41 protein-coding genes, 2 pseudogenes and 1 other annotated feature are annotated in these 48,223 nt (G+C 40.9%); of the genes and pseudogenes, 8 read left to right on the top strand and 35 right to left on the bottom strand.

Features of this window, described 5'->3' with window-relative positions; genetic code table 11:
- Window positions 1-84: 84 nt before the first annotated feature.
- From OCV43_RS11375 to OCV43_RS11390, 4 genes are read right to left on the bottom strand one after another with little or no spacing between them, the layout of a single operon-like run.
- Window positions 85-1,263, bottom strand: coding sequence for a hypothetical protein (locus OCV43_RS11375; protein ID WP_262624139.1), 1,179 nt, complete (start codon window positions 1,261-1,263; stop codon window positions 85-87).
- Between the two features lie 2 nt (window positions 1,264-1,265).
- Window positions 1,266-2,030 (bottom strand): hypothetical protein, encoded by a 765-nt coding sequence (locus OCV43_RS11380; RefSeq protein WP_022243339.1) that lies wholly within the window; start codon window positions 2,028-2,030, stop codon window positions 1,266-1,268.
- A gap of 11 nt (window positions 2,031-2,041) precedes the next feature.
- Window positions 2,042-3,271 carry a DUF5716 family protein gene (locus OCV43_RS11385; RefSeq protein ID WP_262624140.1) on the bottom strand — a complete coding sequence of 410 codons (1,230 nt, stop codon included), beginning with the start codon at window positions 3,269-3,271 and terminating at the stop codon, window positions 2,042-2,044.
- Window positions 3,272-3,301: 30 nt separating this feature from the next.
- Window positions 3,302-6,841, bottom strand: coding sequence for a DUF5717 family protein (locus OCV43_RS11390; RefSeq protein ID WP_262624141.1), 3,540 nt, complete (start codon window positions 6,839-6,841; stop codon window positions 3,302-3,304).
- A gap of 134 nt (window positions 6,842-6,975) precedes the next feature.
- Here OCV43_RS11390 and OCV43_RS11395 point away from each other — a divergent pair, with 134 nt between their 5' ends.
- Entirely contained in the window at window positions 6,976-8,067 is a 1,092-nt protein-coding gene (locus OCV43_RS11395) for a pyridoxal phosphate-dependent aminotransferase (protein ID WP_022243342.1), read from the top strand.
- Between the two features lie 193 nt (window positions 8,068-8,260).
- Here the strand turns inward: OCV43_RS11395 and OCV43_RS11400 are convergent, their stop codons facing one another.
- From OCV43_RS11400 to OCV43_RS11410, 3 genes are read right to left on the bottom strand one after another with little or no spacing between them, the layout of a single operon-like run.
- Entirely contained in the window at window positions 8,261-9,085 is an 825-nt protein-coding gene (locus tag OCV43_RS11400; RefSeq protein WP_262624142.1) for a hypothetical protein, read from the bottom strand.
- Window positions 9,079-9,777: an ABC transporter ATP-binding protein gene (locus tag OCV43_RS11405; RefSeq protein ID WP_022243344.1), complete on the bottom strand. Its 699-nt coding sequence runs from the start codon at window positions 9,775-9,777 to the stop codon at window positions 9,079-9,081. The genes OCV43_RS11400 and OCV43_RS11405 overlap by 7 nt, the downstream gene beginning before the upstream one ends.
- Entirely contained in the window at window positions 9,774-10,145 is a 372-nt protein-coding gene (locus OCV43_RS11410; protein WP_022243345.1) for a GntR family transcriptional regulator, read from the bottom strand. Before OCV43_RS11410 ends, OCV43_RS11405 begins: the two co-directional genes overlap by 4 nt.
- A 177-nt stretch (window positions 10,146-10,322) precedes the next feature.
- Between OCV43_RS11410 and OCV43_RS14075 the strand changes: the two are divergent.
- Window positions 10,323-10,591: pseudogene (locus OCV43_RS14075) on the top strand (transposase); the annotation flags it as partial.
- Window positions 10,592-10,896: 305 nt separating this feature from the next.
- Here the strand turns inward: OCV43_RS14075 and OCV43_RS11420 are convergent.
- Both OCV43_RS11420 and OCV43_RS11425 read right to left on the bottom strand, forming a co-directional pair.
- Window positions 10,897-11,631 (bottom strand): leucine-rich repeat domain-containing protein, encoded by a 735-nt coding sequence (locus tag OCV43_RS11420; RefSeq protein ID WP_262624144.1) that lies wholly within the window; start codon window positions 11,629-11,631, stop codon window positions 10,897-10,899.
- A 356-nt stretch (window positions 11,632-11,987) separates the two neighbouring features.
- Window positions 11,988-12,734, bottom strand: a complete 747-nt coding sequence (locus tag OCV43_RS11425) for a leucine-rich repeat protein (protein ID WP_262624145.1) — start codon at window positions 12,732-12,734, stop codon at window positions 11,988-11,990.
- A gap of 168 nt (window positions 12,735-12,902) precedes the next feature.
- On the opposite strand from OCV43_RS11425, the pseudogene OCV43_RS14175 reads away from it, so the two are divergent.
- Window positions 12,903-13,554 (top strand): annotated as a pseudogene (locus OCV43_RS14175) (transposase zinc-binding domain-containing protein); the annotation flags it as partial.
- A 148-nt stretch (window positions 13,555-13,702) separates the two neighbouring features.
- On the opposite strand, the gene gltA reads toward OCV43_RS14175, so the two are convergent.
- The 8 genes from gltA to OCV43_RS11475 all read right to left on the bottom strand — a co-directional run bounded on the left by gltA (window position 13,703) and on the right by OCV43_RS11475 (window position 23,355).
- Window positions 13,703-15,088, bottom strand: a complete 1,386-nt coding sequence (gene gltA, locus OCV43_RS11440; protein WP_227709804.1) for an NADPH-dependent glutamate synthase — start codon at window positions 15,086-15,088, stop codon at window positions 13,703-13,705.
- Entirely contained in the window at window positions 15,088-15,975 is an 888-nt protein-coding gene (locus OCV43_RS11445) for a sulfide/dihydroorotate dehydrogenase-like FAD/NAD-binding protein (protein ID WP_262624147.1), read from the bottom strand. Before OCV43_RS11445 ends, gltA begins: the two co-directional genes overlap by 1 nt.
- Before the next feature lie 133 nt (window positions 15,976-16,108).
- Window positions 16,109-16,915 (bottom strand): ABC transporter ATP-binding protein, encoded by an 807-nt coding sequence (locus tag OCV43_RS11450; RefSeq protein WP_022243348.1) that lies wholly within the window; start codon window positions 16,913-16,915, stop codon window positions 16,109-16,111.
- The gene (locus tag OCV43_RS11455; RefSeq protein WP_022243349.1) at window positions 16,915-17,880 is read right to left on the bottom strand and encodes an ABC transporter permease; all 966 of its coding nucleotides are present in this window, start codon (window positions 17,878-17,880) and stop codon (window positions 16,915-16,917) included. Before OCV43_RS11455 ends, OCV43_RS11450 begins: the two co-directional genes overlap by 1 nt.
- Before the next feature lie 45 nt (window positions 17,881-17,925).
- The gene (locus OCV43_RS11460) at window positions 17,926-18,981 is read right to left on the bottom strand and encodes an ABC transporter substrate-binding protein (protein WP_118087541.1); all 1,056 of its coding nucleotides are present in this window, start codon (window positions 18,979-18,981) and stop codon (window positions 17,926-17,928) included.
- 95 nt (window positions 18,982-19,076) lie between these two features.
- Window positions 19,077-19,316: a binding site (T-box leader), on the bottom strand.
- A gap of 47 nt (window positions 19,317-19,363) precedes the next feature.
- Window positions 19,364-20,311, bottom strand: a complete 948-nt coding sequence (locus OCV43_RS11465) for a TIGR03943 family putative permease subunit (protein WP_022243351.1) — start codon at window positions 20,309-20,311, stop codon at window positions 19,364-19,366.
- A 27-nt stretch (window positions 20,312-20,338) separates the two neighbouring features.
- Window positions 20,339-21,484 (bottom strand): CobW family GTP-binding protein, encoded by a 1,146-nt coding sequence (locus tag OCV43_RS11470; RefSeq protein ID WP_262624148.1) that lies wholly within the window; start codon window positions 21,482-21,484, stop codon window positions 20,339-20,341.
- A 143-nt stretch (window positions 21,485-21,627) separates the two neighbouring features.
- The gene (locus tag OCV43_RS11475) at window positions 21,628-23,355 is read right to left on the bottom strand and encodes an ABC transporter ATP-binding protein (RefSeq protein WP_262624149.1); all 1,728 of its coding nucleotides are present in this window, start codon (window positions 23,353-23,355) and stop codon (window positions 21,628-21,630) included.
- A gap of 646 nt (window positions 23,356-24,001) precedes the next feature.
- On the opposite strand from OCV43_RS11475, the gene OCV43_RS11480 reads away from it, so the two are divergent.
- The 4 genes from OCV43_RS11480 (at window position 24,002) to OCV43_RS11495 (ending at window position 29,139) form a co-directional block, all read left to right on the top strand.
- On the top strand, window positions 24,002-24,679 hold the full coding sequence (locus OCV43_RS11480) for a response regulator transcription factor (protein ID WP_262624150.1): 678 nt from the start codon (window positions 24,002-24,004) through the stop codon (window positions 24,677-24,679).
- A 78-nt stretch (window positions 24,680-24,757) separates the two neighbouring features.
- Complete coding sequence (locus tag OCV43_RS11485; protein ID WP_262624151.1) at window positions 24,758-25,762, top strand: sensor histidine kinase; 1,005 nt, start codon at window positions 24,758-24,760, stop codon at window positions 25,760-25,762.
- A gap of 87 nt (window positions 25,763-25,849) precedes the next feature.
- On the top strand, window positions 25,850-26,533 hold the full coding sequence (locus OCV43_RS11490; RefSeq protein WP_022243356.1) for an ABC transporter ATP-binding protein: 684 nt from the start codon (window positions 25,850-25,852) through the stop codon (window positions 26,531-26,533).
- Window positions 26,530-29,139 (top strand): ABC transporter permease, encoded by a 2,610-nt coding sequence (locus OCV43_RS11495; protein ID WP_262624152.1) that lies wholly within the window; start codon window positions 26,530-26,532, stop codon window positions 29,137-29,139. Before OCV43_RS11490 ends, OCV43_RS11495 begins: the two co-directional genes overlap by 4 nt.
- Here OCV43_RS11495 and OCV43_RS11500 read toward each other — a convergent pair.
- Window positions 29,134-29,553: a PaaI family thioesterase gene (locus OCV43_RS11500; protein ID WP_262624153.1), complete on the bottom strand. Its 420-nt coding sequence runs from the start codon at window positions 29,551-29,553 to the stop codon at window positions 29,134-29,136. The genes OCV43_RS11495 and OCV43_RS11500 overlap by 6 nt on opposite strands.
- A 196-nt stretch (window positions 29,554-29,749) precedes the next feature.
- On the opposite strand from OCV43_RS11500, the gene OCV43_RS11505 reads away from it, so the two are divergent.
- Entirely contained in the window at window positions 29,750-30,388 is a 639-nt protein-coding gene (locus OCV43_RS11505) for a lactate utilization protein (protein ID WP_262624154.1), read from the top strand.
- A gap of 61 nt (window positions 30,389-30,449) precedes the next feature.
- On the opposite strand, the gene OCV43_RS11510 is transcribed toward OCV43_RS11505, so the two are convergent.
- From OCV43_RS11510 to OCV43_RS11590, 17 genes are all read right to left on the bottom strand, one after another.
- On the bottom strand, window positions 30,450-31,034 hold the full coding sequence (locus OCV43_RS11510; RefSeq protein WP_227700886.1) for a hypothetical protein: 585 nt from the start codon (window positions 31,032-31,034) through the stop codon (window positions 30,450-30,452).
- Window positions 31,035-31,279: 245 nt separating this feature from the next.
- Window positions 31,280-32,884: an MBL fold metallo-hydrolase RNA specificity domain-containing protein gene (locus OCV43_RS11515; RefSeq protein ID WP_262624155.1), complete on the bottom strand. Its 1,605-nt coding sequence runs from the start codon at window positions 32,882-32,884 to the stop codon at window positions 31,280-31,282.
- 92 nt (window positions 32,885-32,976) lie between these two features.
- Window positions 32,977-33,717, bottom strand: a complete 741-nt coding sequence (gene sigE, locus OCV43_RS11520) for an RNA polymerase sporulation sigma factor SigE (RefSeq protein WP_022243362.1) — start codon at window positions 33,715-33,717, stop codon at window positions 32,977-32,979.
- Between the two features lie 36 nt (window positions 33,718-33,753).
- Window positions 33,754-34,554, bottom strand: a complete 801-nt coding sequence (locus OCV43_RS11525; protein ID WP_117947022.1) for a sigma-E processing peptidase SpoIIGA — start codon at window positions 34,552-34,554, stop codon at window positions 33,754-33,756.
- Window positions 34,555-34,885: 331 nt separating this feature from the next.
- Window positions 34,886-36,121: a cell division protein FtsZ gene (gene ftsZ, locus OCV43_RS11530; protein ID WP_022243364.1), complete on the bottom strand. Its 1,236-nt coding sequence runs from the start codon at window positions 36,119-36,121 to the stop codon at window positions 34,886-34,888.
- 156 nt (window positions 36,122-36,277) lie between these two features.
- A complete protein-coding gene (locus OCV43_RS11535) occupies window positions 36,278-37,027 on the bottom strand; it encodes a cell division protein FtsQ/DivIB (RefSeq protein WP_022243365.1) in 750 nt (249 codons plus the stop codon).
- Window positions 37,028-37,030: 3 nt separating this feature from the next.
- Window positions 37,031-38,152, bottom strand: a complete 1,122-nt coding sequence (gene ftsW / locus OCV43_RS11540) for a putative lipid II flippase FtsW (RefSeq protein WP_022243366.1) — start codon at window positions 38,150-38,152, stop codon at window positions 37,031-37,033.
- 6 nt (window positions 38,153-38,158) lie between these two features.
- The gene (gene murD, locus OCV43_RS11545) at window positions 38,159-39,520 is read right to left on the bottom strand and encodes a UDP-N-acetylmuramoyl-L-alanine--D-glutamate ligase (protein ID WP_227700884.1); all 1,362 of its coding nucleotides are present in this window, start codon (window positions 39,518-39,520) and stop codon (window positions 38,159-38,161) included.
- 19 nt (window positions 39,521-39,539) lie between these two features.
- Window positions 39,540-40,493, bottom strand: a complete 954-nt coding sequence (mraY, locus tag OCV43_RS11550) for a phospho-N-acetylmuramoyl-pentapeptide-transferase (RefSeq protein ID WP_117698314.1) — start codon at window positions 40,491-40,493, stop codon at window positions 39,540-39,542.
- Between the two features lie 94 nt (window positions 40,494-40,587).
- Window positions 40,588-42,393, bottom strand: a complete 1,806-nt coding sequence (locus tag OCV43_RS11555) for a peptidoglycan D,D-transpeptidase FtsI family protein (RefSeq protein ID WP_331494994.1) — start codon at window positions 42,391-42,393, stop codon at window positions 40,588-40,590.
- A 68-nt stretch (window positions 42,394-42,461) separates the two neighbouring features.
- Window positions 42,462-44,498, bottom strand: coding sequence for a peptidoglycan D,D-transpeptidase FtsI family protein (locus OCV43_RS11560; RefSeq protein WP_262624156.1), 2,037 nt, complete (start codon window positions 44,496-44,498; stop codon window positions 42,462-42,464).
- A 20-nt stretch (window positions 44,499-44,518) separates the two neighbouring features.
- Window positions 44,519-45,007 carry a hypothetical protein gene (locus OCV43_RS11565; protein WP_262624157.1) on the bottom strand — a complete coding sequence of 163 codons (489 nt, stop codon included), beginning with the start codon at window positions 45,005-45,007 and terminating at the stop codon, window positions 44,519-44,521.
- A gap of 14 nt (window positions 45,008-45,021) precedes the next feature.
- Window positions 45,022-45,969, bottom strand: coding sequence for a 16S rRNA (cytosine(1402)-N(4))-methyltransferase RsmH (gene rsmH / locus OCV43_RS11570; protein ID WP_262624158.1), 948 nt, complete (start codon window positions 45,967-45,969; stop codon window positions 45,022-45,024).
- A 10-nt stretch (window positions 45,970-45,979) separates the two neighbouring features.
- A complete protein-coding gene (mraZ, locus tag OCV43_RS11575) occupies window positions 45,980-46,411 on the bottom strand; it encodes a division/cell wall cluster transcriptional repressor MraZ (protein WP_022243373.1) in 432 nt (143 codons plus the stop codon).
- Window positions 46,412-46,611: 200 nt separating this feature from the next.
- Window positions 46,612-46,788: a hypothetical protein gene (locus OCV43_RS11580; RefSeq protein ID WP_022243374.1), complete on the bottom strand. Its 177-nt coding sequence runs from the start codon at window positions 46,786-46,788 to the stop codon at window positions 46,612-46,614.
- Between the two features lie 103 nt (window positions 46,789-46,891).
- Window positions 46,892-47,491 carry a zinc dependent phospholipase C family protein gene (locus tag OCV43_RS11585; RefSeq protein ID WP_262624159.1) on the bottom strand — a complete coding sequence of 200 codons (600 nt, stop codon included), beginning with the start codon at window positions 47,489-47,491 and terminating at the stop codon, window positions 46,892-46,894.
- Between the two features lie 188 nt (window positions 47,492-47,679).
- On the bottom strand, window positions 47,680-47,994 hold the full coding sequence (locus tag OCV43_RS11590; protein ID WP_022243376.1) for a DUF1540 domain-containing protein: 315 nt from the start codon (window positions 47,992-47,994) through the stop codon (window positions 47,680-47,682).
- Window positions 47,995-48,223 lie beyond the last annotated feature (229 nt).

Raw genomic sequence — 48,223 nt, forward strand, 5'->3', positions numbered from 1 at the left:
AAAATTCATACAAAGAAACGCCAAAACCGACATTTGCCGGAGTTGGCGTTTCTTAATTAGGGACTTATTTTACAGCCCCTATTTTCATTCTCCGGTTCCGCAGAGCCGGTCCACAGAATTAATAATCTCACGGACTTCCGGGATTTCCTCATGATACTCTTTCATGAGTTTTTCAATTTCTTCCTTCTGTTCTAATACTACATCCATGTTATATTCAATGGATGCCCGGATTTTCTGCCGCCGGCTCAATAATTCATGCTTGATTTCCACCATTTCACGCTTATCTACCAGTGCATTGGGCTGACTAATCCAGACCTTTGCATCATAAAGTTCATATTTTTGCAGCATGCGTACTAACTTTCCATTAAAATATTCCAAGTCATCACTGTTCCGCTCAAATTTCTCTCTTTCCCGCTTGGCTTCTAAGTACTGCTCCCAGAGATAGGTCAGTTCATAGGAATTATGCACATGGTATTTCTCACAGGCATAATCCACCGCATTCGTAGAATTTACATACTTTATTTTAGTACGGTTCAAAAGAGTAATGGCATGATTCATGTTCACTTCTGCCCGCTTGATTTCTCTTGTATTATTCTGATTCCGGTACAGCATAAAGAATCCACTGGCTGCCGCAGCTACCATCAGAATCGTAAATAGAATCCGTACATCCATTTCCAATGCCACATGAAGAACCAATATGACTGCAAGGAATGCCAGTACCATGCCAAATACTACATAGGATGCCTTCCGCAGAATCTTCTGTTCTTCCATTAACTCTTCCCGGTAATAGGCCCATTCATTCTTCTCCCCTTCCAGGTAATTCATATCACGCTTTACGGCCGCCTGATACATCTCATTTGCCTGCAGGGTCCGGATGGATTCCGTCAGAGTCTCCTCTTCCTGTTCCATCTGTGCATACTGCGTATCTGTCAGCTTCTTGGTTGCTTTCAGATAATCAGAACGGGACTGGTCCAGTGTAAGAATACTGTTTGCAGTATCTCTTAATGCAGTTGCCTCATCTTCCGGCAGTTCTTCAATAATCTGGATATCCTTTAAATAAGAAGTCACCACACGATATTCAGACTTTTCATTTTCCAGGGTCTTTGTGGTGTCAATCATCTGTTCACAGTGACCCAGAACATAATGTTGTACTTTATGTTCATCCTTCCGGTCTTCTTCCGATAACGTATCCTCTGTGATACATTCTAAGACCTCTTCGATTGTTTTCTTTGGTTTCCTTTTTCTTCTAAAAAATTTAATCAATGTTATGCCCACCGTCCATTGCTTTCGTAAATATATTTTTTCTTATCCAGCACATCCCGAAATGCTTCCAGTACTTCTTCCTCATCATTCCATTGCTTATGAATATCCTCTAATGTCTTTTGCAGTTCTTCTGATACTTCATAAACCTGTTCCTTTTCATCCGGTGCTGCCATCCGCCATGCTTCTTCCATCTCCCGCATACATGCCGGATTGTTATTATAGTCATAAGCTTTCTTAAAGCATCGTGCCGCATCCCGGTACAGGAATAATCCGGTATGTGCAACTCCAATATTATTCCATATATTTCCTATGACAGAAGCAGCCAGCTTCCCCGCCTCTTCCTTCTGCAGCAGACGCATATATTCCCTGATAGCCATGACATACCGATGATTCATAAGGCTTCTGTCTGCCCTGATTTTCATACATTCAATTTCTGATTTATTTTCTACTTCTGCCAGTGCATATTCGATTTCATCTTTTTCTTTCTTTGTGCAAAAGCCGCATGCATCCATCAGAAGCCGGACTTTCTTTGCCAGCGTTATTTTCTTTCGGACAGCCTCTTTTAACTGCCCGGCTAACTCCAGGTCTTTTAACTCCTCTGCAATCCAGCTGATTAAATCATCCGACACAAAAGAATCGTCAAGATATTCCGCGTGGTTTAAAATATACCAGTTCAATTCCTCCAGGGAATAGATATTTATCATATTCTGTTCTAAATAATATGGCACATCGGTTTCTTTCCGATTGCATAAAATCAATTCTCCCATGAGTTCTCCTCCTACAGTTCCATTTTATATTCCCACACTTTTTCAGAGCTTTTATAAATCTCTCCAAATCCAAGGTCCCGTATGGTAACCTTTACAGCGGAATCCGACAGTGCTTCTGTCATAACAGAAAGTCTGGTCATACGTTCCGGCCGTTTTGGAATATCCGTAAGCTCTAAGGATTCTATCTTTGCTTCCCTGCTGTCCGGAAGCTGCAGCCAGAAATCAACGGTATTCGTACCTGCCAGTAAAATCTCGCACTGATTCTTTGCTTCATACCAGTTTTCTCCTGCACTTACCAGTGTATGGAAAATAAGTTCTTCCCGGTCTTTTACTTTAAGGCTGATATTTACCTTCATCTCATTCTCGCCAATATAGACAAACTGCCATGGCTGCATTCCGGTATGGATGCAGGATGCATAACAGGCTCCCTTAGCATAAAGATTTTTGCCTAAGAAAACATGCCTTCCGTTGCAGAGAAATTTTAAGGATTCTCTCATCCATTCTCCATCAAAACCATCCCCGGTCAGATATACCGAAGAATAAATTTTACGGGAAACGGCATCTGTTACTACATCTAAAAACGCAGTGTCTTTATTGCCAATCAAAGGACCATAATCTTTCAGATAAATATGAACCAGCTGTGGTGTGGAATTCAGATTACGCTCCATGTAATAAAAGCGCATACTGTTCTTGGAATAATCAAAGAGAACTGCATCATGCAGCCACAGTTCTTCCTTCTGGCTTAAAGCATAGTAATAAAAGCTTTCTGCATAATCGATGACATGATACTGCTCTTTTGTCCACTTCATCCGTCCGGCTATTTTTTCAATCAGTTCCATCTTCTCCCGGTTTAAAGTATCCATGGTAATGGTAATTCTTGCCAGCTTCATGGATGTGCCGAATTTCTGCGGTACCGTAAGAATTTTACGGACAAAGAGACTTAACAGTTCTACCGTATCATAAGTTTCCCCTTCCACGGTAACCTGTTCGCCTGCCAGTGCCCGGCCAAAGAGCCGGTCACAGCCGCTTCCTTCGCCATTTTTCATGACAGTCTCTGCTTCTTTTCCGTAATACCACTGTCCGATTCCTCTCCGCTTACAAAGGCTTAATGGAATCTGGTACAATTCACTGCCTGCCACGGTACTGATGGTATCCGGCTCTGACATATCGGATGTACAATATGATACTAATGCGTATTTTTTTCCAAAATCAAGTCCTATTGAAAGGCTTTTTTCCTTCATACCATCACCCTATTATTGTTTTCCCTGTTATTACATCAGTTGAAAACGTTCTTCATTCCTTTTCTTCATGCTGTCATATTTCCGTAAAAGCCGCTCTAACTTCTCATAATCCTTTAAGGTATATTCTAATTCCATTTCATTCAACATATCGTAGGTGCTTCCGTTTTCCCTGCCACAGATATCCTTACAGGAAAGCCGTCCACTCTCAGTCACAACGGACTCCCGTGGTGCTTCCTCTGAAATATAATACGGAATTTCTTCTCCAAAGAATACGATAAATTCTTTTACGAAAATGCCCTCATACATCTCATTCATATCTTCATCCACATAGGATTCACCCTTCTGATAGTGAACCACCACACGCTTACTTGGATTTGTCCGGTATTCCAAAAACTTTCGGTCGTAAAAATGAAATCGATAGCGGATCTCTTCCGGCATCTGCTGATAAAATGCAAAATAAAGATTCTGTGCCAGCTGCTCCTGTAGAAGCTGCTCTGTCATCTCCATTACACCTTTTTCTTCTATGGACAAATCCCTCTTCGCCACTGCATAAAGCAGTGCCAGCTTCATCACCTGGCTTAATTCTTCCTGTTCCTCATAATTTTTCTTTAAGCCTCTAATGACATTTTCCGGTACAATGCCCTGATGCACAAAATAGAAATGTGCGAAATAATTTACATATGCTTTCTGCAGAAGATGCGGTGCTCCGTGTGACACAAAGCTTTCATAAATGCTCTGCACCTGTTCTACAAATTCTGCTGTATATAACATCTGCATCAATAACCGTTCTTCCAAGTCTCTGGTATCTATATCAAAAGTCTGCGCTGCTGACCAGACCGCCGCCATTACACGGGTCGGACCGCAGTAGAACTGTGCTAAATACTGCAGCATCTCTTTACTGTATTTCTTCGCCTGAAAAGTCACTGCACAAAGTGCCAGCAGGAAGTCATCACTTTCATAATCCACTTCTTCTATTTCATAAGTCAGAAGTGCTGTCAGTTTCTCCAGCCGGATGCCTTCCCAGCCAAATTCCCGGATATCCGGATATGCAATCTCATATAACCGGTATTCCAACATCAGATTCAAAAGATAGGCTCTGTCATCCCGCTTCATAGAAGAAAGCGGTGCATGACGCAGACACTCTTCCACCAGTTCCTGATTATCTTCCTGCTCATAGAAATGTACTGCCTTTGCATAAAGCTCTGCCCGGTAACTTTCCCGCAATGCTTCCTCTTTTAAGAAGATGCGTAAATACTCACTATCCTCCGGCATAAATGCAAGGTGGGTATCCCTGGATGTAAAATGATACAAAAGATACGAAATCTCATATGGTGCATATTCCATGCAGGTACGGTAAAAGGCACCAGGCCTCATCAGCTTTTCCAGCTGGTATGAAATCTCACTGCCATACCGGTATCCCTTCGTATCCTCAAATACAATGACATAGTCCTTGCTGTATAACTCAAAATAAGCACTGCCATTTACAATCGGCACACACTGCACTTTTCGCAGCTGGTCATGCAAAACATACATCCGCACAATATTCGGTGCAAAGCAGTTCATTTTATGGGTAAAGAGAATCTTCGCCAGTGGTCCTGCCATCTCTTTTTGTATCATGCCTTTATTTAATAAATCAGAATAGATAATCGCCAGATTATCATCAATATGACCTTCTTCTATCTGGGCAATTGCGAATTCTTCCATCCGCTTCCGGTAACTGGAATATACCTCCGGCTCTTTCTCCTTTAACGCTGCTACATTTGCAAGCAGAGCCGCCTTCTGTTTGTATGGAATGCTGCTGTTATACTGAAAATACATCTGTATCATCCGTGGAATTTTCTTAATGGCAAGTAAATCCATGGACATTAAATATGCTTCATTTAATCCTGCCAGCCGCAAATCTTCTTCCACGCCACGTTCAAACCAGATATGATAATGCAATCCAAAACGCTGTCCTCTTATCAGGTAAGCACAGATTGCTGACAACATCTGATTATTCTGAAATTTATCATATGCCACGCACATAGTCTTATAAAGCAGCGGATGAAATACCCGTTTTTCCGATACCAGCGTCGTAATCTGCATGGCAAGGTCACTGGTCAACACACCTTTTTTTGCCGCCCAGTAAAGAATGCGGATTTCAAAATCAGTAAGTCTCGTTAAAAGATACGGATTCTGCCAGTATAAATAGAATCCTTCGATATAGAAAAACGGACTGTTACAGCCGTCTAACATCTGGCTCTCAATTGCCCGGATTTTCCTGGTATCATTCTCACAATATTCTTTCTTTAAGAAAAGCAGCATCCAGAACACCCGGATATCATCGGTTTTCTGATAAATTTCTTCAATCTCTGCAGTCAGCCGGTTCACATAGGATTCTTCCCGCTCCCACAACGTACGGAGATAGAGAAAATATGCATAAAGCGGTGTATCTTTTGCTTCCTCTTTCCGCCGGAACTCATCAAATAACCACTCTGCCTCCTGCTTCTGTCCGCTTACCAGTAATGCCTGTATTTTCATCAGAAGATACCAGTCATTTTCCGGCCGCATTGCAATCAGATGATTCAGTGCATCTAACATTCCTGATGCAAAAAGTCCTGCGCCAATCTTTTTCATACGATAATTGAGATAGATTCCGGTGATATGTGCAAGTGTTCTCTGCTCTTCCAGATAATCGATATGCTCCTGTTCTCTGCGCTCCGGCGTCCTGATTATGGTAATCTCATAAGTAAGATGCTGATAAATATTTTCTAAAGTAATTCTTCCATAATTTTTTCCGGTATGAAGTTCTGCCGGGTCAATATAATAAATAAGGTCGCAGATACTTCCGGTAAAATCATCTGAAGTATAAACATTCTTTTCCAGTTTTAAGAAGCTGCTGTCTGTCTGTGCTTCAAAGCTTATATACCCCCAGCCATTCTTCTGCACAAAAAGCGTTTCCTTCTGCTCCTCTTTGATATCCTGATAGGTAATTTCCTGTTCTTTTAACGCAAGTTCAATGCGTGGCTTGGCATTGATCGTAACCAAGAACTCCTCCATACCGGAAATCAATGCTCCCGGTCCGCCAAAGCCGGCATACCATAATAATTCTTTTCCTTTTTCTTCTTTTAATACATGTTGAAAGCCCTGGGAAGCAAACAGGCGGTAAGCTTCCATATAATCCGTCTGTGCCAGTTTGATAAAATCACTGAGATTTCGGATTCTTCCGGTAGACGCATTTCCATAAGGCCGGATTATAGACACAACAAAAGAAAGGCTGTATTCCAACTGATTACAAATAATACAGAATTCACCCTTTTGTATATCGCCAACCCGGAAACCCTCACTATGGAACTGAAATCCGATTCGGACTTCTTCCCCTTCAAATTCCGGTGTCAGACATTCCATATATGGATTAGAGGAATAAATCAGCCCCTTTACCGGAACATGGTTGGATACTTCAATCACAAATTCTCCCGTATAATCCTGTCCCTCTAATACCTCAATTTCAATCTTCTCTTCCGAAAGAGATAAAACCGGCTGTTCCTGTTCAAATTTTCCTGCTGCAAGTCTCTGAATCCGTCTACGCAAAATGTCACCTGCTTTTCCTTCTCCGATATGAGATTTTGTTGCTTTTTCTCTCATTACAGTTATAATAGATTATAAACTATTTAAAACACACATGCAACTTTCTTTCCGTTGTATTTTAACAGGAGGTCTTTTTCATGATAACACCAAAAGAACATTTTCACGGAAGTGATTTAGAGAAAATAGAAGCCGTTTACGGTATCAAAAAAGAGGATATTACAAGCTTTTCCGCCAATGTCAATCCCTTAGGCGTATCTCCGCTGCTGCGAAGTACTTTGGCTTCCCATATTGATGCCATTACATCCTACCCGGACCGGGAATATACTTCTTTACGAGAATGCATCGCCGCTTATACCGGCACCGATGCCAGCCAGGTCATTGTAGGAAATGGTTCCACGGAATTAATCTCTCTTTTTATTCAGATTGAGCATCCGAAAAAAGCCATGATTCTCGGTCCGACTTATTCGGAATATGAGCGCGAAATTTCCTTAGGCGGTGGTACTACACTCTACTATCCACTCCGTGAAAAGGACGATTTCGTCCTTGATGTGGATGATTTTACCGCTCACTTAAATGAAAGTATCGACCTTTTAGTACTCTGCAATCCCAATAACCCTACCTCATCCTGCATCAACCGGACGGATATGCGCCGGATTTTAGATATCTGCAAGCAATATGATATCTTTGTCATGGTGGATGAGACTTATGTGGAATTTGCCGATAACATGGATGAAATTACCGCAGTTCCACTGACCCACTACTATAACAATATTATTATCCTGCGTGGAACATCCAAATTCTTTGCTGCTCCGGGGCTCCGCCTTGGCTACGCTATCAGCGGCAATCAGGATTTAATCAAATCCATCAATACCAGAAAAAATCCATGGACCATTAACTCTCTTGCCGTAATTGCCGGAGAATTGATGTTTACCGATGAGGAATACATCCAGCAGACAAAATCTCTTATTTCTTCAGAGCGTGCCCGGATTTATGAAATCTTTAAAAATCACCCGGATTTCAAACCATACAAGCCATCCGGCAACTTCATGCTTCTTAAAATCTTAAGGGAGGACATTACTTCTGCGGATTTATTTGATAAAGCAATCCGGAAGAATATGATGATTCGCGACTGCTCTACTTTTCCTTTCTTAGATAACAAATACATCCGCTTCTGCTTTATGATGCCGGAGATGAATGATAAGCTGATTGACTGTCTTCTTTCGAAGTAATTTCTTATTTTTTCTCCGCTAATCTGTGCCAGCCGAAACTGCCACTGGCAGTTTCTATGGAATTCATGGCGACGTAAAAAGGCGAAACCAGTCTTTTTTTGATTGGTTCCGCCTTTTCTTACTTTACAGGAAATTGCTTTCCTGTAATTTGAAAAACGTTCCTCGAGGATGCACAACAAGTAGTTTTCTCATTTTATTCCAGATTTAATTTCTTATGGGTAATCAATGCTGTTATGATATAGCATACAATTGATACACCGATGTAAAGTATCATGCTCTTTGAAAATATATTTCCATACATATTTGCAATCGTTATGCTAAAGAAGCTGTCATCTCCCATTGCAGCCTGTTTCTCAACAAATCCATTTGCTGAATTAATGGATATCACAAAAGATATAATCTGAAGAATCGCATAAAGCACACCATACATCACAATCGACATTGCAACTTTGTGGCGGAACAACTGACCGATTGCCATGCTGGCATATACCATAAGCATAGCGGAAAACGCAGAAATCACACTATATAATATTGCCCAGCCAAAGAGTGCCGGAATCGAAATTCCTATCATATCTCCCAGCTGCTGCAGTAATTCTTCCAGCTTGATTCTTTCCCCTTCATTACCCAGATTCAATCCAGCTGTCACTATCAATGAAAATGCCGAAACATAAACAAGTATTGATGTAATTGCATGCCAGAATACCGCCACCAAAAGCTTTCCATTAATCAAGGAAAAGGTGGTTACCGGAAGGGTATGTGACAAATAACCTTCTGCACCATACATGCTGTGGTAAAACCGAACCAGCAGAAAAATAAATGCCGTAACGCTCAATGCAATCAGCCCAATGATATACAAAAGAAGCATTGCCAGCCCGACCAAGGCTCCTATATCTGTTTCGAAAACCTGCATTTTCATCATCAGCATGCCAATTAACGTAACGCCGACCAAAACCATTGCCAGTGGAAATAATACTTTCCAGGTTGCTTTCATTTCATGTTTCATTACTTTTCCTAACATCTAAACACCTCCCGGAACAAAGCATCCACCGATTTACCCTGATTAATTCTAATATCATCTACTGATGAAGTCAGGCTGATTGTTCCATTCTGAATAAAGACTACCTCATCTAATACATTCTCAACATCTGCAATCAGATGGGTTGAAATCAGAATCGTTGCATTCTCATCATAGTTGGTAAGAATCGTCCGCAATATATAATCTCTTGCCGCCGGGTCTACTCCTGCAATCGGCTCATCCAGAACATATAAGTCCGCACGACGGCTCATTACTAAAATAAGCTGCACCTTTTCTTTGGTTCCCTTGGACATGGATTTTAATTTATCATTGGGATTAATGGATAATTTTGCCAGCATATCATAAGCTCTTACCACATCAAAATCCTGATAAAAATCTTCAAAATAATCTAAAATATCACGTACCCGCATCCCCATGTTAAGATATGTATGATCTGGCAGATAAGAAACCACCTTCTTTGTCTCTACGCCAATCTTCATTCCTTCCACCAAAATCTCGCCCTCATCCGGAGTAAGGATTCCGTTAATCAGCTTAATCAGTGTTGTCTTTCCACTTCCGTTCGGTCCTAAGAGGCCAACAATATGTCCGCTCTCTAAGGTCAGGTTCAGATGGTCAAGCGCAGTTTTCTTTCCATATCGCTTGCATACATCTTTTACTTCCAATAATGTACTCATGCCTGCTCTCCCTCCAAAATCTCCTGAATCAAAGATAAGGTTTCTGATTTCTTATAGCCAAGCTTGCTCATATTTTCCAAAAATTCCTTAATCTGTTCCTGTGCCAGATTATTCTTCAACTCCTCAATCATTTTTGCATCCTCCGTTATAAATCTCCCGCTTGTACGCTGGGAATACACAAGTCCTGTCCGCTCTAACTCTGTCAGTGCTTTCTGCATCGTATTCGGATTTACTGCAGCTACCGCCGCCAGATCCCTGACAGAAGGTAACTTATCTCCCGGACTGTATTTACCGGATATTATTTCCATCTGAATCCGCTCCACAATCTGAATAAAAATAGGACGATCCGAATCCAATTCCCATGCCATGCAATCACCCCTTTCCGTATTTTTGTACTATATAAGTAATACAATATATTCTTACGACGGATTTGTCAAGAGGATTTTCATTACCAATCCTTAATTTATTCCTCATGTCAGAAATAGTGGCCACCAGGTGGACACCAGTAACCAATAAGGTGGTCACTTAGCAACCAACTTATAAAAACTTCCCGCATTGGTCCATCTTTTCGTAAAGTTAAAAATGAAATGTACACCAGACACGAAGACAACAAAACTGTTACTGAAACTATTCCTGCTTTGGACTTCATCCAGAAACTGATTGTCCACATCCCTGAAAAACATTTCAAAATGCTTCGCTACTATGGGATATATGCAAAACATCACAAACAGGAAAAGAAACTTCTGGTTTTAGAAATTTACCACAAAAAACTGCACTATTTGAACAATATCGAAAGGTTATGAAATATGGATAAATCCATGCTCATAATAATTTTTTCTCCATAGTCAGATAGTGCAGCTACCCTAAACCAAAACAAAAAACGTCATAAACAACGTCATGGCGAATCTAACATTCGCTCTTTTGTCATGTCATTTTTTATTTCCAGTTTATTATACACTATTTCTGACGATTTGAGAAATTTCCTATAAAGCAAGAAAAAGAGCTTCCCATGATGGAAAGCCCTTAAAATTTACACACTGATGCCCCTTGTTGCAAACTATGTCAAACAGTCCGGGGCCTCCTTAACTTAATCGTTAACTAGAAGTAAATCATACAGAATTATTCTACTGTGTATGTAAGATTATTTTCTTTTGCATATTGTTCAGCATATGAACCAGCCTTAACGATCAAATTGAAGCCTATAACATGCATCTCTGTAACACTTTCTGGAACTTTCAAATCCATTCCTTCATTGTTCATCGGAGGACAAATCATATTTGAGAAATCATCTTCACCGATTTTTTCTAATCCTTCATTTAGTATTAAATTCTGAAGATTAGTGTTTACAAAAGCAGCTCCACCTATAGTTTTTACAGAATTTCCAAGAACTACATATTTAAGTTTTTCACAATTACCAAATGCCGTTTTTGCCACTTCGGTAACATTATTCCCAATCCGAACAGCTACAACATCTTTGTCATTCGCAAATGTTTTATTAAATCCAACAACTTTCTTTCCATCAATTTCATCTGGAATAACCACGATTGGATCCTTACCAACATACTTCTCTATTACTATTTCATCTGAGTTGTCAATTAACTCAAAATCCTCTGCCGGAGTCTCATCATGACTCATCAAATCATCCATTGTAATTTCATCTGCTGATTTATAACTAGTATCATTCTTATTATCAGACTTATCACTTGAAGATGTGTCTTTCTGGCTGTCCTGCACATCTGCTGTTTGTTTTGTTTGGTCTGTCTTACCTGCATTGTCTGATGACGAACTTCCACAGCCTGCTGATGACACAGCCATTGTAAAAATCATTCCTAGAATTAATAGTCTCTTTTTCATTTTTTTCTCCTTTAATAACCTCTGATTGTTTTTATATTATATGTGCACCAGTCGGTACTGCTGCTATCATACAAGTCGGTATAATCACTATATACTGGCAGTGTAATTAGTAACGGATCTACTTTCAGTTTTGAATCAAGTTCAAAATAAGTTTTTGAGTTTTTGAGTTTTCCAGTTTGTAGCTACCATCCTTAGTTATCTTTGACGTTTCAAAAACTTATATTCCAAAAAAGAGAGTCAATTCCCCGCAACTGACTCTCATAAACTTTGGCAAACACTCAAAAATTTGATTACCAGGTATAGTATGGCGGTTTCCTATGATAGTATTCATATTTAATTAATTGACATATTGTAAATTATTCTGCTGTGAATGTAACCCCTGCATCGGCATGTTCATTTGCATATTGTTCAGCATATGAACCCGGTTTACCAATGAGATTAAAATCCGAAACATGGAGTTCTGTAACGCTCTCAGGTATTTTCAAATCCATTCCCCAGTTATTTAATGGTGGATCTACATAATCCGTAAAATCATCTTCACCTATTTTTTCCAATCCATCATTAAGAATCAATTCCTTTAAGCTTGTTCCACTGAAATTTCCTCCATCAATACTCTTCACAGATTTTCCTAACACAAGATATTTTAAATTTACTGAATTTCCAAATGCATCTCGATCTATTTCTGTAATATTATTGCCTATTCGAACTGCTATAATATTTTTATCATGCGAAAAAGTTTTATTAAATCCAACAACTTTCTTTCCATCTATTTCATCAGGAATAACAACAATTGGATCTTTACCAACATACTTATCTATTACTATTTCATCTGCACTGTCATTGAACTCAAAATCCTCTGCCGGTGTCTCATCATGGCTCATCAAATCATCCATTGTGATTTCATCTGCTGATTTATACTTCGTATCTTTCTTATCATCATCTGACTTACTATCGCTTGATTCATCTTTCTGGCTGTCCTGCACATCTGCTGTTTGTTTTGTTTGGTCTGTCTTACCTGCATTGTCTGATGACGAACTTCCACAGCCTGCTGATGACACAGCCATTGTAAAAATCATTCCTAGAATTAATAGTCTCTTTTTCATTTTCTTCTCCTTTGAAGTTAATTATTTTATATAATTTTATATTACTTTAGTAAATGGCGCAATAGGTCAGAATTACCATTAATCATATAATTTCTGTAATAAATATGGATTTTGCTTACAGTAAAAAAGTGACTTCGACACGCTCAACACCCCTATTCTAGCACCATTATGAATATATTACAATCTATCTTTACCGATTATTATGAACATATCATTTACGAACTCCATTCACGTCCTGCTGTCATTGAAAATGTCAACAAGATGATTCATTGTGGTGACTCTTCTCATGGTGGTGCCATGTATGACTGTCCTCACTGTGGAAATCTTAAATTTGTTCCCTTTCGCTGCAAAAGCCGTTTTTGTCCTTCCTGTGGCAACAAATATAACCAGCTTCGTTCTTTTCATATGTCCTGCAAACTTGTTTCTTGTGTTCATCGCCATTGTGAAATGGAATCCTCATATCCACGCTCTCATCTCCGAGGGTGGGGCTGGTAACATCACTCCCTGGTGTCCTGTCAAACACTTTGATTACAATTTCCTTCATAATGCCTTCCGTAAAGTTCTCCTTGAACAGCTTACTTCCCGCATTGGTCCATCTTTTCGTAAAGTTAAAAATGAAATGTATACCAGACACGAAGACAACAAAACTGTTACTGAAACTATTCCTGCTTTGGACTTCATCCAGAAACTGATTGTCCACATCCCTGAAAAACATTTCAAAATGCTTCGCTACTATGGGATATATGCAAAACATCACAAACAGGAAAAGAAACTTCTGGTTTTAGAAGTTTACCACAAAAAACGTCATAAACAACGTCATGGCGAATCCAACATTCGCTCTTTTGGCATGTCATTTTTTATTTCCAGTTTATTATACACTATTTCTGACGATTTGAGAAATTTCCTGTAAAGTAAAAAAGGGACGCAGAAACTGCGTCCCTTAAGCATATATTATTATGCTTTATTCTTTATTTATTGCGTAAGAATTCATCAATTCCCTTTGCTGCAGTTTTTCCTGCACCCATGGCAAGGATAACGGTTGCTGCTCCGGTTACTGCATCTCCACCGGCGTATACGCCATCTTTGGAGGTTGCTCCGGTCTCTTCTTCTGCAATGATACATTTTCTGCGGTTGATGTCCAGACCCTTGGTAGTGGATGAAATCAATGGGTTTGGAGAGGTACCAAGAGACATGATTACGGTATCTGCCTCGATTTCGTATTCAGAACCCGGAATCTCTACCGGGCTTCTTCTTCCGGATGCGTCCGGCTCACCTAATTCCATCTTAATGACACGACAGCCTTTTACCCAGCCGTCTTCGTCTACTAAGATTTCAGTAGGATTCTGCAGAAGGTCAAAGATAATGCCTTCTTCTTTTGCATGATGTATTTCTTCTTTTCTTGCCGGAAGCTCTTCCTCGCCACGACGGTATACGATATGTACCTCTGCGCCGAGACGTTTTGCGGTACGGGCTGCATCCATTGCAACGTTACCACCACCAACTACAACAACTTTTTTGCCGGCTTTGATTGGCGTATCATAGTCATCACGGAATGCTTTCATCAGGTTATTTCTGGTTAAGAATTCGTTTGCAGAGAATACTCCCATTGCCTGCTCGCCAGGGATTCCCATAAATCTTGGAAGTCCTGCACCGGAACCGATAAATACAGCTTCGAATCCTTCTTTTTCCATTAATTCATCAATGGTAACTGCTTTACCAATGACAACGTTGGTCTCAATCTTAACGCCTAAAGCTTTTACATTTTCTACTTCTGCTGCAACTACTTTTGACTTTGGAAGACGGAATTCCGGAATACCGTAAATTAATACTCCACCGGCTTCATGTAAAGCTTCAAAAATAGTAACATCATAGCCAAGCTTTGCCAAATCACCGGCACAGGTAAGACCTGCAGGGCCGGAACCGATAACTGCTACTTTATGTCCATTTAATTTTTCTGCTTTCTTAGGCTTGATTCCATGCTCTCTTGCCCAGTCAGCTACGAAACGCTCTAATTTACCGATTGCAACTGGCTCACCCTTGATACCACGGATACATTTTCCTTCACACTGACTCTCCTGTGGACATACACGGCCACATACAGCAGGAAGTGCAGATGATTCACTGATAATATGATAAGCTTCTTCGAAGTTGCCTTCTTTCACCTGTGCAATAAATGCCGGAATATTAATGGAAACCGGACATCCTTTCATACACTGTGCATTTTTACAGTTTAAGCAGCGTTTTGCTTCTGCTACTGCTTCTTCTTCATTATAGCCAAGACAAACTTCTTCAAAGTTTGCTGCACGTACCTCTGGCTCCTGTTCACGTACAGGTACTCTTGTTAATCCTTCCATTATTTGTCACCTCCGCACTGACCGCATCCACCATGATGGGTATTGCCTTCCTGCAATTTTAACATTGCACGGCCTTCTTCTGTCTTATACTGAAGCTGTCTCTTCATTGCCTGGTCGAAATCTACCTGATGTCCGTCAAATTCCGGTCCATCCACGCATGCGAATTTTACTTCGCCGCCAACCACAAGACGACATGCTCCACACATTCCGGTTCCGTCTACCATAATCGGATTCATGGATACAACAGTTGGAATGCCAAGCTCCTTGGTCAGTTTACAAACGAATTTCATCATAATCATTGGTCCGATGGCAACACAATGATCGTAACGAACACCTTTATTCCATAATTCCTGTAACTGGTTGGTTCCCATTCCATGGAAGCCATAAGTACCATCATCGGTTGTTACATAAAGATTAGTTGCAACTTTACGCATTTCTTCTACCAGAATTAATAAATCCTTGGTCTTAGAACCCATGATAACATCACAGTCTACCCCATGTTCATGTAACCATTTTACCTGTGGGTAAACCGGTGCTGTTCCAACACCTCCGGCGATAAATACAATTTTCTTTTTCTTTAACTCTTCTATATCTTCCTCAATAAGGTCGGATGGACAGCCCAGTGGTCCAACAAAATCCTGGAATGCATCTCCTTCCTCTAAATATGCCATACGCTCTGTAGATGCTCCAACTGTCTGGAATACAATTGTTACAGTTCCGGCTTTCTCATCATAATCACAGATGGTAAGTGGTATACGCTCACCTTCTTCATCGATTTTCACGATTACAAATTGTCCTGGCTTTGCAGACTTTGCTACCCGCTCTGCTTTGACATCCATAAGATAAATCTTATCTGCCAGCTTTTCCTTTTTTATAATAGGATACATACTATACCTCCATACTTTGTTTACATCAACTCGTGGAATTCCAGACCACTAGATTTAATCATATAGGAAAAGTGTCAGAAAATCAACATTTTCCGACACTTGTTTCTTAAAAAAAATTTACCAATTTCTATTTTTACTGTGCTGACATTAAAATTCTGTCATTGTCAAGACGCTTTCCTGCCTGGATGCGGAACTGCTCTAAAAGGCTGTCTACCGTCATTTTCTTCTTCTCTTCATCCTTTAAATCAAGGACAATATTTCCGGAATCCATCATCAGAATCCGGTTGCCAAGCTCTAGTGCCTGATGCATATTATGGGTTACCATAAGACAGGTAATATGATGCTCTGCAATAATTTTTTTCGTCAGTTCCAATACTTTCTCTGCGGTTGCAGGGTCAAGTGCTGCCGTATGCTCATCCAAAAGAAGAATCTTCGGGGTCACCATCGTTGCCATCAGAAGGGTAAGTGCCTGCCTCTGACCGCCGGATAACAATCCCACCGGCTGCTTCATTCTGTCTTCCAGACCCATATCAAGCTGGGATAACAGTTCTCTGAATTTTTCTTTATCGGATTTACGGATTCTGCTGAAAAATGCATTTTCTTTTCCGGATGCACGAAGATATGCCAGTGCCATATTTTCTTCAATGGTCATATGTGGTGCTGTTCCCTTTAACGGGTCCTGAAACAGATGACCAATGACTTTACTGCGCAAAAATTCTTTCTTATATGTAATATCCTCTCCATCTAGAATAATCTGTCCTTCATCTACATAGAACGCACCTGTAATCGCATTAAATGTAGTTGATTTTCCTGCCCCATTACTTCCTACAATTGTAGCAAAATCTCCATCTTCAAGAACCAGATTCAAATCACACAATGCTTTCTTTTCATTTACGGTTCCCGGATTAAATGTCTTAGATACATGCTTCATTTCTAACATTATCGGTCACCTCCCATTTCCTTTGTATTTGCTTCCGCCAGACGCATATTGTCTTTTAATTTCTTCTGTGCTGCGCTCTTCTGTCTGACAAACGCTACCTTCTTCTTTAAGAACGGGAATGCAATTGCAATTGCTACGATAATTGCAGAAACCAGTTTCAATGCCTCTGCCGGAACATTCAGTCTTAATGCAACGGCTACTAAGAAACGATAGAGACAGCTTCCTAATACAACGCCTAATACTCTGCGGAACATGGAGCCTTTTCCGATAATGGATTCTCCGATAATCAGGCTGGCAAGTGCGATGGTTACCATACCGGTTCCAAGGTTGATATCGCAGGATTTCTGGTACTGTGCTAATACACCGCCGGATAATGCAGTCATTGCATTGGCTACACAAAGACCTACGGTAATCGTAAAGGACGGATTAATGCTGGAGGCTTTTACCATGTCAGCATTATCACCGGTTGCCCGGATGGAAAGACCTAATCTGGTATTTAAAAATGCGGATAAAATCACGCCGATTACCAGTACGATTAATGCTGCCACAATCAGTTTATACCAGCCACCACCAATGGCATTTTTTGCCATGGTAAATATGGTATTGCAGTTAAACAGGTTCACCTGGGAAGCAAATCCCATGACTGCAATATTAATGGTATAGAGCCCCGTATTTACAATGATTCCTGCCAGAATTGATTCAATTCCAAGCTTAGTCTGCAGAAATGCTGTGATAAATCCGGAACATACACCGGCTAACATTGCTGCTGCCAGTGCCAGAATCGGATGACCCTGTATCGTTACCATGGCACATACGGCACAGCCTAAGGTAAAGCAGCCATCGGTTGACAAATCTGCAATATTTAATATGGAAAATGAAACAAACAATGCCAGTGCAACCAGGGCGTATATACACCCTAGCTCTAATGCACTTTGTAAAATGGATATTGTAAATATGGAGCCCATTCTTTAATCCCCCTGACTATCTTATCATACTATCGTTTTATCTTTTTATTCAAACTCTTCTGCGGTCTGAATCTCTACTACTTTTTCACACATACCGTCAAATACGCTGTAGTCAATTCCAAGCTGGCTTGCCACATCTGTATTTACAGTTGCGATTCCGTTGCTCATGGTCTGTACTGCTGTTGTTGCAGGATCTTTCCCATTTACTAAAATATCTACTACAATATCTGCTGTTGCAGTACCAAGGTCAACATAGTTTACACCGAATCCACAGAAAGCTCCGTTTAATGCGAAGGAGTCAGCTCCTGCATAATGCGGAATGCCTGCTTCTACAAATTTCTCATAAATTGCAAGTTCTGCTGTCATTACGGTGTTATCGGTTGGTGTAAATACGGCATCTACACCGGCTGCAACTAATGCATCTGCTGCAAGAGAAATTTCATCATTGGTTGTTCCTGTTTTTTCTACATATTCAACGCCTTTTTTATCAAGATAATCTTTTGCGTCCTGAATTGGAACAGTGGAAGAATCCTGACTCTTATTATATAAAAGACCTACTTTTTTAATGTCTTTATTTGCTGCAAACATTAAGTCCATTACTGCTTCTGTATTTAATGCATCCGATGTTCCGGTGATATTGGAACCAGGTTTATCCATACTTTCAACAAGTCCTGCGGTAACCGGATCACTGACTGCAGAGAATACAACCGGAATCTGATTTTCTTCTGTTGCTGCCTGCATAATCATTGCGGTTGGTGTTGCGATTGGAATAATCACATCTACATCTTCTGCAACCAGGTCTGTTGCAATCTGGTTTAAGGTAGAAGAATCTGCCTGACCATTGTAAGTATAATCTTTATAATCAAAAGTAACACCGAGCTCTTTTGCTTTTGCATCCAGCTCTGCTTCTACTGCTTTCTCAATCTGATTTAAAGAAGCATCATCTACATACTGTACGATACCTACTTTATAAACTTTACCATCTGCTGCAGCCTTCTCTGTTGTTGCTGCATCATTGGATGCACTGTTGCTTCCGCATCCTGCCATTGCTGCTACTGCCATAGCCATTGTTAATACTGCTGCCATCATTTTCTTCTTCATAATTACTACCTCTTCTTTCTTATATGATTTATTGTTGTTCATAAGAGAAAGCGCTTTTACTGTTTTCCAACAGTAAAAAACCGCCTCAAGCTTATGCTTGAGACGGTAATAAAATCTTATTATCGCGGTACCACTCATATTGACGAATTGTCCACTCATTCATGTACGAATCATACATGCCGGATTGGTAACGGGTTCGGTTCCCGGTGACGCCTACTGTTAATTCAGGCCACCCTCGAAAGTCCATTCAGCAAAATCTTCCATACTGCAATTCCACCACCTGCAGCTCTCTTTGATTTCCAATCAAGCTTACTACTCTTTCTCAACGGTTTCTCTTATTGAAGTTAGAATAATACTTTTCTTTCACATTGTCAACACTTTTTTATGAGAAATATACCAGTTCATCTTCCGGCTTCTCTGCCGGCTCGATGGATACCGGATAAAGGACAGGTCCTTTTCCTCTGTATTCCTTGGCAAATTCCACATGAACTTCTGCGGTAATATTTATCCATGATTTGTGACCGATTTCTTCCGACTTCGGATATTTGCATTTAAATCCTAAGAACTGGACATCCTCTACACAACAGGTCATGGCAAAACGTCCCGGCACGAACATGCCCTTCCTGCTCATCTTTTCCGGATTATATACCAACGCAAGGAATTTGATTTTCTTGCCATCGTATTTCTTCGGATTATCCTGTGCATCCATATACCAGATTGCATAATCTGCATCCGTAATATCAATGACATCTGCATTGATGTCAAATGGCAGTTCTTCATCGGCACTCTCATCAATTGTTCCATCGGCACGCTCGTATACAATCTGTGCCGGACGGTTCTGTGCTTTTACGGCACGGCGGAACTTGCCCTTTGGTGTATTGTCATCACAACGGTTAAAGATTACTACATCTGCCTTAAACAACTGCTCCATAATCATGGCACGCATATTAGCAAGATACATTTCAAATGTAGTGGCATCTACGGTTGCCAAGGACTGTACGATTACCCAGCCATCCGGCATCTTTGTTTCAAGCAAAGTAGCGATATCCCAGGTACCGTTATACTCAATAAAAATCTGCTCCGGTTTGTATGTTTCCTGAATCTTCTGCAAGGTTTCTGTTGTAAAATCTTCCTGCTCCTCAATCATTGCAACCTTCGCATTAATGGTATTTAATTTTGCTTCATCATATTCTTCATCACCGTCTTCACAGACAATAATTACCGTACGGTTGTCCCCGCCGAAATCATTTTCAAAGAGTGTTTCTTTGATTAATGTGGTCTTACCGCTGTCCATAAATCCGGTAAATAAATATACTGGAATCTCCTGCATGGTTTCCCCTTTCCTGTCTATCGGGCATTATGCAATGCCGAATAATTCTTCAATCTTGTGTTCGTCAATCTTAGAACCAATGACACAGAGTCTTCCGGTGTAATCCGGCTCTCCATCTCTTAATTCATACTCGCCCGGAACCATATCAAAGTAAATCCAGGAACCATTGACATCCTCTACCATTCCTTTTGCGCGGAGAATCATGCCATACTCTTCGCTCTCGGATAAGGTCTTTAATACCTCTTCAATCTTCTCACAGGTAAATTTATGCGGAGTCTCTTTGCCCCAGCTTGTAAATACCTCATCTGCATGATGGTGATGATGATGTTCGTGGTCATGGTCATGGCATCCGCAGGTGCAGTTCTCGCCATGCTCATGATGATGTTCATGCTCCTCATGGTCGTGATCGTGATGGTGTTCATGCTCCTCGTGGTCATGGTCATGATGGTGGTGATGCTCATGCTCTTCGTGGTCGTGATCGTGTTCATGTTCTTCGTGGTCATGGTCATGATGGTGCTCATGTTCTTCCTCTTCTGCTTTATGATGTGCCTCTGCAAGAAGTTTCATCTCAAGAGAGTCCTGTCCTTCCATAACTTTGAGAATCTGCTCACCTTTGATGGCATCCCAAGGAGTTGTAATGATTGCAGCCTTGCCATTTAATTCCTGCATCTGTTTTACGCAAAGCTCTAACTGCTCCGGTGTTGTGCTCTGGGTTCTGCTTAATACGATTGTTGTTGCAAATTCAATCTGGTTATTGAAGAATTCGCCAAAGGCTTTCATCTGTTTGGATGCTTTCTTTGCATTTACAACTGTAACCAGTGCATTTAATTTCACATCCTGCTCTTTTTCTACATCAATAACAGATTTCATTACGTCAGAAAGTTTACCAACTCCTGACGGCTCGATTAAGATACGGTCCGGATGGAATTTAGTAATTACTTCATTTAAGTTCTTTCCAAAGTCTCCTACTAGGGAACAGCAGATACATCCTGAGTTCATCTCGGTAATCTCAATGCCGGAATCCTTTAAGAATCCGCCGTCGATACCGACTTCACCAAATTCATTTTCAATCAGTACCAGCTTCTCACCAACAAAAGCCTCTTCTATCATTTTCTTGATAAATGTGGTCTTTCCAGCTCCTAAGAAGCCTGAAATAATATCAATTTTTGTCATTTTAACATCCTTCTTTCTAATAATTAAAGTGTATTTCACACTGAATTGATTTGTCTACCTATTGCAATATAGCAGAAAAAGTAAAATTTCTCAAGCAAACCGCGTGAACTTCATACAAATTTTATAAATAGCTTTTCTCAATATCAATGGGTATGATAAAGCCCTGCATAAATTCCATTCCGTGCAAGCAGCTCCTCATGGGTGCCCTCTTCTTCGATTCCATGCTCAGTCAGCACCAGAATACGCCCTGCATTTTCTATCGTAGAAAGCCTGTGGGCAATTACAAATGTTGTCCGGTTCTTCGCCAGCTTCTCTAGTGATTCCTGTACCACCTTTTCGCTTTCGTTATCCAGTGCTGAGGTTGCTTCATCAAAAATAAGAATCGGCGGATTCTTTAAAAATACCCGGGCAATGGAGAGCCGCTGTTTCTGACCGCCGGAAAGTTTTACACCCCGCTGTCCGATATCTGTATCATAACCATCCGGCAGTGATAAAATAAATTCATGGGCATTGGCATTCTTTGCTGCCTCAATGACTTCTTGCCTTGTCGCATCCGGTTTGCCATAAGCAATATTTTCAAAAATGGTTCCGGCAAACAAATAAACATCCTGCTGGACAATGCCAATGTGGTCTCTTAAACTTTTTAATTTATAGTGGCGGATATCACAGCCATCAATTAAAATTCTGCCCTCTGACACATCATAAAATCTTGGTATCAGGCTGCAAAGGGTTGTCTTTCCGGCACCTGAAGTTCCCACCAGTGCCACATAGCTTCCAGCCGGAACTTTCAGATTTATATGTCTTAAAACGCGGCTTAAATGTTCTTCATACCGGAAGGAAACATCCTGAAATTCTACTTCTCCCCGCACATTTTCCATGACAATGGCATTTTCCTCATCCGAAATATCCGGTTCAATGGAAAGAATCTCCATAAACCGTTCAAAGCCGGAATATCCATTCTGGAACTGCTCGGTAAAATCAATCAGCGTCTTAACCGGCTCGGTAAATACATTGATATATAAAAGGAACGTAATCAAATCCGTAATACTCACACTGCCACCCGGAATCCACAGTGCTCCGGCAATCACCACTACTACGGTAATCAACGTGGTAAATGCAGTCAGTCCCGCCTGATAACCACCCATAAAGAGATAGCTGTTCTTCTTGGCATCTAAGAAGCCTTTGTTTCCGCGGCTGAATTTTTCCTGTTCGACTTCTTCATTAGCAAAGGATTTTACTACGCGGATACCGGAAAGGTTGTCCTCTATCTGGCTATTGATATCCGCTATCTTAATACGGTTCTGCCGGAATGCCTTTTTCATACGCTTATTAAAGAAATATGCATACGCTATCATAAACGGTACCAGTGCAAATGCCGCCACTGTAAGCTTCGGACTGATTCCCATCATAATAACAAATGCACCAATTATCTTAATCAGGGAAATCACAATATTTTCCGGTCCATGGTGCAGCAGTTCGCTGATATCAAAAAGGTCCGTGGTAATTCTCGCCATCAGTTGTCCGACCTTCTGATTATCATAAAATGCAAAGGACAGTTTCTGATAATGAGCAAATATTTCTGCCCGCATATCATATTCTATTTTGGCACCCATTACATGACCATTATTAGAAATATAATAATTGCTGTAACACTGAATGGCTACCAACGCCACCATAAACAAAGCAAGCTTTCCGATTGTCTTTACTGCATCCTGCTCCGGCAGATATACCACTGTTGATGTAATATACCGTACAATCAGCGGAATCACCAGTGCCGCCACTGCTGCTAACAGTGCAAAAAACATATCGATAAAAAATACGCCAAGATATGGTTTATAATAAGAAATCATTTTCTTTAAATTCTGCTTCATCTGTCTATCCCTCTTGCCTTTACCAGCTTATTTTTCATCACAACTGTCCATCTTATACTGTTTCTTTTGCAAATGCAAGTTTCTTTATGCTACAATGACTTTTATAAACGTGGCGGATTGAAAAAGCTGCCTGCATAAAATAATTTCGGTTATCCGAAAGATATTTGTTTATGGGATGGAAAATGCCAGTTGTTCTTAGCTGCATGTTTTGCTTGATGATAAACTGTCTTTCCGCTTGCTTTGACCGGATATCTGCACTGTCCGCCGGGTGCGGATGCGGTATAAGACCTGCAAGGGGCACTAGGAATTTCGGCAGGCAAAATATTTTGTCCGGCAACCGGTGCAAATTCACATCCATGTTCATATGCACCTCGCTGGCACGTCCATGTGCCAGCGTTGCCTGTTGCCGGACGAAATTCCAAGTGCCCCTAACAGCCCTTCTTAGGCATCCGCACTTCGACGGACGGTACAGATAGACTGTCAAACATTGGAAAGACGGTTTTTACAGGCAAAAGCAAAATATGCAGCTTAGAACTACGGTATTTTATATCCAAAACAAATATCCTTTGGATAACAGAATTATTTTAGCAAGTGCTCCCGTTGTCAATCCGCGCCTTCTATAAATTAATTGTAAGGAGAAGAAAACATGACACATGTACTTCTTGTAGATGATGATACAAGTATCGTTTCCAATTTACGCACTTTCCTGAATCAGGAGGGTTTTCAGGTTACTTCTGCGAATAACCAAAAGGAAACCATCGATTTATTAGATTCCGGGCAGTATCACTTTGACTTAGCGCTGCTTGATGTCTCCCTGCCGGATGGAAGCGGCTTTTCTTTGTGCAGTGCCATCAAGGCAAACTCTGATATTCCTGTCATTTTTCTGACGGCATCGGATGATGAATATAGTGTGGTTGCCGGGCTTGACCTTGGTGCCGATGATTATATTCCCAAGCCCTTCCGGCCGAGAGAACTGATTTCCAGAATGAACAGTGTTCTCCGCCGCTGTCACCGTGGCAGCCAGCCGTTGGAATATCATGAACTGAAAGCTGATACCGTACGTGGACTGGTCTATAAGAATAATGTGGAACTGACTCTTTCCGCCCTGGAATACCGGCTGCTTTTACTCTTTCTTTCCAACCAGGGCATTGTCCTTACACGAAGCCGTCTCTTAGATGAACTTTGGGATATGGCAGGGGAATTTGTAAATGATAATACCCTTACCGTCTACATCAAAAGGCTCCGGGAAAAAATCGAAGCCGACCCGGCACACCCGGAATATATCAAAACCATCCGCGGACTGGGCTATAAGCTTGGTGACTAATTGAACTGCAAAAAACGCCTGTTATAAATATGAGTACCATAATAACCGATGAAAATGTATTTTCCCAAAGGAGTCTTTATGAAATTTTTACGCAATCCCGAAATCAAAAAATGCCTGTTTCTGCAACTGCTTGTATGCTTTATCTTTGCAGGTATCGGATTTTATTTTGATACCATCTGTGGTGTAATCATCCTTTTTGCATCACTTATTTTCATTCTTATTTTTATTATTTTCACCAGAAAACGTTACCGGAAGGTGGAATCCTTAAGTCAGCAGTTAGATGCGATGCTGCACAGTAACAGCAGTGGTGATTTCAGCGACTATATGGAAGGAGAACTTGCAATTTTACAAAATGAGCTTGCCAAGCTGACCAGACGCCTTGCGGAACAGAATCAGGCTCTTGAAAACGATAAAAAATATCTTGCGGATGCCATGGCTGATATTTCCCATCAGCTCCGCTCTCCCCTTACTTCCATCCGTCTTTTGCTGACTCTCTTAAAAGAACCGGCTCTTTCCGATGAGAAGCGACGGGAATCCCTGCGGGAATTATCCATGTTAATTGACCGGATGGACTGGCTCATTGAAACTTTATTAAAATTATCTTCCATGGACGCTGGAACCATTACTTTTCACCAGACCGAAACTTCTGCCAAAGAACTGCTCTCCACTGCGGCTGCACCTTTGCTTATTCCATTGGAACTTCGCGATATCCAGTATCATGAAACCATAGAGCCGAAGGATTTTTCTTTTTCTACGGATTTACGATGGACGGCGGAAGCCCTTGGAAACATCTTAAAGAACTGCATGGAGCACACGCCTTCCGGTGGCAGGATTGATGTTATGGTTACCGACAATCCAATCTATGTTTCTATCGTGATTGAAGACAATGGAAGTGGTTTTCTGCCAGAAGATATCCCGCATCTTTTTGAACGCTTTTACAAAGGAAAAAATGCCACCGGTCAGAGCATTGGCATCGGTCTTTCCCTCTCCCGTATGATTGTTTCCAAAGAAAATGGAACCTTAAAAGCAGAAAACCGTAAAGAAGGCGGTGCACGTTTTATCCTGAAATTCTATAAAAAGTGACAGAACTGTCACTGAAAAGTCATGCTCCTGTCATCCGGGATGCTTATACTTCTCATTAGAATCGCATCAAATGGAAAGGAGTTACTTATGGAAATCTTACGAGCTGAAAATCTCACCAAAATCTATGGAACAGGAGAAAATCAGGTGGTTGCCCTAGACCACGTTTCTTTTTCTGTCAACAAAGGCGAATTTCTCGCTATCATCGGGCCATCCGGTTCCGGCAAATCCACACTGCTTCACATTTTAGGCGGTGTCGATACACCAACCTCCGGCAAAGTCTATATGGAGGGCACTGATGTCTACGCACAAAAGGAGGAACAGCTTGCCATCTTCCGCAGACGGCAGGTCGGGCTGATTTATCAGTTCTATAATCTGATTCCGGTACTGAATGTCGTTGAAAATATGACACTTCCTGTCCGCATGGATGGACGCCCGGTCAACAAAGAACATTTAAATGAACTGCTGGAAATTCTCTCTTTAAAAGGACGGGAAAATCATCTTCCAAACCAGCTTTCCGGTGGTCAGCAGCAGCGTGTCTCCATCGGTCGTGCATTAATGAACGCTCCTGCTGTGGTTTTAGCCGATGAACCTACCGGAAACTTAGATTCCAAAAACAGCCAGGAAATTGTGGAACTCTTAAAATATTCCAACCAGAAATTTAACCAGACCTTAATTGTCATTACCCATGATGAAAACATTGCCCTTCAGGCAGACCGCATCATTGCCATTGAAGACGGCAAAATTACACGGGATGAGGTGATTCGTGCATGAATATCTTCCACAAAATCACACTCACCAACTTAAAGAAGAATAAAACCCGTACCATCGTCACGATTATCGGAATTATTCTTTCTACTGCCATGTTTACCGCAGTTACCAGCAGCATCAGCTCTCTTCATGCATTTATGAAGGAATATACCATTGATACCGAAGGAAGCTGGCAGGGTGCCGCTTTTCGTGTCACCCAATCAGAGTCAAAAGATTTTCTCTCCCATGATGAAATCGAGTCTTCTGTTTCTTTAAAATATATTGGATATGCCGATCTTAAAGATTCCGCCAACCAATACAAACCATACCTTTATATCTGCGGTGTAACGGATGATATTACTACTCTTCTTCCAGTACACATCACGAAAGGACGGATGCCGGAAAACGATTCTGAGCTTCTGCTTCCAGAGCACCTTGCCTATGACGGAGGCATTGCTTATAACTTAAATGATGAAATTACCCTGGATGTCGGAGAACGTGTCGATGAAGACGGTTTTGTTTTAGATAATAACACTTCACTGCTTGGTAATAAGTCAGAAAAATCCAAAGACGGAAAAGTAATTCCGTTAGAAACCATCACAAATACGGAACCAAAAACCTATCAGGTGGTAGGTTTTTACAGCAGACCTTCCTTTGAAAGCTTTCATGCTCCGGGTTATACAGCACTGACTCTCTCTTCTGCCCGGACATCCTATCAGGATATCTACTTCTGTCTTTATAACAGCAAGGATGTATCCAGTTTTTTAGAGCAGCATGCGCCATATTCTTATACCATGAACTATGATTTACTGCGGCTTGACGGAGCATCCATGGAGGATTCCTTAAACCGCACCGTCACCAGTCTTGCGGTTATTTTGATTGCAATTATCGTACTTGGTTCTATCTCACTGATTTATAATGCATTTTCCATTTCTATCAGCGAACGAACCAGACAGTTTGGTCTGCTTTCATCCCTTGGTGCAACCAGACACCAGATGATTCACAGCATCCTGTTTGAAGCGGCTTTCCTGTGTCTTATCGGTATTCCGCTTGGAATCTTCTTCGGTTTAGTTGGAATTGGCATTACCTTCTATTTCACCGGTGATACTCTTGCCATACTGTACCGAAGTGACACCACACTGCACCTGACCCTGCAGCCATCCGTTGCCGGAATTGTGATTGCCGTCACCCTCGCTTTTATTACGGTATTGATTTCTGCTTACCTGCCGGCACGGAAATCCATGAAGTTATCTGCCTTAGAAGCCATCCGACAGACCAGTGATATTAACATCCGTTCCAAAAAAGTGCATACATTTCCACTTACGGAAAAATTATTTGGCTTTGAAGGAATGCTTGCTGCCAAAAACTATAAACGAAGCCGCAGCAAATACCGTGCTACTGTTATCTCACTTTTCTTAAGTATTGTACTGTTTATTTCTGCCAGCAGCTTTTGTGCTTATCTGACACGTTCCGCCGGCAGCATTTATAACGGAAACGGTTATGAACTTTCCTGCACAATATATTCCGAAAATAACTATGACCCGGATACGCTTTTAACAAAAATCCGTGCTTTAGATGGTGTAGATAAGGCTTCTTACGGTGCCAGCTTCGCTGCCTGCTTTACTGTAGCCAAAGAAGACTGTTCGAAAGAATTTGAAAGTTTCTATTCTGATTATGAACAGGCTTATTACAGCAATACACTCCCGGCAGATGACTCCTACGAGCTTACCACTTTGATTTATTTTGTGGAGGATTATTTATTTGAAGATTATTTAAAAGAAATCGGCGAAAATTCTTCCGATTATCAGAATTCTGATCATCCAACGGGTGTATTGATAGACCGGCTTCATGTATTCAATGACAAATACTATGACATTAATATTTTCGCCAATCCTTCTTCGCAGGATATTGTATTATCCGCTTTGGACGAAGATGTGAAAAATACCTGCACCGTCACCGCTGGTGCTTTCAGTGATACAATTCCTTTCGGTGTCAGTGCTCCTTCCGATTATGCGAAATTTATTTTTCCATATTCCTGTAAGGATGCTCTCTGGCAGGCACTCAGCCAGAACCCGGATAGCACACTTGGAAATTCATACTATATAAAGACAGATAATCACAAACAGGTACAGACAGATTTAAATACGCTCTTTGACAGCGAAAATATTTCAGCTGATATCTATGACTATATGGATTCCATTGAAAGTGAGCGTGCTATAATTACCGTTATCAATATTTTCTCTTATGGATTTATTACATTGATTTCCCTGATAGCGGCCGCCAATGTATTTAACACAATTTCTACCAATATTATTTTACGGAAACGTGAATTTGCCATGTTAAAATCCATCGGTCTTTCTCCGAAAGGCTTCCGCAAAATGATGCAGTTTGAATGTCTGCTCTATGGCTGCAAAGGGCTTCTTTACGGACTTCCGGTTTCCATCGGAATCACCTGGCTTATTTATCAGGCAGTCTGTGATGGCATTGACTTTGGTTTCTTTATTCCATGGTACAGCTTCGTGATTGCTATTGGCAGTGTATTTACAGTGGTTGCTGCAACTATGATTTATTCCATGCGTAAGCTTTCTTCTGAAAATACCATGGATGCATTAAAAAATGAAAATTTATAAAATCTCTTTTTCTTTCAGATTATAAAAGCTAAAATCACCGGTATTTAAAAGCATTCCATTGGAATCCATAATTTCAAATGATACTACCGTAATGTTTCTTCCGGGTTTTACCACTTTGGCGGTGCATGTAACATATTCTGTTGCACGCGCCGCTTTTAAATAGCGGATCTGTCCGTCCACAGTAGTCACATAATATCCATAGGTTCCTGCCGCAATCCCGCATATGGTATCCACTGCCGAATACAGTACTCCGCCGTGCAAATCTCCATAGATATTTGTAAACTCTTTTTTGAATGGAAGTTCTGCCTTTACCCTTCCAAGCTCTGCTTCTGTTATCTTCATCTGCAGCAGACTTCCAAAGGGATTCTGCTCTAATAATTTCTGGCATTCTTCTATTGTAATTTTATTTTGCATTTGGTTCCTCTTTTCTTACATGTATCTTTTATCCTTTATTTGTACCCATTTTGTGCTCATTTATGTTTTTTGTCAATGAAACAATCTATCTGACTTTTCGGATTGCCAAATCCCCATCCTATGATGTAATATATTTTGTATGGTGTATATTAAGAATTTTTCTCACCATACACTTACGCATCAAGGAGGTATCTTTATGGATCCAAAGAAACAATTTTATGAAACACTCGCTACGTCCATGATTGAAAAATTCAAGAAAAGACAGATTGACGCATATTACTGTGCCACCAAAGAAGAAGCCGTTGCACTTGCCACTTCCATGCTGCCGACACAGGCAACCGTTGGTTTTGGCGGTTCCATGACTTTAACCGAAAGTGGTATGATGGTTGCTCTGCAAAATAGGACTGACATCACACTTTATGACAGAAGCAAAGCTGCCACACCGGAAGAAACAACTGCAATTTATCATCAGTGTCTGAATGCAGATTATTATTTTATGAGTTCCAATGCAATCACTTCTGACGGACAGCTTGTCAATATTGACGGAAATGGCAACCGGGTTGCAGCACTCATCTATGGCCCGAAGGAAGTCATCGTTATGGCCGGTATGAATAAGGTTGTAAAAACAGTTGACGAAGCTCTTGACCGGGTACATAATACTGCTACTCCTGCCAACTGCATCCGTCTTAATAAGAAAACACCATGTGCACTCACCGGAATGTGCGCAGACTGCCTCTCACCGGAGTGTATCTGCAATCAGGTTGTTATCACAAGAAGAAGTGGTATTCCGGGAAGAATTAAAGTAATTCTCATCGGAGAAGAATTAGGATATTAATGCGATTTCATCAAAAATCCGCATACCAGATATACTCTGATATGCGGATTTTTATTTTATCCTATGCTCCTGCTGTAAATGTCGGCAGTTTCTCAACGACTTCCTGCAACGGACTCCAGTTCATCAGTTCTTCCTTTTCATCCTCTCTCTTGAAAGAAATCCCATTTTTCTTTTTCTGTTTTCTCTTTTCTGCACTTTCCTGAGTTCCCGGCAGTCTGCTATAGGCACCGGATTTATGAAATTCATCTGACACTCTGTTTACCGCAGCCACAATATATTCCTTATCCGGGTCATCGTCCGATATACCGGAAACAGCGGTGGAAACAATACGATTTGCTTCTTCTTTGCTCTTTGCAGCTTTCAGTTCTTTCTCCACTTCCTCTGCAATCATCTGAACACGTATTGCATGGGCATAGGCAATGGGGTCATTTCTTTGAAGCCAGGAAAGTTCTTCTTTGGTCAGTTTCTTTCCTGCCTCTAATTTCCGCTTGATTTTTGCCATTTTTTCCTGCTTTGCTTCTTCACTTTCTTCTGCCACATTATTATCATAAATGCATTTCAGCATATACTGCGGCAATTCCTCCACCGTAGATACCTTCTTTGTATCCTGCTCCGTATTGGAAAATAAATTCAGTCTGACTGCCATCGCATCTCCTCCTGATTTCGTAATCTGTTCCTTGCATTTTATCTTACACTTATATATCGGAATATTTCTTCTTTTTCCATAGTCATTTGTAAATGCTTGACAGCAAGTAGCGAGAAACACGCTTTGCGAGTTTCTCGAGTAAAAAAAGACATCCGCACAGGCATTTTCCCGGATACGAATGTCTTTTCTGGTTACTTTTCATGATACTTTTCTATTTCTTTATTTCCAAGTTCCTTTTCAACTTCCTATCTGTCCCACTTATCTGCCAGAGAATTAATCTGGTCAGCAAATTTCGCAAGATCTTTATTTGGGATACCTTCATTCTTCTGAATGACACTAAGCAGCCTCTGACCCGCCGCCAGCAGTCTTGCAAACACATTAGAGGATGCCTTTGCCAGTTTGTCTTTCTTCTTTTCAACCAGTTCACGGGTTCCTTCATGAACACAGACATTTTCTAATAAGTCATAGGTATCACCACTATATGGTGCAACCGCCTGATAGCCTAATTCCGTATGCAGATGCTCTGCAAATTCATCACAGACCTTATCCTCACCATGTACCACAAAGACACGCTTTGGTGGATTTTTAAATGCAGATGCCCATTTTGTCAGCATATCACGGTCTGCATGGCCACTGATACCAGGAAGATTTAAAATTTCTGCATGTACCTGAATATTTTCACCGAAAAGTTTTACTTCTTTGGCTCCATTCAAAAGTGCATGACCCAAGGTTCCAGGTACCTGATATCCTACAAACAGAATCGTGCTTTCCGGTCTCCACAAATTATGTTTTAAATGATGGCGGATACGGCCAGCCTCACACATACCGGAAGCAGAAATGATAACCAATGGTTTCTTGCTGAAGTTAATCATTTTGGATTCATCACTGGTAACAGACGTTTTCAGTCCCGGGAATCCAATCGGATTAATACCCTGCTCCACTAATTTCTTTGCCTCATCAGAGAAGCAGTCTTCTACACTCTTATGGAAAATATTTGTTGCCTCCACAGCCAGCGGGCTGTCGATATAGGCCTCAAAATCTTCAAACTCCGGCAGCAGATGTTCTGTCTTAATCCGTCGCAGATGATATAGCATTTCCTGTGTACGACCTACAGAAAATGCCGGAATGACAAGATTACCACCTCTTGCAAATGTCCGCTTAATTACTGCCGCAAGTTCCGGTGCATAATCCGGCGGATCTGCATGTATCCGGTCACCATAAGTTGATTCAATCAATACATAATCTGCTTCATCGATAAACTGCGGATTTTTAATCAATGGCTTATTGCCATGACCGATATCTCCGGAAAATACAATTTTCACGGTCTTATCTTCTTCCGTCAGCCATACCTCAATGCTGGATGAACCAAGAAGATGTCCTGCATCTACAAACCGGATTTTTACTCCATCACAGATTTCAATGATTTTATTGTAATCACATGCTACAAAATGCTCTAAAACCCCCTGTGCATCATCCATATCGTAAAGAGGCACTACTTCCGGTAATCCGGCTCTCCTAGCCTTACGGTTTCTCCACTCTGCTTCAAACATCTGGATGTGTGCACTGTCCTTTAACATGATATTACAAAGTTCGCTGGTTGCTGTTGTCGCAAATATCTGTCCCCGGAATCCATGACTATACAGCAATGGAAGTAAGCCTGAATGGTCAATATGGGCATGTGTTACAAACACATAATCAATATTAGATGCATTCACCGGAATCTCCTGATTCACATATAAATCCGGTCCCTGCTCCATACCACAATCCACCAGTATCCGCTTATCCTGACATTGCAGAAAATGACAACTTCCAGTTACTTCATGTGCAGCCCCTAAAAACTCCAATAACATAATACCATCTCCTCGCCATCTCTTTATTGTCGAACTTATGATAGTATTATTTTATCATATTGGACAAAAAATGTATACATTTTATTCCTTTTTTATTCAAATCGCACAATTTCTTTCTTCAATCGTTTCATAATCTTTTTCTCCAGCCTGGAAATATAGGACTGGGAAATTCCTAATAAATCCGCCACCTCTTTCTGGGTCAGTTCATTATCATTTTTCGAATTGATGCCAAACCGCAGTTCAATAATCGTCCGCTCCCTGCCGCTTAAATGCTCAATTGCTTTATTCAAAAGCTTCTTTTCAACCTCAGTCTCAATATCCCGGTAAATGACATCTTCATCTGTTCCTAAAATATCCGAAAGTAGTAATTCATTTCCGTCCCAGTCCACATTTAACGGCTCATCAATGGATACCTCTAATTTCGTCTTATTATTTCTACGCAGATACATCAGAATTTCATTTTCAATACATCGGGAGGCATAGGTTGCAAGCTTGATATTTTTTTCCGGATTAAAAGTATTAATTGCCTTGATTAATCCGATGGTTCCAATAGAAATCAAATCCTCCACTCCTACTCCCGTATTGTCAAATTTCTTCGCTATGTATACTACAAGCCTCAGATTATGCTCGATTAATTTCTTTCTTGCAGTCTCACTCTGCTCCTTCACCAATTGTCCGATACATTCCATTTCCTCTTTCGCCGGAAGCGGTGGCGGCAGCACTTCTGCCCCTCCGATATAGTGAATCTCCGTCTCCTTACGAAGCAGCATATCTTTTAAACTACGCACAATGCGAAACTGAAAATGCTCCGGTATATCTACTTTTAAATACATTACAACTCCTCTTTCCTCTCTTATTCACATTCCATCCTATAGCAGATGGCAATTTAAAATCATCTGATATTCCTTCTTTTGAAACAACGATGGACTTCCAAGTGCAATCACCGCCTGTAAAATCTGCCGTTCTTTTTTTCCTTCTTTAATATAAAGTTCTTCTACGGTAAGTGCTTCTACCAAGCCGTTTTTCTCTCCCATACTGCTAAATGGCAACAGTCGTACTACCGGCTCATCTTCCCGGAAAATCGGCATCAGAAGCTCTTTATCTATGATACTGACCGGTTTTCCAACATAGGGGTCGATCAGCAGATTTCCGGTATCATAATAGGCTTCTAACAGCAATTCATGTTCATGATAACAAAGACGCACCTGATAAAGATGCCGGCTTCTCTCCTTTCTGCTGCGCCATATTATGGATGCTGACACAGCAATTCCCGCCGTCAGCACCATTGCCAGATAAAAATGCCGCCCATAAAAAAGGCTCTTATTGAGCCACTGCATGCAGCCTCCTGTCAGAATCGAAAACAAAAAACAGCCAAGCCAGTTTTTTATCAGAAAAGCGACTCTTTGTGTCGTATGTTTCCTCGTAAAAAATGCAATCATAACCATGCCAAGCGGAACCGGTACATACATAATCAGCCGATACAATCTATAGGATGAAAGCATCAGAAAACAAATGACTCCCATACCACTTCCAAATAAGGCAGCAAGCAGTATCCTGCCCTTATGTATGAGATTCCGCAAAAAAATGCCTGTCAGGAACAGATTCAGCACATCCATCAGGAAATTATTGACAAAAAGAACATCTAAATATATCTCATAAATACATGCCACCTCCCTTCCTTTCCTGCATTATACAAACTTTCCTCTGCATATTTTGTCAAAACAGATGCCGCCATTCTTTCATTTCATTGACAGAATCCGACTGCCCGGCAGGGAAGTTGCAAAAGAAACGTAATGCACTCTGCAAATCTTACCTGCAGAAGCTGCCACCGGCAGCTTCTTACGGATACCTGACAACGCAAAAAAAACGCTTAGAACAATGACTGTCACCAGTATCTGGTACATTTCAAATGTTCTAAGCGTCGTATCATATAGGAACTTCAAATTCCTTTTCTACTCTTACACTATAATTTTATTGCTATCCTTTTCAAAATGATAGTTCTTATTTTTTGGTACTCTTTAAGAACTCCGGAATTTTAATATCCTTCTCATGAACAGTGCTTTCCGGTCTCTTTGGTTTGGTAATTCCAATAAATGGAGAAGCTGCCGGAGCAGGCTGCTGTGCAGCAGTCTGTCCCAGAGTAGATGTTGCTCCGAAACTGCTGTTGGTTGTAACATTAGCAGTACGGTTTACAAGTCCGGAATTAATGACCGGTCTGGTGGTTGCTGCTGTATTTGGATATTTCAATCCGGACATAAGATTAGAAGATGCAGTGGTTTTTGCTGCATTCTCTTCCAGTCCTGTTGCAATTACAGTAATCGTTGCAGCATCTGTCATAGTCTCATCATATTTTGCACCAAAGATAATATTTGCATTATCGCCGGCAAGATCTTCTACATAGCTTGCTGCATCATTGGCATCCATAAGAGAAATATCACCGGAAATATTGATAATAACATGGCTTGCTCCATTAATAGTTGTCTCGAGCAATGGACTGGTAACAGCCAGTTTGACTGCCTCAATTGCCTTATCATCACCCTTAGCCATACCGATACCGATATGTGCAAGACCCTTGTCCTTCATAACAGTCTGAACATCTGCGAAGTCAAGGTTAATCAATGCCGGCATATTAATCAGGTCTGTGATTCCCTGAACCGCCTGCTGAAGCACCTCATCTGCCTTCTTTAATGCATCCGGGAAGGTTGTTCTGCGGTCTACAATCTCTAATAATTTATCATTTGGAATTACAATCAAGGTATCTACATTCTCACGAAGCTTGTCAACACCGCTTAAAGCATTTACCATTCTTGCTTTTGCTTCAAATTTAAACGGCTTAGTTACAACACCAACGGTAAGAATTCCCTGATCCTTTGCAATCTTTGCCACAACAGGAGCTGCTCCTGTACCGGTTCCGCCACCCATACCACAGGTTACGAATACCATATCTGCACCTTCAATAGCTGCTGACAGTTCTTCCATACTCTCTTCTGCAGCTTTGGCTCCAACCTCCGGCTGTGCTCCTGCTCCAAGTCCTTTGGTAAGCTTCTCACCAATCTGAATCAACGTAGGTGCTTTACATAAAAGTAATGCCTGTTTATCGGTATTTACTCCAACAAACTCAACACCACCAATATTTTCATCAATCATTCTATTTACTGCATTATTACCTGCACCACCAACACCAATTACAATAATTTTAGCACTGGATTCTGCTTCTGTTGTTTTAATTTCAAGCAAGGTAGTTCCTCCTTCTCTCCCTCATTCTATATGTAATTTATGAGAAATCTGCTTTACAGATTTCTCATAAAAAGTATGCTTTTATTTACTCATATACTCTATCATATAATTTTTCGTAAAAATAATCAACCTATATTTTCTGTTTTTTTGAAAAAATTACGCCGTCTTTTCAAAAGTAATATCTGTGGTATCTTCTGTCCAGTCTTCCAGATGAAGAATGCCTGTAAGTCCTTCCAGATTTGGCATAATTTTCTCCATACGAACTACTTTTTCCGTAAGGCTGGTTGCCTGTCCAAGATTCACCGTAATCGTTCCGTACTGCAGGGTTACATTTCCCTGGTCATCATAATTGATGGTATCCGGAACCAGATTATACTTCTTTAAGGTCTGGGTTACTGCCAGCAAATCCTTTAGGGTATCTTTTCCGCTTACGTCAAGCTTTTCATAAAGTACTGCATCCCCACAAGTCAGTCCGGTAATCTGCGGTACTCCTTCGATGACATCTGTAGACATTTCCACTACAAAGCCATCTTTGTCAAAATAGACATTCTGTCCCAGGGAATCCATATATAAGTAGCCCAGCAGTCCTTTTTCATATACTTCTACATGAAGGGTATGCGGTGATTTGACACTCACCTCCATCGTATCAATAAACGGAACTTCCTGTGTATCAAAGAAACGATATTTAAAATATACATATAATGTATTCCAGGAATAATCATCATTTAAGACCCATTCCTTAATCTGCTCATCACTGTATAATTTATTGCCTTCTACTTCGACATTTTTTACGGTAAATACCTTGATTACAATGAGTGCTGCCAGTGCCAGAATCAACAGTGTAGTCAGAAATCCAATCAGGATATGTTTTCTTCTTCTCTTCTTTCTGCGCTCTTCTCGTATCATATCCTATCCCTCCAACTGAATTCCTCTGGAAACACTTAACGCAAGTCCCATTTCTGCTAAGAGGAATGATGCCGAAGTACCACCATAACTGATAAAAGGAAGTGTGATACCGGTATTTGGAATACTGTTTGTTACAACGGCGATATTAAGGATTACCTGAATGGCAATGTGAGCCATAATACCAACCACCAGCAATGCACCATATAAATCTTTCGCATTATTGGCAATTACCATAAAACGCCACAGCATTAAGATAAACAGCAAAATCAGGCAGATTGCTCCGAATAATCCAAGCTCCTCACAGATGATGGAAAATACCATATCATTCTGCGCTTCCGGTACGAACCCAAGCTTCTGCATACTGGCACCAAGTCCTTTTCCAAAAAGTCCTCCAGAACCAATGGCATATAAGCCCTGCATGGTCTGATAACCTTTATCATAATTCTCCGGATGGAGCCAGATTTTGATACGTTCTGCACGATAGCTTGCCAGTACAATAAAGACTGCTCCGAAAGCGAATACTGCGATTGCCATTCCCACAAACTGCGCATATTTCGGGCTTGCCACGAACGCCATTGCCACTGCGATACCCACAATGATAATCGCGGTACTTAAGTTCGTATAAGCAACCGGTCCAACCAGCGGAAGCAGTAAAACCATTACCTTCATCAGTTCCTTCAGATTGCCAATCTTCTTTTGCATGCGGCTGATTACCGTTGCAAGAAAAATAACGACAGCAAGCTTTGCAAACTCAGATGGCTGGAAAGAAAGCGGACCAAGGCGGAACCATCTGGTAGAACCATTTCCATTCGATCCTAAAAAGATAACGGAAACGCACAGTAAAAATGCGCCTATGTATGCCACACCATACAGCCTCTTCCACACATGATAATCAATCTTGGAAATCACAAACATGGCAGCAAATCCAAGGCAGCATGCAAATGCCTGCCGCTTTAGATAATGAGTTCCATCGCCATACTCAATCTGTGCATTATAAGAACTGGTGCTGTACAGCATAACCAGACCAAAACACACTAAGAAAATAATAACAAACAAAAGTGTATAGTCAAAATATTTAATTGTCTTTTCTTTTGTGCCTGATTTTCTTCCCGGTCTGCGGCCCATAAATCACTACTCCTTTAAATTGCGCACCAAATCCTTAAATATTCTTCCTCGTTCTTCGTAGCTTTTAAACATATCCCAGCTTGCACATGCCGGTGATAATAATACGGCATCACCGGAAACCGCATTGTCATAGCAGATATTTACGGCCTCTTCGAGACTGTCTGCGAATACATAATCTGTAAATCCATGTCTCTTTGCACAGTCTGCAATCTTCTCTTTTGTTACTCCGATTAATACTAATTTCTTTACTTTACCATCGAAGCTTTCTATCCATTCATCATATTCAGACTGCTTATCATAGCCACCGCCAATGAGAAGTGTCGGACGGTTCATTGCCTGAATTCCCTTAATTGCTGCATCCGGGTTTGTTCCCTTTGAATCGTTATAGAATTTTACGCCACGTTTCTCCGTAACATATTCAATTCTATGCTCTACTGCCTGGAACTCACGCAGTGTTTTTACAATGACATCCATCGGTACTCCGATACTTATGGTCATGGCAACTGCCGCCATAACATTTTCATAATTATGGGTTCCAAGAATATTTAGCTCATTGACATCAATGACTTCTTCCTCTTTGCCCTCAGAGACATAAATAATCTTCTCACCATTTAAATAACATCCATTCTGTACCGGCTTTTTACTGTCAAACCAGAGCACTTTCATGGATAAGGATTCCCCAAATTTGCGAAGTACTTCATCCTCATAATTTAAGACGCAGACATCGTTTGCTTTCTGATTCTTTGTAATATCCTCTTTTGCCTTAATATAATTTTCCATGGTATGATGACGATTCAGATGATCCGGTGTAATATTTAAAATAGCAGATACATCCGGAGCAAAATCTACAATTGTCTCTAACTGGAAGCTGCTGATTTCTGCTGCTGTTACCGTTTCTTCTGTGGTATCTGCCGCTACCGATGTATATGGAATTCCAATATTTCCTACGACTTTTACATCCTTAAAGTAATTGGATAAAATTTCTCCCACCAGTGTAGTGGTTGTCGTCTTGCCATTCGTTCCTGTAATTGCAAGGATTTTTCCTTTTGCCACCTGATAAGCAAGCTCAATCTCACCAATAATCGTAATTTTCTTATCACGCATGGCATTTACCAATGGTAAATCGGTTGGAACACCCGGACTTAACACAACAAAATCCAGTTTATCCATCACTTCTTCCGGAAGGGTGCCCACATAGATTTCTGCCTTGGCAAAGCTCTCCGATTTTTCTTTGATTTCTGCTACACTCTGCTTTTCATTTCCTTCAAAAACGAAAATATTCGCATTCTGTTTTTCTAACAGCTCTGCTGCAGCAATTCCACTTTTCCCAGAGCCAAATACCAGTACATTTTTCTCCTGAAATTCCATTTTATTCACTCCTGTCTCTTTATAATCCAATCAATGCAACCAGACATAAGATTGCTGTTACAATTGAAAATACTGCCACTACCCTGGTCTCTGACCAGCCACCTAATTCAAAGTGGTGATGAATCGGAGCCATACGGAAAATTCTCTTTCCACCTGTTTTTTTAAAATAGGTTACCTGAATGATAACAGATAATACTTCTACCAGATAAATCAGTCCCACAATCAGAAGGAAAATTGGCATCTGAAGCATATATGCGGTAGCTGCCACAAATCCACCCAGTGCAAGAGAACCGGTATCTCCCATAAATACACTTGCCGGATATACATTAAACAGAAGGAAGCCCATCAATGCACCTACTACAGCACAGGTAATCGGTTCGATTCCACTGTTGGTTCCCACTGCAACTACGGTAAAAAAGGTTGCTACGATAATGGTTACGCTGGTAGCAAGACCATCTAAGCCATCGGTAAAGTTGACTCCGTTTACAGTTCCGATTACTGCAAAATACATGACCGGAATTGCAAGCCAGCCAATATTCCAGTATTTTCCACCGGAAAATGGAAGCAGCATCGTAAGGGAAACATCTGAAAACTTCACCATGTATACCACAAAAACAGTGGTCACTACAAGCTGGCATAACATTTTCTGCCATGCAAGCAGTCCATCCGACCGTCTCAGTACAACCTTCAAATAATCATCTAAAAATCCAATTACGCCAAATCCTACTACCATAAAGAGAATCGGAATAATCTTCGGATAATCTTTTACATAAATCAGACTGGTTACAATAATACTTGCGATAATCATCAATCCACCCATGGTAGGGGTTCCCATTTTCTTCTGATGAGATTCAAGCTCTTTCCGCTCCGTCTGACCAACTTTCAATCTTCTTAAAAAAGGAATTACGACCGGTCCTAACAATGCACTCACTGCAAAAGCGATAATAACCGGAAGAATAACATGATACGTCATAACTGCACCTCTTTTTATTTTCTTTTTGTATATCATTTCAACTTATCTAGTATACGTTATTTAGAGCTTTCCTGCAAGATATCTCCCCAAAGTTTCACGGATTTTCCTGAATTTCCGCATCTTCTGTAACCGGTGCCTGCTCAATGCCAAGATATGGCAGAATATTGGAAAACAAATCCCGGCAGACCGGTGCTGCTATGGTTCCACCATAATAAACGCCTTGTGGATTATTGATAATAATTAAGGCAAGTACCTGCGGATCGTCAGCCGGAGCAAAGCCTAAAAAAGAAGAAATATACCTTTTTTCACTACGCGGAAGCGTCTGGGACGTTGCGGTTTTTCCGCCAATAGAAAAGCCTTCAAGAGCCGCATTCTTTCCACTGCCCTCAGATACTACTTTTTCCAGCAAATAGCGCATGGTGGTGGAAGTTTCTTCGCTTACAATATGTTCCTTTTGTCCGTAGACAAAAGTATGTGTCACTTCTCCTTCTGCATTTTTCGTCTCCACGCCAAAATGCGGCGTCACACGGTTTCCTCCATTTATAATAGAGGAAACCGTAGTTGCAAGCTGAATCGGTGTAATCTGGAAGGACTGCCCAAAGGACATGGTTGCAAGCTCCACCTGACCGATATTTTCTCTTTTATGCATAATGGTGGATGCTTCCCCCGGTAAATCTATATTTGTCCTGGATAATAAACCAAACTGTTCAAAATAATCGCAGAAGCGGTCGGAACCGATACGAAGTCCGATTTCTATGAATACCGGGTTGCAGGAATTCATAATGCCATGGGTAAAATCCTCTGCCCCATGCCCTCCCACTTTATGGCAGCGGATTCTCCTGTCCTCCACAATCTTATATCCCGGACAGTTAAACTGGTCAGAAAGACTTACTTTTCCCTCTTCCAAGGCTGCGGATGCTGTTATTATCTTAAAAGTGGATCCCGGTTCATAAGTGTCATTGATGCACTGGTTTCTCCACATTTTATTTAAAGCATTCTGCTTCTCCTCTTCACTCAATTCCGTGTCAATCTCCGTATTTAAGGCAAAAGGTTCATTCAGATTAAACTCCGGTTCATTTACCATGGCAAGGATTTCGCCATTCTGTGGATTCATCACAAGGATGCTGACACTGTCTGCCTGTTTTTCCTCCCGCACCTTTACTGCCGCCTGCGCTGCATACATCTGGATATTATAATCAAGACTTAAATAAAGGTCATCTCCTTCTACCGGCTCACTCCGCCGCTCTCCGGCATTTTTTATCTCTACGCCTCTGGCATCTGTCAATGTAAGTATCTTTCCATTGATGCCCTCCAGATATTCATCATATTTTACTTCTATTCCGATAATTCCCTGATTGTCCCCGCCGGTAAATCCGATTACTTTAGAAGCCAGTTCATTATAAGGATAATACCGTTTATAATCTTCATCGATCTTCACGCCCGCCAGTTCATAGGCTCGAATCGCATCTCCGGTTTCTTTCTCCACATTCGTCTTAATCCGTTCAATGGAACTAACCTTCTCTACCCGCTTCCGCACTGTCTCTTCTGACATGCCAAGCTCTTTTGTTAAAACTGCAATTACCTTTTCCGGGTCTTCTATCTGGCTGTGAATCACAGAAATCGTACATACCGTCTTATTTTCTGCTAAAACCACACCATTTCTGTCATAAATATTTCCTCTTGCCGCCTTGATATCCCTTTCTCTTTCATGGAGATTCTCCGCCCGGACCCCATAGTATTCTGAACAGAATATCATAAGATACACCAGTCGTCCCATCAGAAATACCATCAGCAGTAATACTGCCACAAAAATAATCATAATTTTTCGTCGGTTAAAGGTTTTATTCCGATAGATGCAAAATCTGTTTTCTTCTTCCTCCTGCATTTTTTGCTGAAACATAAAAACATAACCTCATAAAAGCAGTTATTATAATCTATTACAACTTTTACAAGGTTATGTTGTTTTCTCTATTGTGCTACATCCTGTGGCTGTAAACCACCCTCCGGTGGTACTGTTTCCTCTGCAATATCCGGTGTCTGGTCTACCATAGAATCCTCCGGTGCAGAATCCGGAACATCTGTTGTTCCATCTGCCGGTGCTTCTGCCGGGTCTGTCTCTTCTGTTACAACAATGTCCTCATCCGGATAAATATTAAGATAAGGCAGTGTCTCTTCGAAAATTCCCTTTGCGATTTCCTGTGCAAAGGTACTGTGAAACTCTTCTTCTGCGTTTGGTTCGTCTACTACTACATATACCAAAAGCTGCGGATTGTCTACTGGTGCAAAACCGATAAAGGAAACCAGATAATTTCCCTGTCCTCGAGGAAGCTTCTGTGCTGTTCCGGTCTTTCCACCCATGGAGTATCCCGGCACTTTTGCATATTTTCCGGTACCATCGGAAACCGTTGCATAAAGATACTGTTTTAATAATTCACTGGTAGATGAAGACACTGTTTTCTTTAACAAGGTTCCATTGTCTTCCTGTATGACATTCCCATTTTCATCTGTTATTTTCTTTACCACATGTGGCTGATAATAGTTACCACCATTAACAATGGAACAAAAAGCACTTGCCACCTGTATCATGGTAACATTAAAGTTCTGTCCAAAGGAATTGGTAGCCAGGTTAATGGTGCTTAACTGGTCTTCGGTATAAATTAAGGAATCGGTTCTTGCCTCTCCCGGTAAATCAATGTTTGTCTTGGTACCAAAGCCGAAAATCTGCTGATACTTAGAGAAATTCTCAGGTCCGATATCATAAGACATCTGCATCAGGGCATCATTACAGGAATTCTTTAAGGCATCTTCTACTGTTTCAAGTCCATGTCCGTTGGTATTTACACAGTGAATGTCATGACCGGAAATCGTCTCGTATCCATCACAGATAAAAGTACGATTCGGGTCTAAAGTTCCGGTATCCAGACCACAGGCTACGGTAAAAGGTTTTACGGTAGAGCCCGGTTCATAAGTATAAGTAATGCAGAAATTAGACCATAACTGGTTTAAAGCATCCAGTTCTGCATCGTCACCCATAGCATCAATTTCTTCCTGGGTATAATAGGCAGACAAATCCCTTGGATTACTACTGTCATAATTTGGATAATTTGCCATGGCAAGCACTTCAGCATTCTGTGGGTTCATTACAATAACTCCCACATGTTTACTTCCAGCACCTTCTCTTGCTGCATCCCTGTATTCTTCTTCAAATGCAGCAATCTTATCTTCTACGATTTTCTGGATATTTGCATCAATGGTCAGTGTAACATCATTACCATTCTGGGCATCGATTACTGTCTTCTCAAAATTACTGTCGGAATTCAGATAACCATATTCTCTTCCGTTGGTTCCATTCAGAACACTGTTATAGGAATTTTCCACTCCATTCATTCCCAGATTACCGCTGGTAGTAAATCCTACTACCGCACTGGCCAGAGAACCATATGGATATTCTCTCTGGTATTCTTTTTCAAACCAGACTCCATTAATTTTTCCTTTTTTCTCTGCATCGCCGCTCTTCTTATCGGAAGCTTCCTTTTCTGCCGCCTGCATATCTTCAAACGCCCGAATCTCTTCATAGCTTAATTTCTTTGCCAGAACATTGTACTGGCTCTTTGGCTTATCTGTAATCAGATTACGTAAATCGGTTTCATTCAGTTGTGGGAAACAGGTCATCAGTGCATCGATGGTCGGGTCAATATCTGCCGAATCACTGTTTAATACCTTACAGTCTAATATCACATTGTATACATCCACGCTGGTTGCAAGTATCGTTCCCTTGCAGTCTGTAATATTTCCACGCTGATAAGGAATGACCGTACTGTCATATTTCTGCTGGGATAATACTTTCTTTTCGTATTTCTTTCCACTGGTGTGTTCAATATACATCAATCTTACAATTAATCCCAACAAAAGTAGTGCTATTATTACAAACAGCACTACAAGTTTCTTTTGCATTTTCTTACTAAATTTTGCTATTTTCTTTCCGCCGCGTCTCTTTCCTGCCATTTTACCACCACGTTTGTTTCCTACTTATTCGGAATATCCTCAAACTGATTCATATAATCTTCTTTATCAACCGTATAATGTATAATCTGGTCCGGTCCCGCATAGCTCATGCCAAGCTGGTTCATTGCTATATCCTTGATGGTTGCAAGATCTACTGCTGTCTCGATTCTTTTTTCTGCCGCATCATTATCTGCCTTTAATTCAGCTACCTGGCTTTCTAATGCAGAAATTGTCTTTAAATGCGTTGTAATTCCAGACTGCAGACGGATATACAGCACTGCTGCCACACACATAACCAGCAGCGATACGGATAAAAATGCCACATAACCCAAATCCATATGTGCTGACTTCTCCTGATTCTTCTGCGCCATACGTCTGTTGCGCTGTCTGATTTCCTCCCGCTGCTTTTCTTCCTGTTCTCTGCGGTAATCCGGTGCAGCTTCTAATTTACGGACAGTGTTTCCATCTATGTAAGTCTGTGTTCGATAATTTCTTCTTGTCTTCTCCATTTTCACGTCTCTCCCTAGTCATTGATATGCCGTTCAAATACTCTTAATTTTGCGCTTTTTGCTCTCGGATTCTCTTCCATTTCAGATTTCGTTGGAAGAATCGGTTTTCTAGTGATTACTTTTCCTTTTGGTTTCTTGCCACATACACACACCGGAAATTCTTTCGGACAGGTACATGGATTTTCATTTTTGCGAAAGATGTTCTTTACAATTCTGTCTTCCAGGGAATGGAAGGTAATGATACAGATTCTTCCATCTTCCTCTAAAAGGTCTATCATCTCATCCAGGGTATCCGATAAGACTTCCAGCTCACGATTCAGTTCAATACGAATTGCCTGAAACGTTCTCTTTGCCGGATGTCCGCCAGTACTCTGTACTTTCATCGGTATGGATACCCGGATAATTGCGGTCAGCTCTCCGGTTGTCTCAATTGGTTTCTTTGCCCGGGCTGCGACAATATGCTTTGCAATATTCTTTGCGAACCGGTCTTCCCCATAGTCTCTTATGATACGATACAGCTCTGATTCACTGTAATCATTTACAATATCTTTTGCCGTTAATGTCTGACGCTGATCCATTCTCATGTCCAGTGGTGCATCTTCTTCCCGGTAGGTAAATCCACGCTCCGGTGTATCTAACTGAAAGGAAGATACTCCCAGATCAAGAAGAATTCCATTTACCTTCGTCACTCCGATACGGTTCAATTCTTCTTTCATATTGCAGTAATTGCTGCGGATAATGGTTACTTTATCAGAATAATCCTTTAACCGCTCACTGGCTGCTGCAATTGCATCTTCGTCCTGGTCAATTCCTATCAGCCTTCCGTTCTCATTCAGCCTTTTTACAATTTCGGAAGAATGTCCCGCTCCACCGAGCGTTCCGTCTACATAAATTCCGTCCGGGCGAATATTCAGATTGTCTATGGTCTCATGCAAGAGAACCGATGTGTGTTTAAATTCCATGTTCACTCCTTTAGATACTCAAGCCAAGTTCTGCCATGTGTTCTGCAACTTCATCCATGTCATCATAAGTATTGGTATCCTGCCATCTGTTCTTGTCCCAAATCTCAATTCGCTTTAAGACTCCGACTGATACGACTTCTTTCTCTAATCCGGCAAATTCTCTTAACACTGCCGGAAGAAGAATTCTTCCCTGCTTGTCCACTTCACAGGTTGTTGCTCCTGCAAAGAAGAAACGTGAGAATTTTCTTGCATCTTTTGAGGTAAGTGGTACGTTGCGGAATTTTTCTTCAATGTTCTGCCATTCTTCATTTGGGTACACAAAAAGACACCCATCCAAACCCTTCGTTACTACAAACTCATCACCGAGCTGTTCTCTGAATTTGGAAGGAACAATCATTCTGCCCTTGGCGTCTATGTTGTGACTGTACTCTCCCATGAACATTGTCAAACACCTCAGTCCGGTTGCTATTTATCCACAAAGTTATCAACTTATCCACCACTTTGTGCCATTTTCAACCACTTTCCTCCACTTATGAATACATATTACCCCACTTTTGGGAAAAAATCAATATACTACACATAAAAATGCACAAAAAAAGAAGCACATTTCTCAATGTACTTCTTTCCACTTACTCTTTACTTTTATCTTATTGGTACAAGTTCTTTTTGCTCACATAGCGATACATAGTTCTCAATCAGTCTGTCCACTTCCAGGCTCAGGTCATAGCATTCATCCATACTTTTCGCTCGTTCCAGTGCTTCATCCAGTCGGATTCTTGCACGTTCAATCGCAATGCGAAGTGCTTCCCTTTCATCCATAAGCATTTCTCCTATGCTGTGTCCCATCTCTGTGTTGTTCTTTGTAAATTCATTTTACTCTGCTCATCACCAAAAATCAAACAAAATATAACATCTTTTTTCGTCAATATTCGACAGCAAGCGGCATTTTTTCCTTATGCTGTGTTTTATAAAATAAATCGGCAATGGCCTCCACCAGCATCCGGTTGGTTGCTACTATATTCCGAATATCTGTTTCTATATTAATTTTTCTTCCAAGATACTGTTTATGCCTCTCTAAAATATATTCATACAGTGCCTCTGCATCAGAAAAATCAGCCTGCACTTTTTCCCCTGCTTCCATATTCCGGCTCATAATATAATTTTTAAGGCTTCGCTTCAATTGTTCTTCATAGGAACAATGATCCTTTAAGTTTCCCGGATAAATCTTGTTATGCGGATAAGTAAAATAATCAGCTACATAATGCGTTACCTGCCCGAGATTCATATAATACCGGCGTTTACGGGCCAGTTTCCCCTGCTGTTTACCGAAAATCAATTGATTCACCATCTTTTTCACATCCGGAAACGTCCCATTGATTTCATGTTTCTTATATACAAAAGATGGTTTGCAATCCGGCAGAATGCTGCCAATATAAAAAGACAGTCTATGTTTCTTAAGTTCTTCATCCTCTGTATTCTTTGCAATATAACGTGCCAGCAAAATATGTGATTTTTTTCTCATTTGCTTCCTCCTGTTTACCATCTACACCTTACACACTACTTCTGCTTTATATATGCTTCAATCACATTATACTTTCTTTCATCTCATTTACAATAGTATTTTTCTTAAGATTCTTCTAAATTTCTGTGTCCAATCTGTTAAGAGTAGACACAGAAATATTTTGCTAAACCTTACTGATATTCCACTTTTTAGGAACAACAGAAGCTGGCACACTCTGTTTCCATACAGGTACAGGCATTCGTTCCGGCTACCTGGATGTCTTTTGCATGACATTTTCTTCCTTCATTGAATTTACAGTTTACTGCCTCACAGGTAACATCGCTCATCTTAGGCGGTTTACCGGTCGAATTGGCACATCCACAGTTTTTCTTCTCTTCAAAACTTCCACAGCTTGTCTCGCTGTTGCGGTTTGCATGTGCACCCTCTACCGTAATATTTCCACGGCAACAGCAATCATCTTTCTGGAAACTGCAGCTTCTTACAGAACATTTTAATTCTGTCACAAAAATCATCTCCTTTCTTTCGTTACATGTTTAGTATCTCCAAAGGAAATCTTTTTATGTTACCAACTTCATGTAAAAAAGAATGTACCTTGACACATTCTCGTGCCTGCGGCGGTCGCTTTCCTGTAAAGCAAAAAAGACTGTTGTCCGGTGCAAATTGAGGTGACCCCTCAAAGTTAGACTTTTACGAGGCGACTTCGGTCGTCTCGTTTTTCTTTATGCAGCTAAA

The organism is Roseburia amylophila, assembly GCF_025567465.1.
Taxonomy (GTDB): domain Bacteria; phylum Bacillota; class Clostridia; order Lachnospirales; family Lachnospiraceae; genus Roseburia_C; species Roseburia_C amylophila.

Excerpts from the sequence above, each read along its gene's own strand:
- OCV43_RS11460 (WP_118087541.1), bottom strand. The coding sequence starts at position 18,981 with ATGAAGAAGAAAATGATGGCAGCAGTATTAACAATGGCTATGGCAGTA.
- OCV43_RS11450 (WP_022243348.1), bottom strand. The coding sequence starts at position 16,915 with ATGTTAGAAATGAAGCATGTATCTAAGACATTTAATCCGGGAACCGTA.
- OCV43_RS11515 (WP_262624155.1), bottom strand. The coding sequence starts at position 32,884 with ATGTTATTGGAGTTTTTAGGGGCTGCACATGAAGTAACTGGAAGTTGT.
- OCV43_RS11420 (WP_262624144.1), bottom strand. The coding sequence starts at position 11,631 with ATGAAAAAGAGACTATTAATTCTAGGAATGATTTTTACAATGGCTGTG.
- OCV43_RS11485 (WP_262624151.1), top strand. The coding sequence starts at position 24,758 with ATGAAATTTTTACGCAATCCCGAAATCAAAAAATGCCTGTTTCTGCAA.
- mraZ (WP_022243373.1), bottom strand. The coding sequence starts at position 46,411 with ATGTTCATGGGAGAGTACAGTCACAACATAGACGCCAAGGGCAGAATG.
- OCV43_RS11475 (WP_262624149.1), bottom strand. The coding sequence starts at position 23,355 with ATGAAGCAGAATTTAAAGAAAATGATTTCTTATTATAAACCATATCTT.
- OCV43_RS11405 (WP_022243344.1), bottom strand. The coding sequence starts at position 9,777 with ATGAGTACATTATTGGAAGTAAAAGATGTATGCAAGCGATATGGAAAG.
- OCV43_RS11425 (WP_262624145.1), bottom strand. The coding sequence starts at position 12,734 with ATGAAAAAGAGACTATTAATTCTAGGAATGATTTTTACAATGGCTGTG.
- OCV43_RS11500 (WP_262624153.1), bottom strand. The coding sequence starts at position 29,553 with ATGCAAAATAAAATTACAATAGAAGAATGCCAGAAATTATTAGAGCAG.
- OCV43_RS11470 (WP_262624148.1), bottom strand. The coding sequence starts at position 21,484 with ATGACAAAAATTGATATTATTTCAGGCTTCTTAGGAGCTGGAAAGACC.
- gltA (WP_227709804.1), bottom strand. The coding sequence starts at position 15,088 with ATGGAAGGATTAACAAGAGTACCTGTACGTGAACAGGAGCCAGAGGTA.
- OCV43_RS11465 (WP_022243351.1), bottom strand. The coding sequence starts at position 20,311 with ATGCAGGAGATTCCAGTATATTTATTTACCGGATTTATGGACAGCGGT.
- OCV43_RS11510 (WP_227700886.1), bottom strand. The coding sequence starts at position 31,034 with ATGGCAGTCAGACTGAATTTATTTTCCAATACGGAGCAGGATACAAAG.
- OCV43_RS11455 (WP_022243349.1), bottom strand. The coding sequence starts at position 17,880 with ATGGGCTCCATATTTACAATATCCATTTTACAAAGTGCATTAGAGCTA.
- OCV43_RS11480 (WP_262624150.1), top strand. The coding sequence starts at position 24,002 with ATGACACATGTACTTCTTGTAGATGATGATACAAGTATCGTTTCCAAT.
- OCV43_RS11395 (WP_022243342.1), top strand. The coding sequence starts at position 6,976 with ATGATAACACCAAAAGAACATTTTCACGGAAGTGATTTAGAGAAAATA.
- OCV43_RS11400 (WP_262624142.1), bottom strand. The coding sequence starts at position 9,085 with ATGTTAGGAAAAGTAATGAAACATGAAATGAAAGCAACCTGGAAAGTA.
- OCV43_RS11495 (WP_262624152.1), top strand. The coding sequence starts at position 26,530 with ATGAATATCTTCCACAAAATCACACTCACCAACTTAAAGAAGAATAAA.
- OCV43_RS11555 (WP_331494994.1), bottom strand. The coding sequence starts at position 42,393 with ATGTTTCAGCAAAAAATGCAGGAGGAAGAAGAAAACAGATTTTGCATC.
- OCV43_RS11505 (WP_262624154.1), top strand. The coding sequence starts at position 29,750 with ATGGATCCAAAGAAACAATTTTATGAAACACTCGCTACGTCCATGATT.
- sigE (WP_022243362.1), bottom strand. The coding sequence starts at position 33,717 with ATGTATTTAAAAGTAGATATACCGGAGCATTTTCAGTTTCGCATTGTG.
- murD (WP_227700884.1), bottom strand. The coding sequence starts at position 39,520 with ATGGAATTTCAGGAGAAAAATGTACTGGTATTTGGCTCTGGGAAAAGT.
- rsmH (WP_262624158.1), bottom strand. The coding sequence starts at position 45,969 with ATGGAATTTAAACACACATCGGTTCTCTTGCATGAGACCATAGACAAT.
- OCV43_RS11580 (WP_022243374.1), bottom strand. The coding sequence starts at position 46,788 with ATGGATGAAAGGGAAGCACTTCGCATTGCGATTGAACGTGCAAGAATC.
- OCV43_RS11490 (WP_022243356.1), top strand. The coding sequence starts at position 25,850 with ATGGAAATCTTACGAGCTGAAAATCTCACCAAAATCTATGGAACAGGA.
- OCV43_RS11380 (WP_022243339.1), bottom strand. The coding sequence starts at position 2,030 with ATGGGAGAATTGATTTTATGCAATCGGAAAGAAACCGATGTGCCATAT.
- mraY (WP_117698314.1), bottom strand. The coding sequence starts at position 40,493 with ATGACGTATCATGTTATTCTTCCGGTTATTATCGCTTTTGCAGTGAGT.
- OCV43_RS11385 (WP_262624140.1), bottom strand. The coding sequence starts at position 3,271 with ATGAAGGAAAAAAGCCTTTCAATAGGACTTGATTTTGGAAAAAAATAC.
- OCV43_RS11585 (WP_262624159.1), bottom strand. The coding sequence starts at position 47,491 with ATGAGAAAAAAATCACATATTTTGCTGGCACGTTATATTGCAAAGAAT.
- ftsW (WP_022243366.1), bottom strand. The coding sequence starts at position 38,152 with ATGGGCCGCAGACCGGGAAGAAAATCAGGCACAAAAGAAAAGACAATT.
- OCV43_RS11560 (WP_262624156.1), bottom strand. The coding sequence starts at position 44,498 with ATGGCAGGAAAGAGACGCGGCGGAAAGAAAATAGCAAAATTTAGTAAG.
- OCV43_RS11410 (WP_022243345.1), bottom strand. The coding sequence starts at position 10,145 with ATGGCATGGGAATTGGATTCGGATCGTCCTATTTTTATTCAGATTGTG.
- OCV43_RS11535 (WP_022243365.1), bottom strand. The coding sequence starts at position 37,027 with ATGATACGAGAAGAGCGCAGAAAGAAGAGAAGAAGAAAACATATCCTG.
- OCV43_RS11565 (WP_262624157.1), bottom strand. The coding sequence starts at position 45,007 with ATGGAGAAGACAAGAAGAAATTATCGAACACAGACTTACATAGATGGA.
- OCV43_RS11445 (WP_262624147.1), bottom strand. The coding sequence starts at position 15,975 with ATGTATCCTATTATAAAAAAGGAAAAGCTGGCAGATAAGATTTATCTT.